Source organism: Streptomyces sp. NPDC051578, from assembly GCF_044454045.1.
In the GTDB taxonomy this organism is placed as follows: Bacteria; Actinomycetota; Actinomycetes; order Streptomycetales; family Streptomycetaceae; genus Streptomyces.
Genome location: NZ_JBITDH010000003.1, coordinates 562,010 through 614,035, shown reverse-complemented (window position 1 = coordinate 614,035; position 52,026 = coordinate 562,010). Strand labels below are relative to the sequence as shown.

Sequence of the window (52,026 nt, the reverse complement as noted above, 5' to 3'; positions counted from 1 at the left end):
TCGGGAGCGTCGGCCGACATGTGGTCCAGCATGCGCGGGTCCGCGATGCTCTGCGGGCCGGGGAGGAAGTTGGCTCCTATGGCCACGACCTTCCGGACCAGGTCGGGACGGGCGATGGCGACGAGCAGGGCGACGATTGCGCCGTCGCTCCAGCCCACGAGGTGGGCGGAGCCGCCGACGGTCGTTTCGAGGAAGGAGATGGTGTCGTCGGCCATGTCCCGATATGAAAGGGGCCCCTCGACGTCGGGCGTGTGCCCGTGTGCGCGGCGCTCCGGCAGGTACACGCGGTACTGCGCCGCCAGATCGGCGCGCTGACCGCCCCAGGTCTCGTTCGTGCACAGGCCGCCGTGGAGCAGGAGCAGGGGTTCGCCGTCGCCTTCCACCTCGTACCACGTCTGCACGCCTGGCAGCGAGACGTATGCGCCCATGACAGAGGCCTCCCTCGTGCCGCCGTTCCGCTTCTGGTCGCCACCTCCGGATTCAGTCTCCCCCTCCGAGCGATCGCCGGGCAACGCGGCGGCGACAGCCGAGGCCTGCGAGGAGACCGGCGGAGCCCCGGTCAGGAAGACGGAGGTCAGGACGACGGAGGTCCGGACGAGGAGCGGCAGAGCCGCGCTGGAGCGGCTGCTCGAACGCGCGGTTTCTGGGTAGGGCCCCGGGATGAGCTCTGTAAACCCCGGTAAGGGGTACTCCCGCGACAGCCGTTACATCACCACCCGGATCACCGCCGACGGACAGGACGGTTTCCCCGTGGAGCCCGGCCGCTACCGTCTCGTGGTGAGCCTGGCCTGCCCCTGGGCCCACCGCGCGGTGATCGTGCGACGGCTCCTCGGACTGGAGTTGGCCCTGCCCATGGCCGTCGCCGGTCCCACGCACGACTCCCGCAGCTGGACCTTCGACCTCGACCCCGGCGGCCGGGACCCGGTCCTCGGCATCGAGCGCCTCCAGGAGGCGTACTTCGCCCGCGACCCCGGCTACGACCGGGGCATCACCGTGCCCGCCATCGTGGACGTGACGACCGGCGAGGTGGTGACCAACGACTACGCGCAGATGACCCTCGACATGTCGCTGGAGTGGACCGCCCACCACCGGGCCGGGGCGCCCGCGCTCTACCCGCCCGACCTGCGAGCGGAGATCGACGCGGTGAACGAGGAGGTCTACACCGACATCAACAACGGTGTGTACCGCACCGGGTTCGCCGGTTCCCAGGAGGCGTACGCCGAGGCGTACGAGCGTCTCTTCACCCGCCTCGACCTGCTCTCCGAGCGGCTGGAGCGCTCGCGTTACCTCGTGGGCGACACCATCACCGAAGCGGACATACGGCTGTTCACCACGCTCGTCCGTTTCGACGCCGTCTACCACGGTCACTTCAAGTGCAACCGGCAGAAGCTCTCGGAGATGCCGGTGCTCTGGGAGTACATGCGGGACCTGTTCCAGACGCCCGGCTTCGGCGACACGGTCGACTTCGACCACATCAAGAAGCACTTCTACCTCGTGCACAGCCACATCAACCCGTCCGGGCTGGTTCCCCTCGGCCCCGACCCGTCGGGCTGGCTCGAACCGCACGGTCGCGCCGCGCTGGGCGGCCGTCCGTTCGGCGACGGCACCCCGCCCGGGCCGCCCTCCGCCACGGAGACGCTCCCGTCCTCCCGGCTTGCCCCGGCGCGGGCCGCTTCGCACGCCTGAGAACGGCCCGGCGGCGGGCGTGAGCCGGTTCGGCCGGTCCCGGCCTCCCCCGGCTCATGTCCGCCGACCGCGGTCGTCGAGCGCCGCCGCGGTGGCGCGTACGAAGGCTTGCGGATTGTCCAGCATGATGTTGTGCCCGCAGTCCGGGACCCGTACCACGCAGACCCCGGCTTCGGTGAGTGCGTCGGTGCCCGGGAGCGGGCCGTCGGCCTCAGGCAGCAGGAAGGTGCGGGGTATCTCCAGCTCCAGCAGGAGTTCGCGCATCGTGGGAACGGTCCCGCGGACGAGATGAGTGGCGCTGCGGTGCAGGGCTTCCCGGCCGGCGAGGCGCATGGTCGACCACCAGTGGGCGCCGACTCGGTCGCGGACCTCTTTCCAGCCGCCCGCCAGGAACTCCTGTTCGGAGTACGCGGCGATGCCGCTGCTGCCACCGGAGCCGGGTGTCCGGGGCAGCGGGTCGAGGTTGGCGTCGACCAGGACCAGACGGGACACCAGGTGCGGGTGGCGGGCGGCCAGGACGATGGCCACAGAGCCGCCCATGCTGTGCGCGATCAGTTCGGCACCGCTGACGCCGGCGGAAACCAGGGCCGCGGCGAGGGCGTCGGCATGTGATTCCAGGGTGTAGTCGAACCCGGTCGGCCGGTCGCTGATCCCGTGCCCGAGCAAGTCGATCAGCAGCGAACGGCGGCCGCCCAGCAGCGGGTGGACCGCGACCTCGCCGAAGTAGGCCGGCGAAGTCGCCCCCAGACCGTGTACGTAGACGCGGGACGGCTCCTCGCCCGGCAGCTCCACCCAGCGCATCTGGTCACCGTCGGCCGTCACTGTGGTGGTGCGCACGGTCTGCTCCTCTGTCGTCAAGATCGATCCGAGACGAGGGTAGCCACCGGAGGTGACACTCCACGACCGGCCCTGGGCGCCGGATCTCGTCACCGAACACGCGCCCCGTGTGCGTCGGCTACACCGTCACCCCGGGAACCGGCCTGCCGAACGCAGCTGCCAGCGCCGTTCGGCGTAGGCCAGGTCGTCCCGCCACAGCCGGGCCGCCGCGGTGCGCATCACCGGGCGCAGGAGCGGGGCGGCCCGGCGTACGAAGGCGAATCCCGGGCGGTCGGAGGTCGCCACCACCACCTCGGTCACCGCGGTGCGCGGGCGACCCCGCTCGTCCGGCCCGAGCGGGGTGGCATGGGTCTCCACCACGGAGCCCGCACCTTGCCCCTCCGTGATGCGCATGACCACGGTGCGCGGCTCGGGTGCGGTGAAGACCGCCCGCACCGGCACCACCAGACGCCCGGCCACCTTGAAGGAGACGTCGACGGTGAACCGGTCGTCGTCCCTGAACCGGTCGTCGGGGCTCACCTCGCCGGGCGAGCCGACCACCGTCAGGTCGACGAACGAGTACGGGTGGAACCACGCCCCGTGCCACGGATCCAGACGATTGGCGACGACGTCCTCGGGTTCGCACACCCCGGTGCCCTCGTACACGGCGGTCACCCCCCGCGTACCGGCCGGGCGGACCGGTACGACGGGGGTGGCCAAGGGCTCCTCCCCGCCGACCTCGTCGAGCCGCGCCCACACGAGGACGCCGTCGTCCAAGGCCGGCAACGGTTCCCAGCCCGCGAACGGGGTGCCGTCGAGCGCCAGTCCGTGCCAGTGGCACACGAGCGTTCCGCAGCGGACAGGGCTGTCCGCCAGGGGCGCCCCGAGGTGCGGGCAGACACCAGGCCCGGCCAGCAGCCGTCCGTCGGCGCCGCGCCAGACGACCACCTCGCGGCCCGCGACCGTACGGGCCAGGGGACGGTCTTCGCGCAGTGCGGCGGAGGCCCCCACGACGAACCAGTTCCCGGACGGTCTGGCCTGGGCCCGCTTCAACGCCTGCGCGATGAGGCCCGGCTTGGCGTCGCGCCAGGTGGGCCGCTGCCGGTCCCACGGCACGGGCTTGCGGCGCAGCGAGAGGAGCGGGCGGGCGCGCCGTGCGAACGGTTGGGGGCTCATGCGCTCTCCTCGGTGACCGGTCGGGCGGTGCCGGCGGGCGTCGGCTGGTACGGCGGCTGCGGGTGGGGCGGTCGCGGGGGCAGGTGCGGGGCCGGGTGCGGCCTCAGGTGTACGGGCCCGGGCGCCGTCGCGGACCGGATCCGGTGGCGCACCCTGGCCCCGGCCACGCTGACCAGCCCCCGCGCCGCCACCGTCGCACGCTCCCGGCGCGGCACCACGGCACGCCGGTGCAGTACGGGATAACCGTTCCGGGCGACGGCGTCGAGGATGCTCCCGTACAGGAGGAACGCCGTTCGGATGCAGGGCCGGGACACCGGATCGAGCATGGCGAGACCGGGCTCCGCCTCCCGGTAGGCGCGGCGGGTGAGCGCCTCGAACTCCCGCAGGGCGGCGAGGACACGGCGGTCCTGGCGGCCCGTGTCACGGCACCGGCGCAACAGCTCCCGGTCGACGCCGTGCCCGGCCAGCAGGTCGGCCGGCAAGTACACTCTCCCCCGGTCCAGGTCCTCACCGACGTCGCGCAGGAAGTTGGTCAGCTGGAAGGCCACACCGAGGGCCGCCGCATGCGGCTCGGCCTCCTCGCGCGGCACCACCGTGCCCAGCACCGGCAGCATCTGCAGGCCGATCACGGCGGCCGAGCCGTGCATGTAGGCGCGCAGGTCGGCGTAGCTGACGTAGTCGGACACCACCAGGTCGGACCTCATCGCGGCCATGAAGTCCCGGAAGTGGCTGTGCTTGATGGCGTAACGGCGCGCGGTGTCGGCGAGGGCCAGCACCACCGGTTCGTCGCTGCCCCCTTCCCGCAGTCCGCTGTCCATACGCCGCTGGAGCGCCGCGAGATGCTCGCCGCGACGGCCGTCGACCGCCCGATGGTCCAGCGAGTCGACGATGTCATCCGCCCATCGGGCGAACCCGTACAGCGCGTGCACGGCCGGCCTGCGTTCGGCCGGGAGCAGGCGGGTGGCCAGAAAGTATGTCTTCCCGTGCGCCGCGTTGAGCTCACGGCACCGGCCGTATGCCGCTCGCAGCGCCGGGTCGGTGATGCCCGCGGCGTCCAGTTCGCGTCCGGTCATCGGGCTGCCCCCTCGGTTCGGGCGGAAAGACGCCGGCCGGCCCCCGTGATGCGGGCGGCCGCCAGCTTCCCCGACACCAGGGCGGTCGGCACGCCCACGCCGGGTGTGGTGCCGCAGCCGGCCAGAACGGCGTTCTTGGTGCCCCGCACCAGGTTGCGGGGCCGGAACGGCCCCGTCTGCAGGAAGGTGTGGGCCGCCGAGAAGGGGGTGCCCGCCGCATGCCCTTGCCGCAGCCAGTCGGCCGGGGTGACCAGGGACTCGTCCTCGATGGCCGCCTCGATGCCGACGAGGCCCCGGCGTTCCAGCTCGCGCAGGAGAGCGGACCGGTAGCGCGGGCCGATATCGCCCCAGGCGGCGGCGTTCGGGCCGATCTCGGTGTTGGGACAGGGAGCGAGGATGTAGTGCAGATGGCGGCCCGGCGGGGCGAGAGCGGGGTCGGTGGCCGTCGGTCGGGTGATGAGCAGCGACGGATCGCTCATCAGCCTCCCCCGGCGGGTGAGCTCGTCGAACGTGGTCCGCCAGGCGGCGCCGAACGAGATCGTGTGATGGGCCAGTTGCGGCCAGGTGCGGTTCGTTCCGGCGTGCAGCACGACGGCGGAGGGGGAATGCCGCAGCCGCAACGGGCGGCGGGGGCGCCGGCCGATGAGCCGGTAGGCGACCGGCAGGTCCGGCGTGAGGACGACCGCGTCGCAGGGGATGCGCTCCTTCGCGGTGACGACGGCGGTGACCCGCTCGCCCGACCGTTCCAGCCGGGTCACCCGTTCGCCGAACCGCAGCTCCGCGCCGGCGTCGGCGGCGGCGTCCGCCATGCCCTGCGGCAGGGCGTGCATGCCGCCGCGGGGGAAGTACACCCCGGCCACCGTGTCCATGTAGGCGATGACGGCGTAGGCGGCGAGGGCACGGGCCGGCGGCACACCCGCATACAGGGCCTGGAAGGAGAAGACCCGCTGCAACCGCTCGTCCTTGAGGAAGCCGGCGATGCTCCGGTCCAGCCGCCCGAAGCCGCCGAGCGCCGCCAGCCGGGCGAGGTCACGGGTCAGCAGGTCGAGGGGAGAGTCGAAGTTCGCGTCGATGAAATTCCGCATCTGGGCCCGGTAGAGGCGCTGCAGCCAGGCACGCAGCCGCCGGTAGCCCGCCGCCTCGGCCGGCCCGGCGAACCGCTCGACCTCTGCGGCCATCGCCTCGGCGTCGGTGTGCACGTCCAGCGTGCTGCCGTCCGCGAAGGACGCCCGGTACGCCGGGTGCAGTGGGACCAGGTCCACCCGCCGGTGCAGACTGTCGCCGACCGCGGCGAAGGCCTCGTCGGCGAGATCGGGCATGGTCAGCACGGTCGGTCCGGTGTCGATCCGGTAGCCGTTCACATGCAGGCGTCCCGCCCGTCCGCCGGGCAGGTCGTCCCGTTCGACGACGGTGACCCGGCGCCCGGCGCCCAGCAGGTGGAGAGCCGCCGACAGGCCGGCCAGCCCCGCCCCGACGACCACCACGTGATCCGTACGGCCCGGCAGTGTGCGGGTCATCGTCCGGCCTCCGGCGTTCCGGGGCCGACCGGCGCGGCAGCGGGCGCCGGATGAGCGCGCGGGGGCGGGCTGTCCGCTGCGCGGGAACCCGTCGCCGCGGTCAGCAGGCCGCGCAGGCGGCGTTGGGGGCCCGCGTCGAGGCGGGCGCCGTCGAAGTGGCGCAGTCCCTGAGCCGACAGGCGGTCGATCTGCGCCTCGACCGCTGCCCGGGCGCCGGTACGCACGAGGACCTCCCGCACCTCGTCGAGTCCGTCCGGAGTCGCGTCCTCGCCGTCGAGTGCACGTCGGAGCACCTCCAGGGCGGGCCGGTCGCCCTTCGCCTCGGCGCGCACCACCGCAAGGGCGACCAGGCAGGTCGGCTTCCCCTCCCGGATGTCCCCGCCGCAGCTCTTGCCGGTGCTCCCGGGGTCACCGAAGACGTCGTCGAGGTCGTCGCGCAGCTGGAAGGCCATGCCCACACGGCGCCCCGCCGCGCCCAGCGCCCGCATCGTGCGGCCGTCCGCGCCCGCCAGCGCCGCGCCCAGTACGAGGGGGCGCCCGACCGAGTACAGCGCGCTCTTGAGGCAGGCGGCGCGCAGCGCGTGCGACAGCGAGCGCGACGCGGTCAGTTGGCCCTGGAGGTCGAGGAACTGACCCGCCACCATCTCCATGCGCATGTCGCTCCACAGCCGGCGAACCACCGTCGCCTTCCACGGGTCGAGCGCCGAGTCGGCCACCACGTCGTCCGCCCACGCGAGCGCCAGGTCCCCGGCCAGAACCGCGGCCGCCTCCCCGAAGCGGGTGACGCGGTCCGGCGACGCGACACCGCTGTACCGGTCGCGTACCTCCGCGTGCATCGCGGGACGGCCGCGCCGCAGCGTCGCGCCGTCCATCATGTCGTCGTGGACCAGCGCGCAGGTCTGGAGCAGTTCGAGAGCCGCCCCGATGCTGAGGGCCGCCGTGGCCGTCGACTCGTCGCCCCCGCCGCAGGCGCGCATCGACCACCACAGGAGCTGCGAGCGGGTGCGCTTGCCGCCGTCCTGCGTGAAGCGGGCGACACGCCCGGCCAGTTCGCGGGCGAACAAGCCGTCCAGGACGCCGGCCCGGCTGAGCCGGTCGGCGAGCAGCCGGTCCAGTACGTGCCCCACCGCGGCGGGCACGTCCGCGTCTACGGTGTCGGGCTCGAACGCCGCGGTGACGGCGCCTTGCGGCACTCTCGCGCCGTGCGCCGCGGGAGCTACCGTCCGGCCCGGCCGCCCCTGCCGCGGCGAGGACCCCGAGGGGGCCTCCAGGCGGGGGACGGGCGGCGGCGTTGCCGCGAGGTGGTCCTTCGCCTGGGTGGGGCGCATCCCGGTTCCTTTCCTCGGTCTCGATCGCTCCTCACGGGTTTTCGGTCCCTTCCCGCGATACGGATGCGGTTCGGAGCGCCTAGGCCGAACGCGCGGGATTGTCACCGCGCGGGCGCACCCGCCCAGGTGACCGCGCCCGGTGATGCATCCGATTCCGCACGGATGCGGGAATCCTGGGCGTCGCGCGCACGCAGGCGACGGGATGGGAGGGAGCCGCCGTGCTGGAGGCGGACGTGGTGGTGATCGGTGCGGGGGCCGCCGGGCTGTCCCTGGCCCATCGCCTGAGCGGACACATGCCCGGAGCGCGGACCCCGTCGGTGCTCCTCGTCGACGCTCCGCCCGGTCCGCTGCGGCCCGGCCCGCGTACCTGGTGCTTCTGGGAGTCCGGCCGCGGCCGCTTCGACGCCGCGGTGCGAGCGCACTGGCGTCACCTGCGGGTACGACCGCCCGCCGGAGACGCGATCGAGGGGGACATCGCGCCGCTGCGGTACAAGATGATCCGTTCCGACGACTTCGAGTCCATGGTCGCTCGGGACCTCGCGCGCAGCCCCAACGTGCGGCGCCTGGAAGCGACCGCGGACGCCGTGGAGGGGACTCCCGCCGGGGCACGCGTGCTGATGACCTGGCCCGATGGCAGCGCCCACGTCCTGCAGGCCCGCTGGGTGTTCGATTCGCGTCCCCTCGCCGGTCTCCCCCCTGCCCGCACCACCCTTCTGCAGCACTTCCACGGCTGGTTCGTACGAACCGCCCGGCCCGCCTTCGACCGTGGTACCGCCGAACTGATGGACTTCCGCACCCCGCAGCCCGCCCACGGGCTCTCCTTCGGCTACGTCCTGCCCACCGGCTCCTGCGAAGCCCTCGTGGAGTACACCGAGTTCTCCCGCCGCCCCTTGACGGCGAGCGGCTACGAAGCGGCGCTGCGGCACTACGCCGAAGACGTGCTGCGCCTGGGCGAGCTGGACGTCGTCGCGACGGAGACCGGAGTGATCCCCATGACGGACGCTCCCATGCCTCGGCGGGTCGGCGCGTCGGTGTTCCGGATCGGTGCCGCGGGTGGTGCGACGCGCCCGGCCACCGGATACACCTTCGCCGGACTCCAGCGCCAGACGCAGGCGGTCGCCGCCGCGCTGCGGCAGGGGCGCCGACCGGTACCGCCGGCCGCCCACTCCGCGCGGGCCCGCACCATGGACTCGGTGCTCCTGCGCGCCCTGGACAGCGGCCGGGTCGACGGCCCCGCTCTGTTCTCGCGGCTGTTCACCCGCGTCCCGGCGGTCCGGCTGCTGCGCTTCCTCGACGGGCGCACGAACCTGGTCGAGGACCTGTGCGTCGGCCGTCACGCCCCGGTCGGCCCCATGCTGCGTACCGCCGTCGAGCTGCCCGCACTGCCGCGCCGTCCCTTCGGCTGCCCTCCCTCCGACTGACTCCCCCGTTCCGCACCCGTCCCTGGAGACCGCATGACCCTGCTGCGCGACGAGAACCTCGCCGCCGCGTTCGACCACGCGTCCCGCAGTTACGACGTGCTGGCGGCCGCCAATCCCGGCTACCACGCGCATCTTCGGCGCTCGGTGCGCCGCCTCGGCCTGCCCGGACGCGGAGAGGGACTGCGCGTGCTGGACCTCGGCTGCGGCACCGGAGCGTCCACGGCCGCCATCCGGTCCGTCCTCCCGGCCGCCGGCATCACGGCCGTCGACGCCTCGGCCGGCATGCTGGGCCGGGCCGCCGCCAAGCCGTGGGCGGACGGCGTGCGATTCGTCCACACGCCGGCCGAGCAGTTGCCGGAGGCGGGAGTGACGGGGCCGTTCGACGCGGTGTTCGCCGCCTACCTCTTGCGCAACGTGTCCGATCCCGACGCCGTACTGGGCGCGGTCCGCGCCGTACTGCGACCCGGGGGACGCCTCGGGGTCCACGAATACGCGCTCAGCGGGCGCCGCGCCGACCGGGCGGTGTGGACGCTGGTGTGCCGGGGCATCGTCCAGCCCGCCGCGACCGTGCTGGGGGACGGGCCGCTGTACCGCCACCTGTGGCGCAGCGTCGTCGGCTTCGACACGGCCGGCCGGTTCGCGGAACGGATCCGCGAAGCCGGCTTCGACCGGGTCCGGGCCCTGCCCCTGCCGGGCTGGCAGACCGGCATCACCCACACCTTCGTGGGCTCGCGCGGGGCAGGCCGTCGATGAGCGGCCCGGCGCTCCTGCGGCCTGCCGCGCGCCGCGGCCGAGACCGGCGGGCGCGCGTCCTGCCGGCGCACCCCGGAGCCCGTCGCGCAGACGCCCACCCCACGGTGGCGGTGGTCGGCGCCGGGATCGCCGGACTCGCCGCCGCCACCGCGCTGGCCGAGCGGGGCGTGGCGGTGACCCTGTACGAGCGCGAGAGCTACGTCGGGGGCCGCGTGGGCGGCTGGCCGACCCGGCTGCGCGACGGCAGCAACGTGACGATGAGCCGTGGCTTCCACGCCTTCTTCCGGCAGTACTACAACCTGCGGGGCCTGCTGCGCCGTACTGATCCCGGCCTCGCCCGGCTGGACGGACTGCCGGACTATCCGCTGCTGCACGCGCAGGGGCTGCGTGACAGCTTCCGGCACGTCCCGCGCACTCCGCCGTGGAGCGCACTGGGCTTCGTAGCGCTGAGCTCCTCCTTCCGGCTGCGGGACCTGCGCGCCATGGACCCGGTCGCGGCCCTTCCACTGCTCGACGTCCGCGTACCCGGCGTGTACCACCGTCTCGACGGCCTCAGCGCCCACGACTTCCTGGAGGCAGTCCGCTTCCCGGACAGCGCCCGCCACCTGGCCTTCGAGGTGTTCTCCCGGAGCTTCTTCGCCGACCCGCGGCAGCTGTCGGCGGCCGAGATGGCCCTGATGTTCCACATCTACTTCCTCGGCTCCGCCGAGGGCCTGCTGTTCGACGTGCCCCGCTCGCCCTTCCCGACGGCGCTGTGGGACCCCTTGGTCGGATACCTGCGGCGACACGGCGCAGAGGTGCGCACCGGCAGTCCCGTCCGGCACGTCGCGCCCGCCCGGGACGGCGGGTTCGAGGTCGCCGGAGATACCGACGAGCGCCGGCACGACGCCGTGGTGCTCGCCCTGGACGCCGCCGCCCTGCGGGACCTGGTGGGCCGCTCGGAGCGGCTGGGCGAGCCCGCCTGGCGGGAGCGCGTCGCGCGCCTGCGGACCGCCCCGCCCTTCCTGGTCAGCCGACTGTGGCTGGACCTGCCCGTCGCCCCCGACCGTCCCGGCTTCCTCGGCACCAGCGGCTTCGGCGGCCTCGACAACATCAGTGTGCTGGACCGCTGGGAGGACGAGGCGGCCCACTGGGCGGCACGCACCGGAGGGTCTGTCGTGGAACTGCATGCCTACGCCGTAGAACCCGGCGCGCCGCGCCCCGCCGAGGAGCGGCGCCTCGTCGAGCAGCTCCACCGCGTGTACCCGGAGACCCGCGCCGCCACGGTCGTCGACGTCCGCCACGAATGGCGGGAGGACTGCCCGCTGTTCCCCGTGGGGGGATACGCCGACCGCCCCACCGTCCGCACCTGCGATCCCGGCCTGGTGGTGGCCGGCGACGTCGTGCGCACCGACCTGCCCGTCGCGCTGATGGAACGGGCGGCCACGACCGGCTTCCTCGCCGCGAACGCCCTGCTGGAAGGATGGGGCGTACGCGGGCAAACCCTGTGGACGGTGCCGGACCGCGGTCGTAGCGCCGTACTGCGGAAGGCGGCTGCCTGGTCAGAGCGTTGAGGAGACGGGCGGCTCTGCGGGGCGGCGCAGCGGGGCGGCGCAGCGGGGCGGCGCAGCGGGGCGGCGCAGCGGCATCAGCGGGGGCGTCGTCCCGACGAGGGAGTCGCCTGTTGACTTCACGCGTCCCGGTCGGCCTCCTGAGCCGCGCGCTCCAGCCGGCTGCGATGGTCCTCCCACCACGCCGGGTCGCCCGGCGGCATGCTGTCGTTGCCCATGTTCATCCCGACGGCACCGTCTATGAGTTCGCGCAGGATGTCGGCGTGTCCGGCATGCCGGTGCGTATCGGCGATCACCCGCACTACGGCATGATGCAACGTCACCTCACCCCTGTCGTCGGGCCACCACGGCACCCTGCCGGTCGCGTCCAGCGCCAGCGCGCCGATCGTCGCGTCCGAGTGCGCCCACGCCCGGCGATAGAGTTCCACGATGTACTCGCGTGTCTCGTCAGCGGTGGCCCACATGTCCGCGTTGGCCCCGGCACCGTCATCGAGCCAGGGCAGCAGCTCGCCGGACGGCCGTCCGAAGGTGTCGCCGAGGTAGCCCAGCTCCACACCGGCCACGTGTTTCACCAAGCCCAGGAGAGTGGTGCCGGTCGGCGTCAGCGGGCGGCGGATGTCGTACTCCGAAAGCCCTTCGAGCTTCCACAGCAGGGCGTCGCGGGCGGACTGCAGAGAGAAGTGGAGGTCGGCCTTGGGATCCGATTCGGTCATGGGGCCAGTCTGCCGCTCGGGCGGTCCTTGACGACCACCGCCTGCTCCCCCGCACCGCGTCGGCCGCCTGCGCCGCCCTCACGGACGCGGGCGGCTACTCCGGGCCCGTCCAGTCGAAGGTGATGTGCTTGCTGGACTGGCCCTCCCGGCTCCAGTGGAAGCCGAAGGCATCGGCGCGGTCCGCCGTCGAGCGGCCCCAGGTGGCCACCTGCCCCGGCCCGGTCTCCGAACCCGGCAGGTTGGTCGACTGGACCCGTGCGCCTTCGGGTGTCGTCGGACCGGTGAGCGCCACGGCGCTCGCTTCGACCCGGCCGGGAATCGTCGCCCTCCAGCCACCGAGGTCTTCGTCGACATCGATCCGGATGTGCGCGAAGTCCATGCCGCGCATCTCGGCGTCCAGCATGCCCACTATCTCGGCGGGCCAGCTGCCGGCCTGGCCGCCGAAGATCATCTGCAGGGCTCCGCGCTGCGCCTCGTCGGCGCGCTCGTCGAGGAATACCGCCGCGTAGGAATCGGTGTGCTCGGCCCATATGTTGCCGGCGAAAGAGGCGAGCATCAGGACGTTGAGGCCGTCCAGTGACACCTCGCCGTAGTTGCCCTCGCGTATGTGCCAGGCCAGGACTCCGTCGCATTCACCGTAGGTGGGCAGCTGGGCGAAGGAGCACGGGCAGGGGATGTTGCACCTGCACGTGTCGAACCAGTCGCCGGCCGCATGCCATCTCGGGACAGTCGCTGTCGTCTCGGACATCTCATCGCCTCCGCATGGGCCCACCCCGGGCACAGGGAGCACGTGGTCGCCACTTCCCCGGCGCACATCGGTACACGCACTCGGCGGCACGGGTCATCAGTTCCATCCTCCCGCTTCCGCCGCCGCGGGGGAAGCGGAGAGGGCCGGGACGAGGAGAGCGGTACGACCACACGCCCGCCGGCGGCGGCGAGGGGGCCGCCCCGGCGCCGGTGCTCAGAGCAGGCCCGTCATCCGGCTCATCTCCTCCATCGGGGGAGCGTTCTCGAGGCCGGGCAGCAGCCAGTCCTGGAACGGAGCGAGAGCCGCCATCACGAGCAAGGCGATTCCGACCACCCAGGTCAGCCAGGGGCCGCGCCGCCACAGCTTCTCCAGGAAGATCACCGCCGCTACGCCCGCCATGGCCGCCACGTTCATCAGGCCGAGCGGGATCAGGACGACCATCAGCCCCCAGCAGCAGCCGACGCAGTAGAGGCCGTGGTGTGCGCCGACCCGCAGATCCTTGGCCCAGGGACGGAACCGCGAGTACCGCACCAGTTGGAACATCGGATTGCGGCAGTGTCGCAGGCAGACCCCCTTGAGCGGCCCGAACTGGTACAGCCCGGCGAGGAGGAAGGCCCCGGCTCCGATCCATCGGCCGGCGTCCGCACTGCCCTCCACCAGTCGTCCGGTCACGGCCAGGGCTCCGTAGGCGAGCAGCCCGAAGCAGGTCCAGGCCAGCAGATAGCCGCTGACGAACTCGGCGACGTGCAGTGCACGGACCGCCGGCCCCGCCGGGCGACGGCTGATCCCCCGCACCCAGGTGAGGGCGACGGGGGCCACCGACGGCAGCATCATCGCCGCCATCATGACCACCCACAGAAGGAGGAAGAGCGGGAGCGCCAGGCCCATGGTGCCCGGCTCCATCCCCATGTGGCGGGCCTGCCCGACCGTGAGCACCCACGCGAGTGCGGCGATCAGCACCATCAGCATCCATCCGGCCGCCAGATCGCGCCGGGGCAGCAGCACTCCCAGCCGGGTCGGCGCGGGCGCTTCGAGGTGGAGGTGCCACATGCCGGGCCTCCCAGAGACGCCATGGCCCGAGGACACCTCCAGCTCAGCACACAACCCCCGGGTCAGCGATGCAGCAGCTCCGCGGAGTGCGGCCGGGGGCGACCCTGCCCGGCGGCATGCTGCGGGCCTCGCTTCGAGCTACTGCCCGGACGTCCGTGCCGCGCTCGCGACCACTCCCGACCGGAGCCGCACCCGGTCGCCGTGGGGCGCTCACGCGTACGGCCGCCCCGGGATGCGGGCCGGGACCCCGCGGTGAAGCCTGGGGGCGTCCCTGAGGCGAGTCGGCTCGAAAGGCGGACCAGGCGTGGTGACACCCGTGACACGGATTCCGCTGGACGGCGGCGGCTTCGTCCTGGTCGAGGAGCCGGGCGCCCTGCACGAGGTGGGGCCGGTGAAGGCCGGGCGCATCGGCGAGGCCGTGCGGGAGCTGCCCGTGACGCTGGAAGCCGCGCTGGCGCCGGTCACCGCGGTCGCGCGCACCGCTCTGGACCAGCTGCGCAAAGCCGGTCCCGACCAGATCGCCGTCGAGTTCGGTGTCGACCTGGCGTTCGAAGCCGGAGCCGTGATCACCAAGAGCCAGGCCGGCTGCCACCTGAGGGTGACCGTGTCCTGGAACAGCCACGACCGCATCAGCCGCGCGACGGAGGCGACGGGGAGCTGATCGCGGTGGCCCCTTCGAGGCAGGGCGCCGACGGCCGCCCCCTTCAGACCTGCCTACTGCGGTGGCCCGGATCCTCGCCTCGGACGGGACGGCACGGTCCTGCCGGCCTTCCCCCGCGTCGGCGGCGGGGAACGCGTGCGGGGGGGGGAGCCCTACGGCTTCCCGACCCGTACCCCGCCGGTAGGACGGGGTGCGGCCGCCGGGACCACGGCACGGCGCAGGGCCGTGCGATGGGTGAGCCGGGCTCTGTTGGATCACAAGCCCCGGGCGACGGGGTGCAGCGGTTCGTACAGCGGGAGTTCGGCGCCGCTGGGGAGCCGGATCGCGGTCAGTCTGCCCCAGCGCTGTTCGCTGACGGGGCGGGTGATCTCCACGCCCTTGGCCCGGAACTCGCCGAGTTGGGATTCAAGGTCGTCGCACATCAGGTACAACTCGTGCCGAGGTGGGCCGTCGGTCGGGTGCACGGCCAGTTCGGACGGGGGCAGCCCGAAGATGAGCCAGCCGCCGCCCGCGTCGACGCCGGGGAAGCCGAGGACGTCACGGATGAAGGCACGGTCCGCCTCGGCGTCGTGGCTGTAGAGGATGACATGTGCACCGTTGATCATGGCTGGCCCCTGTCCCTCCGCGTGCTCACGCCCCCGTGCCCGGCATCCTGGCACGCCGGGGGCAGGGAGATCTCCCACCGGCCTCGATGACACGGTGACTGATGCGATGGTCGATGCCGCGGGAAACGACATCACCCTCGCGCCGGGACAGACGGGATACGTCAGGACCGCCCCTGCCCGGCCGGCGAACTGGCCATCAGCGGGAGCGTCCCCGGGGGCAAGCCCGGCGATTTCAGCGTCAGCACCGATTCCGCTTACTGGGACGACGGCCCGCGGGGTTGGCTCTTCAGCGGGCGCAACAACACCTCTGCGCCGCTCGATGTGTACGCCACGGCGTTCTGCACCGCTGCCTCCGTGCCGAACCTCGGCAGCGCGGACAGCAGCCCGCGCCACTCCCCTGGCCGCTGCCGGGCCCCGGAACTCTCACCCACCACTCGTCGTCTCGGGAGCAGGTCCCGCCGCACCTCGACGTCTCCGGCCGCCGGCCCGTCCATCGAAGGGCTCTGCGGCCTGCGCGGCTCTATGGCCAGGTCTCCGGTCGGGCCTCGGGACCGGGACGCAGGGTCACTGCGGCGGGGTCGGCTGTCGCCTCAGGGCGAGAGCGATGAGCAGGGCGAAGGCGATGAGGGCGGTGAGCGTGCGCAGGTCGTTGAAGAGTTCCCAGCGCCGCAGGATCTCCGCGTGATCGACGGGCGGCGAGGTGCGGGCCCATTCCTTGATCAGGCCGTTGATCGGCACGTTGCCGAACCGGGTGATCAGGAAGGAGCCGAGCGTCAGCAGACCTGCGGAGGCCGCGATCAGCCGGGCGGGGCCGTGTGCCAGGGCCGCGAGGGCGAAGGCGCTCAGTATCGACACGGCCATCGCCGCCTGCATGGTGATGCCGTTCATCTTCATCAGCTCGGCGTGGAAGGACAGTCGCATGTCGAGCGGTACCGCGTTGAAGGTGGGGACGAGATTGGCCGCGCCGTAGCCGAACGCGCCGGTGAGGAGGCCGGTGGCGAGCAGGGCGAGCCCGTGGAGGAGTCGGATGCGCATGTTCCTCACGCCTGCACGGCGGCGAAGCGGTCGCGCGGTTCGCCGTGGAGGTGTCCAGGTGGCAGCCGTCGGCCGTAGGCGAGCAGGAGCAGGTCCTGTGCCGAACCGGACAGAGGTGTTCCGGTACCGAAGGACCAGTCGAGATCGGTGGCGCGCAGTTCGATGCCGTGCAGGTCGGCTCCGAAGAACCTGAGCGTTCTGGCGTCGACGCTCTCCAGGAGGATGCGCAGGCGGTCCTCGGGAACCCTGCGGTCGAGGCCGAGCGCGACGGTGATGTCCAGGCCGTGCACCACGTCGTGGCCGAGCGCCGCCCTGATCCCGCCGACCGGAGGCTTCCAGGGATGATGCGCGTTGTCACCGAGGAATGCGGCGAGTTCGCGTGTGGAAAGGGCGGCCGCGTCCTTGTGGGCGCAGCGGTCGGTCATGCGGTGGAGACTGCCGCGCGCTCTGATCAGTTCCCGCGCCATCGTGGGGAGCGAGTACCGGAACCCCATCGTCATATGGGCCGCGACCTCTCGTACCCGCCATCCCCCGCACAGGCTGGGTGCGTCCCATTGCTCGGCCGACAAGCCGTCGAGTACGGCCGCCAGCTCCCGGCGTTCGGCCGCGATCGCGGCTCTGGTGTCAGCCGCTGCTTTCCGGTGCGTCGTGTTCCCCATGGCACCAAGGCTCTCGTTGGCACACCCACACGTCCAAGAGTCTTCATGTCTCGCAATTGGAATGATCAGTTATGGACATTCGGCAGCTGCGGTACTTCGTCACGGTCGCGGAGGAAGCCAACTTCACCCGCGCCGCAGCCCGTCTGCACCTGGCGCAGCCGGGATTGAGCGCCCAAGTCCGCCAGCTGGAAAGGGAACTCGGGCATCCGCTCCTCGACCGCTCAGGCCGGTCGGTGACCCTGACGGAGGTGGGCGCGGCGGTACTGCCGTACGCGCGGGCCGCGCTCAGCGCCGTAGAAGCGGTACGGCAGACCGCGGAGGAGTTCACCGGGCTGCTCCGTGGCCAGGTCACCCTCGGCCTCGTCGCGGGCGCGGCCGCGGCGGCCCACGAGTTCGACCTGGCCGCCGTGTTGGCCGGCTTCCACGAGGACCATCCCCGAGTCGAGATCGCCCTGACCGAGGACACCTCGGAGCGCATGCTCACCGCACTGCATCGCGGGGAACTCGACATCGCCGTGATCGGACTCGCGGACGACGAGCCGCCACGGGGCGTCTGCGTCCAAGTCCTGGTGGACGAACCCCTGATGGCAGCCGTCGCCCCCGACGACCCGGCCCTCAACCCCCCGGACCGCACGAGCATTGCGTTGGCGGAGCTCCGCGAGCGTCCACTGATCAGCCTGCCGCGTGGCACAGGTCTGCGCGGGGTCCTGGACCGTGCCTGCGCACAAGCGGGGTTCCGGCCCCGCATCGCCTTCGAAGCGGCCGCTCCGCTGTTCCTCGCACAGCTCGCCGCCCGCGGTCTCGGCGTGGCGGTGATTCCGGCCCTGCCCGCCGGAGCGGCGGAGGCCCACGGACTGCGGACACTGGAGATCACCGAGCCTCGGCTACGCGGTCGGGTCGCCCTGGCCTGGCGAACGGACGGCCCCTCCAGCCCCGCGGCCACCGTCCTCCTGGACCTGCTGCGGACCACCCTCACCACGCCGGGAACCGACTGACCGGACAGGCCGCCAGCTCCGTACCGGTACACCGGGCCGGCAGGTGATCGACGGGTGGTCCGGCCCGCGGGCACGGCGGTCCCTCACATGCCCCGGCGCCCCAGGTCGCGCAGTACCTCGCGGGCGGCGCGCGCGCCGGAGGCGAGCGCGCCCTGGACCGACCCGGTGGCGCGGTGGTCGCCGCACACGTACCGCCCCGGCGCGGTGCGTGTGGTGCGGGTGAGCGGCTGCGGTGGCGTCATGGCGGGCAGCGCGTCCTCGATGCTGCGGACGGTCAGCAGGTCCCAGCCGCCCGTGTCCGTTCCGTACGCCTCACCCAGCACTGGGCGGAGCTCGCCCTCACGCCCGGGCACGTCCCGGCCCAGGACCGATGTGGCGACCAGGGCGTGGCCGGGCGGGGCGTAGGCGGGGACGACGTCGCTGAGGACACATGTGTTGAGGAAGCGGCGGCGGGTGTCCACCAGCAGCGTCGGCTCGCCCACGGGGGACCGGGGAGCGACGTGGTAGTACGTCGTCACGATCCGGTAGGCGGGCAGGGCGACCTCGGGCAGCAGTGCCCGGACGCTTCCGGGGCCGGTGGCCACCACGACCGCGCGCGCGGGGATCTCCCGGCCCTCAGCCGTCAGAGCACCGTCGTCCGTGAGCCCCGCCACGGCGTTCTCCAGGCGCACGGCATTCCCGGGGAGGGGGGCGGCCAGGGCCTGCGGGACCGCCCCGATGCCGTCGGTGGGCAGGCACAGCGTGCCGCGGATCATGCTCCGCCAGACCAGGTGGAACATCCGGGCGGAGGTCTCCAGCTCGTCCTCCAGGAAGACCCCCGACAGGAAGGGGCGGAAGAACCTCTCGACGAACGCTTCGGAGATGCCGGCGTCCGAGAGTGCGGCGCGGGTGGTGGTGTCTGCGAGCCGTTTGATCCGGCTGGGGGGCACGAGCGCGTCACGGGCGGACAGCAGGCCGAGGGCGACCAGGTCGCGGGGGCCGGCGAGGCGGCCCCCGACCAGGCCGGGCAGTGTGCGCGGGTCGCGGACGGGATCGCCGAAGCGGAGCCGGCCGGAGGTGCTGTGCACGAGTGCGCCCGGGGTGAAGGGGCGCAGCCGGAGATTCTTCAGGACGAGCCGGCGACGGACCTGGGGATAGGAGGTGTTGAAGACCTGGAACCCGCGGTCCACCACGAAGCCGGCGATCCGGTCGGAACGCATCCTGCCGCCGACCGCGTCGCCGGCCTCCACCACCCGGACGCCGACACCTGCTGCCAGCAGATCCCGGGCGCACGCGAGCCCGGCCAGGCCGGCGCCGATGACCAGCACGTCCGTCGCGTCCGGGGTCGCGGACACTCGATCACCTCTCCCACCTGCCGGCGCCGCCGCCGGCCGTCCTCACCAGCCGGCGGTTCCCGGACCGCCCTTGAACGGGCCCAGGATCCCGGCGGTGATCCAGCCGCCGTAGAAGTCGCCGGGCTGGGCCAGCAACCTCCACCTGCCCTTCCGCGATTGCGGCACGAACGGATGCAGCAGCCGGCCCAGCGGGGCGTGTGTGCCTCGATCCGTCAGAGGTCTCGAACGAGGAAGACTTCGTCGACGAAACACCAGGCCCAGGGCTCGTCGGGGGCCAAGGACAAGACCACGGGGTGTCCCGTCCGCGCATGGTGAGCGTAGGCGTGCTGACCACGGGAGCTGTCGCAGCACCCCACGTGCCCGCAGGCCGCACACCATCTCAGCCCGGTCCAGGTCCAGCCGAGGGCGCGGCAGTGCGTGCAGACGTCGTGCGGTGTCTCCGGAGAGGCGGGCAGCGCCGCCACATGGGAACAGATGCGCCCTTCCGGGCGCCCGCCATCGGGCGACACCGCCCACGAGGAGGGCACGGGCGAGGCGGAAGGCTGCCGGCGCGGGCCGTCGGGATTTCGGTCCGAGGGGGCCATGGGAGTTCCTTCCGGCCTGAGGTACAGCGGCCGGCCTTGCGCCTTCAGCCTGGTGCGCGAACGCATCGGTGACGCGCCGGCGAGCGGCGGTGCATCATACCCGGGAGCTCCCTCTGCAGGGGTCATCCCTGGTAGCGGGCGGCCAAGGTCCGTACGGTCCCGGCGATGCGGTCGCGGAGTTCGGCCGGAGCCATGACCTCGATGTCGCTACCCAGCCGGAGGAACTCCCCGTGGGCGTGGTCGATCGATTCGATGGGCACCCGGGTCTCCGTCCATCCGCGGCCCTCGGGGGGCGTCACGCCGAGACGACGGGCGCCCTCCGGGGTGAGCCGTACCAAAGCCTCCCCGGTGTGGAGCCGGCCCTGGAAGTCGATCAGGTAGCCGTTCCAGTACGCGGCCAGGTCGAACCCGTCCGGGACGGCGAACTCTTCCTCCAGGGAGTGCAGTTCGCTGATCTGGTCGACGCGGTAGGTACGGATCCCGGACGGCCCGCCGGCGACCACGTACCAGCGGCCGGCCTTGAGTACGAGCCCGTACGGCTCCACCCTCCGCTCGATCTCCTCCGGCGCCCGCCAGCGCTGGTACCGCAGGACCACCGCCCGCCGCGCCCACACCGCGGCGGCGACCGCGGCCAGGTGTGGCGTACGGTCTGCGCCGCCGTACCAGCCGGGGGCGTCCAAGAGGAAGCGTTCCTGGATCCGCCCGGCGTGCTCGCGCAGCTCCGCCGGAAGGGCTGCCCGCAGCTTGAGTTGGGCGGTGGCGAGCGCTTCACCGAGGCCGAGCTCGGCGGCGGTGCCGGGGAGCGCGGCGAGGAACGCGGCCTGCGCCTCGTCGGCGGTCAGTCCGGTGAGACGGGTCCGGTAGCCCTCCAGCAGCCGGTAACCGCCCAGGTGTCCGGCGTCGCCGTACAGCGGGATGCCGGCGGCGCCGAGCGCCGCGACGTCCCGGTAGACCGTACGAACGGAGACCTCCAGTTCCTCGGCCAGCTGCTGGGCTGTCATCCGGCCCCGGTTCTGGAGCAGCAGGAGCAGGGTGACCAGTCGGCTCGCGCGCATGCCGCCCAGTATCCACTGACAGTGGATGTCAGGGGAATGTCCCTAGCCTGCGGCGCATGGACGACTTTGACTTCCTTCACGGCTGCTGGGACGTGGCCAACCGCCGTCTCACCGCACCTCTCGGCTCAGGCCCGGCCACCTGGGTGGAGTTTCCCGGCCATGCGGTCGTACGACCGCTGTTCGGGGGCGCCGGCAACATCGACGAGCTCAACCTCCCCACCCTCGGCCGCCAGGGCGTGACGCTACGACTGTTCGACCGCGAGACGCAGCGCTGGTCGATCCACTGGTCCGACAGCCGGACCGGCCGACTCGATCCCCCGGTGGTCGGCGGCTTCACGGGTGACCGCGGTGACTTCCACGGCGAGGACACCTACGACGGCCGCCCGATCCGGGTGCACTTCACCTGGTGCCGCCTCGGCCCGGACGCCGCGCGCTGGGAGCAGGAGTTCTCCGCCGACGGCGGCGTCACCTGGGAGCTCAACTGGGTCATGGACCTCGCCCGCACCGGGGTGGCCGGCGCATGAGCATCGTCGAACTCCGGCAGTACACGCTGCACCCCGGCGCCCGGGAAACGCTGATCGAGCTGTTCGAGCGCGAGTTCGTGAGCGGTCAGGAGGCGGTCGGCATCGAGGTCGGGGGCCGGTTCCGCGACCTCGACGACCCGGACCGCTTCGTCTGGCTGCGGGCGTTCCCCGACATGAGGCATCGTCGGCGCTCGTTGGAGGCGTTCTACACCGGCTCGGTCTGGCGGGAGAACCGCGACGCGGCCAATGCCACCATGATCGACAGCGACAATGTGCTGCTCCTGCACGGCCCTGGCTTCACACCGCGGTCGGGCATCCGCGAGGTGGTCGGGACCGTCTGCCGGCCGTCGGACGCGGTCGCATTCGACGCGTACGCGGCCCGGCACCTCGGTCCGGGCCATGCGCTGCACCGCACCGCACACGTCGAAAACGACTACCCCCTCCTGCCGGTGCGCACCGGGGAGGACGTGCGGGTCTGGTTCGGCCCGGCCGAGCCACCCCCCTGGCCGGTCCGGCAGCTGCGGCTGGAGCCGGTGACGGCGTAGCCGGCGCGGGTTCCGGCAGCAGTTGGCCGCGCCGCCGGGGCGCTCTCGCGCGGGTGGCCGGAGCTCACCGTCGCGGCCTCCGGCGAAGCTGCACTTCGCCGACGTTCCCTCAGCGGAGCACCGGTCACCTCGCGTGGACGGGCCGGTGCGGCCGGCTCGGTCCTGCCGCTCCGCGATGAGGGCCGGCAGGTCGCGCATGGCGTGGAAGACGGTGGTGCCGGGGCCTTCGAGCCGTTCGGCCGGGGTGAGCCCGCCGGCATAGCCGAAAGACCGCATGCCGGCGGCGCGGGCTGCGCGGACGCCGGGCCGGCTGTCCTCCACCACCAGGCAGGCGGCCGGGTCGACGCCCATGTGCCGGGCGGCGTGCAGGAACAGGTCGGGGGCGGGCTTGCCCCGGGACACCTCAGTGGCGCTGAAGATGCGGCCCGCGAAGCGTTCGTAGAGCCCGGTGCGGCCGAGGGTGTGCCGCATCTTCTCGTGGGAGCCGCTGGGAGGCGTCGCACGTCGGGAGCGTGAGCGCGTCGAGGGCTTCGGGCAGGCCGTCGACCGGGGCGAGCTCGGCTTCCACGGCCTCACTGTGAAGGCGCTCGAACCGCTCCGACCAGGTTGCGGCCGTGCCTTCGCCGAGTCGCGCCGCGACCTGTTCGCGGATGGCCGCGTGCGAGCGCCCGATGAACCGGTCCACGACCTCGTCCTCGGTCAGCGGCCAGCCCAACTCGGCGTCCAGGGTGACCTGCACACGCGCCGCGATGCGCTCGCTGTCCACCAGCACGCCGTCGCAGTCGAATATGACGAGTTCAATGGCGTTGATCATCTCCGCAGCATAGGACCCGCGGTCCGGATCACGCCGTCGCCGGTAGTTCGAGGACCGTGCCCGTCTCCGGTGAATCGGGGAAGCTCGCGCAGTAGCCGTATCGCTCGTACAGTCCCGGATCCGCCCACCGGGCGGTGCGTTGCGTGCGGTAGTTGAACCACAGCGTCGGGCCCTCCGGTGCGGTCAGGATGACGCGGGCCAGGGCCTCGTCATCGGGGTGGTGGTAGGTGTCGCCGTTGGTGGACACCAGGTAGTGCCGTGCAGGGGCGGCTTCGAGCAGGGACTCGGTCACGTTCCGCCGGCTGGCATGGTGCGGAAGTTTGAGGGCGTCCACCTCCAGGGCCGGCAGGCCGCGGTGGGCAGCCACCCCGAGCAGGGCGGCCCCGAGCACAGGACCGAACGCGTCCGCCCCGAGCACGGCGCGGGCGCCGCGGTGCTCGACCAGCAGCGCGATGCTGCTCCCGTTCGGAGCCGTCGTGTCGTCGGCCGTCTTGCGAGCGGCGACGGCGGCGAGATCGCCGAGGGGTTCGAGGATGTCGGGCCTGGCGATGTCGGGCCTCACGGCCCCCTGCCAGACGCGCCTGGCCTGGTCGATGGCTTCGGTCCACTCGCGATCCAGCACTTCCAGGCGTTCGTGGGTCGGTGAGAGCACGGTGACCCGCGGCCCGTCCGGGACCGGTACCTCGATGAACCCGGACTCGTCCCCGGTGTCGACGGGGCCGCCGCCGAATGCCCGGTTCCACGGCAGTACGGGGCCGGCGGAGTCCCCGAGCAGCGCGGCTACCAGACTCAGCCCCTCGGCGACGCTGCCCTGCACGCGGTCCCTGGAGGGCAGGTGCGGAGGGCCGTTGAACCAGTAGTCGCCGACGTCTTCCGCGTACTCGCTCCGCAGGAACGGGAGCATGCCGCCTATGTGGTCGCCGTCGATGTGGGTCACCACGGTGACGTCGATGTGCCGTTCGTCCGGTTCCAGCCGGCTCAACCGCTTTTCGAGCCGGGGCCAGGTGCCCGGAGGGCCGCCGTCGACGAGCATGCGCCAAGGCGGGCCGCTCCCCCGCACGCACTCCACGAGCAGACAGTCGCCCAGTCGCGCAGGCAGTACCTCGATGCGCATGGCCGTGTCCATGGGATCGTCTCCCTCCAGCCCGGCGCACCACCAAATCTACGCTCGTCAACCGTGCGCGGCAGCGCATGGGACGAGGGCCGGCGGGTCCCCCCGTTCACCGGAGCAGGGTCGGGGCAGCGGGGTGAGGTCAGGGCGAGGCGGGTGAACATCAGGTGATACGGGGTCCCGTCGGCGCCCGGTCGGGGGATAACGGTGTAGAGGACCGGCGGCCGACAGGGCCGCCCGGGCCGGCGTCCTCGACGGCCCGCACCCACTCCGTTCCACCGACACGCCCACGCCCCGGTGGCTGTGCCGCTCCCCCCGGAATCCAGAGGTGACCCATGCCGCTCAAGGGCTACGGAGTCCTGGCCGCCCGCGCCGTAGACCGGCGCCGGGAGGGATCCAGCGATACCCCCCACTACCAGATCCACCTCACCGACAACGCCGGCACCCACTACCGGGCCGCCGTCAACGTCGAGTCGCAACAGGCGCCCTCGGAGCTGCTGTACCTGGTCGACGACGACCTGCGCCACCCCGTGACCGCGCTGCTGCCGGCCGCCGGCAGCGGATGGACGGCCCTGGTGTCACAGCCGGGCAAGGCGGCCCTGGACTTCATCCGCGGCAACCTGTTCGACCCCGCCTCGATGCGCGTGCTCCCGCCCGATATCGAGGGCGCCGACAACGACCTGGCCGACCTGCTCGACCACTACGTGCAGCGCGCCATCGCCGACCCCAGCGCCGTCCTCTACGTCTTCGGGCAACGGTTCGGCCCCGAGGCCGACATCCCCGACAAGGTGTTCGGCTTCCGGCCCGGCAACGGCGTACACGACATCCACATGAACCAGGGCAACAGCGGCCGCTTCCGCTCGGACGACGGCGTCTGGCAGGACGGCGCCATGCTCGTGCACCTTCCTGCCGAGAACCGCTGGATCGGGATCTTCCTCGCCTTCCAGTCCCAGGCCTGGCACACCGACGACAGCACCGGCCACCGTATCGACACCGCACCACCGCGCTCCGAGGACCGCGACGAACCCCTGCGGATCCTGGCCGCCCTGGTCAACCCCTCCGGCTCCGCACCCGGAGCCGTCACCGTGCTCAACACCTCTCCTGCCCCGGTCGACCTGCGCGGATGGCAGCTCACCGACCACGACCAGCAGACCCTGCCGCTACCCGCGGGCCTGCTTGAGCCCGGCACCACCCTCACCGTCCCGAGCGGCAACGGATTCCGCTTCGGCGGCCAGGGCGGCACGATCACCCTCCTGGACCCGGACGGCATCAAAGTCCACGGCGTCGCCTACACCGCGCGACAAGCGGAACCCGAGGGCCGGACCATCACCTTCTGAGCACCGGCCCCGGCAGCCCGACGGCGCCCTCCCCGGCCGGCCGGCCGCAGCGTTCTGGCCGGCGGGCGAGGGCGGTACGGTTGCCCGCTGCGCGCCGGGGCTCAGTCGAACCGTACGCAGATCGCCACCGGTAGCTTCGGCGACCAGGTCTTGCTGGTGTGGTCGTACGCCTGGGCGTAGCCGTCGTTGCCGGGAGCGCAGGGAGCGGCGATGTCCGACTCCAGAGAGGCGGCCAAGACTCGTCCACCGGCGAGGGCAGAGGTGCTGGGCCGCGTGGGCCGCCCCTTCGGCACGACCCCGCCGCCGACGAGCCGGGAGAACCCCGCGCCGGTAGAATGATGCCGTCAGGCGTGCAGTGTCCGGCCGCGGGGTGCAACCCGCCCGCACCGCTCGATCGGTCGTCCGTGAGCGTTCGGACCACATCCCTTTGACACGCCGAGAACGATTGATCCCCCTCGCCAACAGAGGAGTTGGCGTCATGAACGACGTCGTGAACCGAGCCACCACCATCGCTGCCGCAGCCCTCCTGGCAACCGCCGGCGTCTCGATCGGTGCCACCCAGGCAACGGCCCTGCCAAGTGCCCCCACCCCCACCTGCCACGTAGCCGACCTGCACATGACCGTCGGCGAGCCGGACGGCGCCGCCGGGTCCCTGTACTACCCGATCTCGTTCACCAATACCTCCACCCACACCTGTACGTTGCGCGGATACCCCGGAGTCAGCGTCATCGACGTCCAGCATCATCAGATCGGCACCTCGGCGATCCGCACCGGAGAGCCGGTGGACGCGGTGTCCGTGCCCCCGGGCGAGACCGTGACCGCCGTCTTTCGCACCAACAGCCGGGCGGTGGTGCCGAACTGCCGGCCGGTGTCGACTTATGTCAAGGTCTTCCCGCCGAATAGCTTCCAAGCTGTGCAGATCCCCTCCCACCTGCGGCTGTGCGGGGCCTTTGAGATCAGCCCGGTACAGGCTTCGGACTGACGACTGAGGAGCGCCCGCAGCCGCGGTTCCCGCCCTCCGGTGAACCGGAAGTCGGCGGCCTGGCGGGCTGCCGGTCCGCGTAGACTCCGTGACGTCGAAGACCCCGTGACGTCGGTGTGTCGACGGCACGGGGCGTTCGGGGCTTTGGGGTCTCAGTGCTCGCAGAGGGAGAACTCTCGCTCGTAGAGCTGCTCGTTGTGTTCGTCCACGAAGAACTTGCGTTCCTGCATGAGTTGTTCGCGGTAGTTCTTGGCCTGTTCAAGCGTCATGGTCGAGGTTGGGGACCACGGTTGCTGCGGTGGCACGTCCGAGGTCGAAACGATCTTTTCCGACGGGTCGACGAGGAAGAACGCGAGGATCTTGCGATGCCCCGGGCGGCTGGGGTCAGTGAGCCGGAACGGGCTGACGCGGTGTTGCAGGATGTTCGGGAAGGCCAGGCACCGGCCCTCCGGGGTCGATGCCGATCCCAGCACCTGGTTCAGCGCGTCCTCGTCCTCCAGGCCGTAGACCTCGCGCAGGCCGTTGTCGTCGTTCTGCTCGTAGTGCGGGTCATCGAGTGCCGCCCGGAAACTCAGCCGGCTTTCGGTGATGTTCTCGCTGTCCCAGTAGTAGAGGGCGGTCGAGACGATCCGCTCGTTCAACATTCCCTCGACGTGCCAGGAACCACCGGGGTACTCCGGCTTGTCCGGGGTGAGGTGAAGGGTGGCGAGCTTGACTATGACCTGGAGAGAGCGGCCGCGCAGGTCGATTCGGTCGGTCTCACCGGGCGACTCGGGCCGGGTGAATTCAGGGGCGTCCGGGATGACCGGGCGGCGGTTTTGCCACCAGTCGTCCTGGGCCGTTTGCCATGCGTCCAGTGCTTCCGCGTAGGCCGCCTTGTCAGCGTAGGAGTTCTTGTTGGGGTATTCCGGCTCCGAGTCGTACCACCCGTAGGGATCGGCCTCGATCCGCGGGGGACGCGGATGGCGCAGATCGGTGAGTACGTTCTCCAGCAGGGGGAGCATGCGCGCGAGCAGGTCCGGGAGTATCGCCGCGAGTTCGCGATGGTCCTCGGGGTGAACGTTGTTGACGTACGAGCGGAAGGTGACATCGCCTTCGGTACTGACGTCGACGTCAGTGGGAAGCCACTGGAACTTTTCCGAGAATTCGTACTTCGAGTAGTGGTCCGTCGGGTTCTGCCAAGCCCGCTCGGGCCCACCGCTCACCTCTCGCACCAAGCAGAAGAGTGAGGGATGAACCAGGTCGAGTACCTGACCGTCCGAGCCGGGATGCCAGTCCTGCTCCGCTTCGGGGACCTGCTCCAGGACCCGGACCGCCTCGCGCAGCCGGGATCCGAGTTCGTCCTCGACGAGCGTGTCCGACTGCCAGGCCCCGTCCACGGCGGACACTTCGATGCCGGTTCGTTCGTCCCGCAGGGCGGCGTAGTGCAGGAGTTCGGCGAGCACGTAACGAACCTGGGCTTCGGTGAGGCCCTGGGCGACCGCCTCTTGCGTCCACCTGGCGACGATGTCGGCGTCGTTCATCTTGTCGAACCACTCAGGCTTCGCCCGAATGTGGGCGCTGCACTCCATCATCTGCAGTTCGCGCAGGGTTCGGGGTGTCGCGAACGATAGGGAACGCGAAGTGTTGAAGGGCAGCGGGAAAGCGGACAGGCCGGTCAATTCTCTTGGTCTCCCCAGTCGGCGTGCGGTGGCAGGAAGGATACGTCAGCACACTGACAGCGCAGCCGTGGTCCTGTCGCCGCCTACCAGGGAGCCCGGCCACGGAGCCGGGGCCTCCGCGTCGTCCGTCGACGGGCGTGCGGGCTCGATCCGGGTCAGAACATTTCGATCCAGGTCAGAACATGCTGTTGTCGTTCTCGGAGGTGGGCGGGATGACCTGGAGGACGTCCCAGTGTTCCACGATCCTGCCCAGCGCATCGAAGCGGAAGATGTCGATGCCCGCGTACTCCTCGTCGGGCCAGATCTGGTGGCAGTGGAGAACGACGTGCTCCCCTTCGGCGAAGGCGCGCTTGAATTCGACGCGCTTGCCGGGATACTCCGCGGCCATGCGTTCGAAGTAATCGATGAATGCCTGCTTGCCGTCGGCAACATGGGGGTTGTGCTGGATATAGGTGTCGCCGGCGTACTGATCAATGGCTTCGGCGGGGCGGCACTGGTTGAACATGAGGTCGTAGAACGCCTTGGCCGCAGCCTTGTTCTTCTCCGGGTCGCTCATGACGGTCACCGTAGGGCTCGCATCGCCACAGGAGCAACTCTGCCGGTGTCGGCGCGCCTCCTGATCAGCCGTCTTGGGCCTTCACACCGTCGGCCGCCCGGTGCGCCGGGGGGCCGTGTCCAGAACGGCCCACATCCTTCGGCCGTCCTCCGCGCTGTCCGTACCGACCGAGTCGACCGTGGCCAACGTCGCGACCCGGCCGAGCACGGCCTCGTCCGGCGCCGCGCACAGATGACTCAGGACGGCCACCAGGACCTTCTGCTCCTGGTCACCGAGATGCACGCTGATCCGCTTCCCGCCGTCCGCGACGGCGGCCTCGACGAAGTGTTCGACGGCCGCCGCGAGGTCCGCCACGGCCAAGGCCCGGTGGTCCCAGCCGCGTACGGTCTCCACGGCCTGTCGGGCGGCCTTCTTCGCCGCCCACTCGTCGGCGCGGAGGGTGAGCGCGGCCGTGCGCCGGTTTCGGACGATCATGCGCGGGCGCCGTACGGCGACTTCCGCCTTCGGCTTCGGCGCCGACTGGGGCCGCGGCGGCTCGACCGGCTTCTTCTGCGGCGGGGGCGTCCTCGGCGGGTAAGTCGGCCAGATCTTGGGCCCCATGGCCTCGGGACTGGTCAACAAGTCCTCCTCGCGGAACGTGGCGCCGAAAGCTCCTCGCCATCCTGACAGGACCCTTCCACCGGCGGGCACGAATCATCCGTCCCTCGCCACCAGAGCCGCTGTGCCGCCGCGCTCCGCGGCTCGGCGAGGCCCGTCGGGGCGTGGCCGGCGGGCCGGGCTGTTGATGCCGTCTCCTGCTGCCCGCCGGGACCGCAGCAGGTGATCGCCCCTACACGCCGGAGCCGGGCCGTGTTCCCGTGGACGCGCCGCCAGGTGCCCCTGTGTCGGGTGCTCCGGGTGTTCCCGTGCCGGCTGCTCCGGCTGCTCCGGCTGCGGGATCGGGGCCCCTCACCTCTTCGAAGGTGTTCCGCGCTTCGGCAGCCGTGACACCGCTCTCGGCCGAGATCTCGTCGGGACCCTTGCCCTCGCCGACGCGACCCTGGCCGATTTCGATCTTCCGGCGCCGTTGCAGCTGCGCCGTCTTGGGGACGGTCACGGTGAGGACGCCGTTGTCCAGGTCGGCCTGGCTGTGTTCACTGTCGGCGCCGGCCGGCACCGTGGTGCGGTACATGAAGCTGCCCTTCCGACGGGTGAGCACCTTGCCATGGTGTTCCTCGGACAGCTCACCGCTGATGACGAGCTCGTCGCCCTCCACCTCGATGTCGATGTTCTCCTTCGGGTAGCCGGGCAGCTCCAGCTTCACCGTGTAGTGGTCCTCGCTCTCCTCCTCTTCCGCCATCGGCAGCCAGACTCCGCTGCCCGCAGCCGGCATCGCCGCCTGCTCCAGGAACCGGCCCATCTGGTCCCACATGTTCTCGAAGTCGTGGAAGGGATCCAGGCTCGGCATGCCCGCGCCCGAACCGTTGCCTCGGCGTCGGATCGGCAGCGCCATGACATCCACCTCCCATAGTCGTTGCGGGCGGTCGGCGTCAGCCTCCACTACGGGGGACCTAACCCTGCCATCAGCTGCTAAACACACAGCAGCAGCGCAATTCAGGTAAATCCTGCACGATTCCGGTTATCCCGCCCCGCCCGGCTCTGCCCAAAGACATAGCCGGGTTCGGTCTGGAGGTCGACGTCCTCCCGCCCGGCGGGATCGATACTGGGCGATGTGCCGCTCATCAGCCGTTTCCGCCGACCCGTCCCTCCCGCAGTGGCGGGTCCGGCCCGTCATGCGGGCCTCGGCCGGGGAATCGGCCGGGCCGTCGGCGAAACCGCCGGGGTGACGGCCGCCGCGCTGTGCCTGTTCGCGGTCGCCCTGCGGTGGTGGGACCTGCCGCACCCCGGCTTCCAGCTCTGCGCGATCGCGGTAGCCGGCGCGCTCTTCCCCCTGCGGCGTCGCCGCTCCGGCCTGGTGCTCCTGGTCCTCGCCCTCCTCACCGGTGCGGCGCCCGTCGTCGGCCCGGTCGCGGCCGCCTCCTCGTACGCGGCGGCGATCGCCGCGGTGCGACCGCGCCGGCACGCCCGGCTGCTCGGCGGCGCGAGCCTGCTGATCATGCTCGCGGCGGTGGTGACCGGACCCTGGCTCGGCCCCGGTTCGGTCGTCCGGGCGTCGGAGCTGGCGGTGGTGCTGGCGGTGACGGCGGTGGTGGTACCCGGCCTGGTGGGAACGGTGTACGGGCAGCAGGCCCGGCTGCTGCTGGCGCTGCGCGAACGCGGTGACGCGGCCGAGCGGGCCCGCCGGTCCGCGGACAGCGAGGCGCGCACCCGTGAGCGGTCCAGGATCGCCGCCGAGATGCACGACCTGGTGGGGCACCGGCTCAGCCTCATCTCGCTGCACGCCGGCGGCCTGGAACTCGCCCTCGGCGAGGCCGACCCGGAGCTGCGCGAGGAGGCGGTCCTGGTACGGCGCACCACCCGGGACGCGATGCGCGAACTGCGGCAGGCTCTCGGGGTCCTCGGCCCGCTCGGCCGGGACACCGGGCCGGACGCGCTGACCGACACCACCGGTACCCGGGCCGACATCGAGGCGCTGGTCGCGCAGTCCCGGGACGGCGGGATCGTCGTGCGCCTGGAGTGGAGCGGCCCCGATCTCGACGCGCGGCCCGCGCCGGTACGGCGGGCGGTGCACCGCGTCGTGCGCGAGACGCTGACGAACGTGCACCGGTACGCGCCGGGCTCCCACGTACTCGTGCGGGTCGAGCACGACGACCGGGCAGTGCGTCTGACCGTCCGCAACGGCGGGTCGGCCGCCCGTGCCGGGGTCCCGGACGGCGTCGGGACGGGGCGTGGTCTGCCGGGCCTGCGCGAGCGGGTCGAGCTGCTCGGCGGCGTCTTCGAGGCGGGTGAGCTGCCGTCCGGCGGGTTCCGTGTGTCGGCGGCCGTCCCGGCGGAACCGGACGACGCCGTCGTGCGCGGTCCTTTCGCCTGCGGCGCGGAGGCTTCCCCTCCGGAGGCGTTCGACGCCGCCGCGGGCACCCTGGCGCGCGGCCCGAGGATGGTCAGGGCCCTGGCGTTCGGTCTCGGGGCGGTGGCGCTGTGGGTGCTGATGGCGCTCTCGATCAGCCTGGTGTACGGCCAGCCGAGGGGTGTCGTCCAGCCGCCGAAGCCCCGGCTCGGCATGAGCTACGAGGAGTTGAAGGGGGTCTTCGACAGTCCGGCCGTGCGGGCCGCGGCCACCGGACACGAACCGCCGCGCCCCGCCGCCGCGGCGGGGTGCGTCTATCCGCCCGGCGGAGCCGGCCCCCGCCCCGGTGCCTTCACCGTCACCCGCTACTGCTTCGACGCCTCGCAGCGCCTCATCTCCATCGACCGTTTCACCGTCGCGTCCGTACGGGACGCACCGCCCTGGGAGACCCCGTGATCCAGTCCACCGAGCCGATCCGCGTCCTGCTCGCCGATGACGAGGCGATGATCCGGCACGGTGTCCGGCTGATCCTGCGCCACGCCGAGGGCATCGAGGTGGTCGCCGAGGCCGCCGACGGACACGCGGCGGTCGTGGAGGCCGCCGCGCACCAACCGGACGTGGCTCTGGTCGACATCCGGATGCCGGTGTGCGACGGGCTGGCCGCGATCGCGCCGCTGCTCGCCCTCGACCACGCGCCCCGCGTGGTGATGCTGACGACCTTCGGTGACGACGACAACGTGCTGCGGGCGCTGCGGGAGGGAGCGGCCGGGTTCCTGCTGAAGGACGAAGGGCCGCAGGAGCTGATCAGCGCGGTCCGGGCGGCCGCCGCCGGGGACGCCGTGCTCTCGCCGGGCGTGACCGGGACGGTCATCTCCCGGATGCTGCGCTCCGAGCCCGTGCAGGACGCCGGGGCCGGCCCCGGGGACGAGCGGATCGGCCGGCTCACCGCCCGGGAGCGGGAGGTCTTGGCGATGCTCGGGCAGGGGTTGTCGAACCAGGACGTCGCGGGGCGGCTCGGCATCGGGATCGGCACGGTGAAGACCCATGTGGGCGCCATCTTGGAGAAGACCGGTTCGGCGAGCCGGGTGCAGGCCGCGCTGCTGGCGCACCGGGCCGGTCTGGCTTCCTGACGGGATCGCGCAGGCCTGCAGCCCGCCGCCGCGCCTCTGCCCCGGGGCGGAGTTCCCCGGCCGCGTCCTGGACCTTCGGCAGAGCGTAGGCGGCGCCGGCCGGTCTTTCGGCAGAGGCCGACTCCCGCCTGCGGGACGATGTTTGCGCAGTTCAGGGCCATGAGGATGGAGGCGTCCCCCGGCTCGCGGCGCTCGTCGCGGGCCGTCGCACGCATGCCAAGCCACGCGGAGTCCCCATGCCCACTGCCTCCCTCCCCTCCCCCGGCACCCGGTCCACGGAGCCGGCCGCCCGTGCGTCCGGCCTGACCAAGACGTACGGCAGGGGGGAAACCCGCGTCACCGCGCTCGACGCGGTCTCCGTGGACTTCGCGCGGGGCCGGTTCACTGCCGTGATGGGCCCCTCCGGCTCCGGCAAGTCCACGTTGATGCACTGCATGGCCGGTTTGGACCCGGTCAGCTCGGGGTCGGCCCGGATCGGCGGCACCGAACTGTCCGCGCTGAACGACCGGCAGCTCACCGAGCTGCGCCGGGAGAAGATCGGCTTCGTCTTCCAGGGTTTCAACCTGCTGCCCACCCTGACCGCACTGGAGAACATCCTGCTGCCGCTGCGGCTGGCGGGGCGCCGCCCGGAGGCGGCCTGGCTGGACACCGTCGTCGCCACCGTGGGGCTGGCGGGCAGGCTCTCGCACCGGCCGTCCCAGCTCTCCGGCGGCCAGCAGCAGCGGGTCGCGGTGGCCCGTGCGCTACTGCCCCGCCCGGAGATCGTCTTCGCCGACGAGCCCACCGGCAACCTCGACTCCCGGTCCGGGGCGGAGGTGCTGGGCTTCCTGCGCGACTCGGTGCGGGAGCTGGGCCAGACCGTGGTGATGGTGACGCACGACCCCGTGGCTGCGGCCCATGCGGACCGGGTGGTGTTCCTCGCGGACGGCCGGCTCGTGGACGAGCTGCGCGACCCCACCGCCGACGCCGTGCTCGACCGGATGCTCGCGTTCGAAGCCCAGGGCCGCACCAGCTGACCGCGTTCCCGCCCGTCACCGACTCCGCACTCCCGCACTCCCGCACTCCCGGAAAGCCCACCATGCTGCGAACATCCCTGCGCAACGTCCTCGCGCACAAGGCGCGACTGATCATGACCGTGCTCGCGGTCTGCCTCGGCGTCGCGTTCATCACCGGCTCCCTGGTCTTCGCCGACTCCACCACCGCCGCCTACCGCGCCTCCATGTCACAGGACTACGCGGGCGTCGACGTCAGCGTGACCGCGAGGTCCCGTCCGGGCACCGCGGAGAACGAGCAGTACGGCGCGCTCGACGAGCTCCTCGTACGCCGGCTGTCCACCGTCGCCGGCGTGGCCTCCGTCCGTCCGTCCGCGGACGGTTCGGTCACCCTGGCCGCCAAGGACGGCACACCGATGCGGGCCACGAGCATGATGGGCCGGTTCGGCGCCGCCTACGTCCCCGGGCCCGACGGCAAGGACGTCCGCCACCCGCTGACCGCCGGACGCGCGCCCCGCAACGGCGGGGAGGTCGCCCTGGACCGCGGGACAGCGGCCGCAGCGGGTTACGTACTCGGCGACACCGTCACCCTCGCCAAGGACGGACCGGTCCTCAGGATGCGCCTGGTGGGTCTGGTGTCCACCGAGGACAGCCGGGTCAACGCCGGCGGCACGCTGGCGGTCTTCGACAAGGACACGGCCCAGAACCTGTTCGCCGCGCCGGGGCACTACAACCGCATCGACCTGAGCGCCGCGGCCGGCACCAACCAGTCCGTGCTGTCCCAGCGGGTCACGGCGGTGCTGCCGCCCGACCGCGCCGAGGCCACGACCGGCGCCGCGCAGGCCGTCCAGCAGTCCGTCTTCGTCAACAGCAGGATCCACAGCTACGAACGGCTGCCGGTGCTCTTCGCCGTGGTCTCGCTGTTCATCGGCGCGCTGCTCGTCGTCAACACGTTCACCATGCTCGTGGCACAGCGCGGCCGGGAGATCGCGCTGCTGCGCGCGATCGGCGCGACCCGCCGGCAGGTGGTCCGCTCGGTCCTCGTAGAGGCCGCCCTGGTCGGGCTCGCCGCCACCGTCCTCGGGTTCGTGGCGGGCCTCGGGGTGGCGGCGGTGCTGCCGGGCGTACTGGGCACCTCCGGCGACCTGCTGCCCGACGGGCCCCTCGTGATCGGCCCGGTCACGATCCTCGCCTCGCTCGTCGTGGGTGTCGGCGTCACCGTGCTCGCCGCGTGGCTGCCGTCGCGGCGCGCGGCGCGGATCGCTCCCGTCGAGGCGATGCGCACGGCCGAGCAGGCGCCGTCCGCCGCGGCGTCCCGTGTCCGCGCCGGAACCGGGCTGGTCCTGGTCGCGCTGGGCGTGGGGCTGCTGTTCTCGCTCGGCGGCGCCACCAGCGCCACCGACGCGAACCTGCGGACCGCGATGTGCGGCGCCGGCCTCCTCGTGCTCGGTCTGGTCATGACGGCCCCGCTGCTCGCCGCCCCGGTGATCCGTTCCCTGGGCCGGTTCACCGGGCGCTTCGGCGTCGCGGGCGACCTCGCCCGCGAGAACACCCTGCGCGACCCGCGCCGTACCGCGGCCACCGCCGCCACCTTGCTGATCAGCACGGCGCTGGTCTCCGGCCTCGCGGTCATCGACCGTTCCACCAGCTCGGCCCTCAACGCGCAGGCCGCCGCCGGGCTGAGCGCCGACTACGTCATCAGCGCACGCGACAGCACCACGGCCGTCGCCGCCGACGACGTCCGCCGCGTCGCCGACGTGGCCGGGGTGCGGACCGCCTCCGCGGTGGCGGACTCCACCATCGTCGTCGGCGGCCTCGTCACGACCATCTCCGGGGTCGACCCGAAGACCGTGGGCGAGGTGATGGAGCTGCGCTTCCTCAGCGGTTCCGCCGGAGCTCTGCGCCCGGGCGCCATCGCCGTCTCCGAGAGCTTCGCCCGGGACCGGCACGTCACCACCGGCGGGCGGATCCGGGCAGGCATCGGCCCCGGATCCGGCGACCACGAGGAGGACTACACCGTCGTCGGCGTCTACCGGGACAACCCCACCGCCCAGGACGCGATCGGATACCGCGGCGACGTGCAGGGGCGGAGCTTCCTGCCCGATTCCGTGCAACGCGTCCTGGTCCGCACCGTCGACGGCACGGTGTCGAAGGACCTGGAGAAGCGGCTGCGCGCCGCGGTGAGCGACAGCCCGCTGCTGAAGGTCCAGAGCCGCGCGGAGCTCGTCGAGGAACAGGCCGGCGTCGCCGGCGACTTGATGACGATGGTGTTCGGGCTGCTCGGCATCGGAGTACTGGTCTCCGCGCTCGGCATGGTCAACACCCTGGCCATGTCGGTCTCGGAGCGCACCCGTGAGATCGGTGTCCTGCGGGCCATGGGCATGGACCGCTCCGGCGTCCGCCGCATGATCCTCCTGGAGGCCGTCTGCGTCGCCGCCTTCGGCACCCTGCTCGGGCTGGCCGGTGGTCTGTTCGGGGCGTGGAAGGTCAGCGGACTGGCCAACGGTGCGATCCCGCAGTACTCCTTCACCCTGCCCTGGGACACCCTCGCCTGCGTGGTCCTGCTCTCCCTGGGCGTCGGAGCCGCCGCGGCCGTCCTCCCCGCCCGCCGCGCCGCGGCCCTCAGCCCCCTGCGAGCCGTCGCGGAGGCGTAGGCCGTCTCTTCAGGATCTTGCCTGGCCCGCAAGATCCTGAAGAGACGACCTGGAACGCGCGCCCTCGACAAATGGAGAGGGAGACCGGCCGGTCCGATTCCGGGAGCACCCGCGGACCAGGACCTGCGTCCCGGTCCGGCGGCCGGCCGGTCTCAGGTCCCGTACGTCGACTCGTCCCGCGTCCGTACGGACTCCGCGCATTGCGGTGATGCGCTGGAGACACGGAACGCAAGTGGAAAGGGCGAGAACACATGGCTGGGCACATGAAGCGCATCGGTCGCCGGACGCTGATGGCGACGGTGACGCTCACGGCGGGGGCGCTCCTCGCCCCGGTGGCGGTGGATGCGGCCGCGGCCGACAACACCCCGGCCGCTGGGGGCAGGCAGGACCCGGTACGCGGACTGGAGCGGGCGGCCCACCCGCTGCGCACGACGGAGCCCGGCGGGGACACGGCCGATCTGCGGGCCCTGTCCGGATGATCGCCGACGCGACGGTGGTCGGTCTCGGCGAGGCCACGCACGGATCGCACGCGTTCTTCACCATCAAGGAGCGGGTCTTCCGCCACCTCGTCGAAAAGAAGGGCTTCACCACCTTCGCTCTGGAACTGAGCTGGTCCGCGGGACTGCGGATCGACGACTACCTCCAGACCGGCAAGGGCGACGCCCGCTCGATCGCCGCGCAGACGCTGGCGAACTCGCCATGGGACCGTGAGGAATTCGTGCACCTCATCGAGTGGATGCGCGACTACAACCGCGCCCATCCCTCGCGCCCCGTGCACTTCATGGGCGACGACATCGGCGCCCCTTTGGACGACGCGTTCTTCGGGCGGGTGAGCGGCTACACGGAGAAGAACCACCCCGAGGCGCCCCCCCCGGCTCAACGAGGTGTACGCGGGACTGCGGCCCATCGGCGACGTCTTCGTCCACCTGGGCCGGCCGCTCGCCCAGCGGCAGGAGCTGGCCGCCAGGGCGCAGCAGGCGTGGGAACTGGTCAGCAGCCGGCAGGGCTCCGGCTCCGAGGCCTTCCACTGGGCCGAGCCGAACGCCCGCTCGATCGCCCAGACGGCGAAAGTTCCTGACCTTGGACCCCGCCGACCCGGATTCCCTGAACGGCCTGCAGCGCTTCCGCGACGAGGTGATGGCCCCGAACGTCGCGTGGTGGCAGCAGCGCACGGGCGACAAGGTCCTGGTGTCGGCGCACAACAACCACATCGGGTACGCATCCGACAACCCGGAGCTGTACTCCAGACACAGGGCTCGTTCCTGCGCGACATGCTGGGCGCGAGGTACCTGCCCATCGGCTTCACCTTCAACCGGGGCTCGTTCCTCTCGAAGGACGCGGCTCTCGGCGGTGACTGGAAGAAGTTCACCGTGGGCGGCGCCGAGCCCGGCAGGAACGAACACACTCTCGACCAGGTCGGCTACCGGGACTTCCACCTCGACGTCCGCAAGGCGCCGGCCGCCGCGCGGGCCTGGCTGAACGTGGCCCGGCCCGCCCTGAACGTCGGCACGCAGTTCCCCGAGCAGCCGCGTGACGTCGCGATCGCCAAGTCCTTCGACGTCCTCATCCACCTCCACGACGTCCGGGAGGCGGACGGGCCGGCGTCGTGACGAGCTGCGCGCTGCGAGCGGTCACCGAGGCCGTGCGCCGTGTCACCGGCGCCGGCCGGTGCTCCGCCCGGTCAGGAGCCGGCTTTCATCGGCGGGGCCTGCTCGTGGCGCAGGTAGCGTTCGATGGACCGGGCCAGCACCTCGTTGCCGTCGGCGGGGACCACGCCGTCCCACCAGGCACCGTAGATCCGGTCGAAACGGTATCCGGCGAGCAGTTCGCCGGCGGCGCGGACGGCGTCGGGGCGCTCGGGGACGTGGTTGGCGTAGCTGTACATGATGCTGACCCATCGGGGGTCGGGGCCGACGTTGACGATGTCGCCGGTGAAGAGTGCGCCCCGGCCGGTGTTCCAGTGCAGGACCGCGCTGCCCGGGAAGTGGACGCCCGGGTTGATCAGCGTCAGTTCGTCGGTCAGCCGGTGGGTCCGTCCGCTCCAGAAGCGCAGGGCGGGGTCGGGGCGGCCGACCCACTGCCGGTCGGCCTCGTGCAGGTACACGGGCACGTCGAAGGCATGCGCCCAGTCGGCCATCGTGGAGTAGAAGTGCGGGTGGCTGACGGCGATGGCGGTGATGCCGCCGAGCTCCCGCACTTCGCGGATCACCGCGTCGTCGAGGTAGGGCGCGCAGTCCCACAGCACGTTGCCGGCTGCCGTGCGCAGCAGCAGCGCGCGCTGGCCGATGGCGAACTCGGGCGTGCTACCGACGCCGATGACGTCCGGGCCCTGTGCCTCGAAGCGGCCCCGGTGGCCGTCGGCGCGCAGCTCGGCCAGGGTGGTCCACTGCTGGCCGTCGCGTCCGACGTACTGGCGCTCGTCCAGGCAGACCGGACAGTCGGGGCGCGGGGCGGCGTACTGGGTGCCGCAGGTGCGGCAGACGGGCAGCGTCATGCCGGTGAGGTCAGCCACGGTCGCCGCCGGCCAGCTCGGTGAGGACGTACGGGCGGCTGGGCCGCCAGCCGAGTTCGGCGAGGGCGCGCTGCCCGGACACCACCTGGTTCAGGGCCAGGGCCTCGGCGAACGGGCCGCCCAGGGCCTCGGCGGCCTGCTCCAGCGGCCAGGGCTCGGCGCGGCCGGTGCCGCCCGCGGCGAGGTCGGCGGCCGCGGCGAGCGCCGCGACGGGCACCCCTTCGTGCGCCACGCCGTGCAGCACGCTGCCCTCGTCGGCCTTGGTGACCGCGAGCTCGAAGAGTTCGGCGAGGTCGTCGACGTGCACCATCGGCCAGCGGGTCGCCACCGGGCCGACGTACCGGCCGGTGCCGTGCTCGCGCGCCCAGTCGGTCATCAGGCCGGGAAGGCCACCGCCGTGGCCGTACGCGATGCCGGGCCGCACGACGACGGCGCGCACGTCGTCCCGGCCGGCGGCCAGCACGCGCTGCTCGATCCGCGGGCGGTAGCCGACGATGGCTATGGGGTCGGTCGGCGCGTCCTCGTCGACGGCCGCGTCGCCGGTGGCGCCGAGGACCCAGACACCGCTGGTGTACACGAACGCCCGTCCGGTTCCGCGCAGCCGCTCCGTCAGCGCGTCCACCGCCGCCGCGTCCACCGCCTCGTCGCCGGTCGGCGTGGCGAGGTTGACCACGGCGTCGATGTCGTCGGTGACGGCGGCCCGCAGCGAGGCCGGGTCGGCCAGGTCGCCCGTGAAGGCCGTCGCCCCGGCGGGCAGCCGGCTTGCATCCTTCACGAGATGGACCACCTGGTGGCCCTCCGCCTCGAACCGCCGCACCACGGCCGATCCGATGTAGCCGGTCGAACCCAGCACGAGTGTCTTCATACCCGATTTCCCTTTTTGTAGATGACGTGCGGCTTTGTAGATGACGTGGGGCGAGATGAGCCCACCTCACGGACGTCCGCGCATTCCGGGCGACTGGGCGTCGCCCGTGGTCTTGCCGTAGCCGAGGGACTCGACGATCCGGCCGTCCCGTACGAGCACGAGGCTCACGCCGCGGACGGAGTCGGCCGGTCCGTCACCGAAGCGGTACCGCCAGCGGACCGTGGCCCGTTCACCGGTGACGACGACGGCCTCCGGCTCGAACCGGCCGGCGCGGTCCTCGGCGAGGGTCCGGCAGAACTCCAGGCAGTCGGCGCGCCCTTCGTAGCGGGTCCCCTCGGGGGCCGGGCCTCTCGCCTCCATCACGCAGTCGTCGGCGATCAGCTCGGAGAGGGACGAGGTGTCACGGTCGAGGATGGCCCGGTTGAAGCGGTGGACGACCTCGGCGGTGGTACGGAACGACATGCCGCACCCCTCAGCAGCACCACAGCAGGCCGGTCACCGGTTCCCCTGGTGACCCTCGGCCGCAGCGTCCTCGGCCGCGGTGGCGGGGCAGCTCCGCGGACGCGTCCGGCAGTCCGTCCTGCTGGGCGTGTTCGATCGGTGCGACAACGAGCGGCTTCATGAGAGGTCTCCTTCCCGGGGGCCTGGCCCGCGGGCGTTCCGTCGGGCGGTGCGGTGTACCGCTGAGGGCGCCGCACCGCTCGACGATTGCCGAGCAACGGTTCCGGTCTGCTGTCCGATCTTTCTGCTTCCCGCCGTGCCCATCAACATCGAAGATCAGTAAGGTCCGATAACTCAGGCTTATGACGGGGGTCGGCAGCAGGTGGACATACGCGACATCGAGATCTTCCTGACGCTGGCCGAGGAACTGCACTTCGGCAAGGCCGCCGCCCGGCCGCACCTCACGCAGGCGCGCGCGTCAGTCAGGTGAGCGGGTGTCAGGAACGACAACTCGGCGGTCTGCTGTTCGACCGCTCCAACCGCCGCCAGATCCGTCTGGCCCCGCTCGGCCACCAGCTACGTGCCGACCTGCGGCCGGTCTACGCGAACCTGCGCGACAGCCTCGAACGCGCCCGGATGGCCGCCCGCGGCAAGACGGCGCGCCTACGCGTCGGCATGATGCCGTTCAACGTGCGCGACCTGCACCATTACTGGGAAACCTTCCGTTCCCGCCATCCCCGGTGGCAACTACAGCTGCGCCGGGCGCCGTACGTGGACCCGTTCGCCCGGCTGCGCGAGGGCGACATGGACGTCTTCATCGCCTGGCTGCCGGTGGACGAGGCGGCCGCGCCTGCGCAGCCGCACCCGGCCCTCACCGGACTGCCGGGACGGGCAGAGGGGCGGTGGGGCTGACGGGCGCGGTCAGGCCGTCCGCGCCGGACGGGACGGGGACCGCGGCGAAGACGGCGTCCTGCTGCGCCTGGAGCTCCTTCTTGCGGTCAGGGCTCGTGGAGGGAAGACGCTGTTCCTCGTACAGCAGGTGGGTCACTTCCTGGGCGTGCTTGCTCGCGGGGGTGTGGAACTGCACCTCGAAGAGCTGGCCGGAGCGGGGTGCGCGCCAGCCCGTGTTGAGGCCCTTGTAGCCGGCGGTGCGGCCCCAGGTGTTGGACCACTTGGTGGAGTCGTTGCCCCAGGCGGACAGAAGGGTCGAGGCCGTGGTGACGCCTTGGGTGTAGGTGTCGTCGGGCCATTGCAGGGTGTAGCGGACGGCGTCGCTCAGGCGGGCGAGGACGGTGTCGATGTCCTGCCGGGGCTGTTCCTTGAGGGAGGTGGCGACCTTGCGCTTGAGGGAGTCGGGGGATTTGAGGCGGTGGTCGAAGCCGATGAGGTCGGCTCCCGTGGCCAGGGCGGCGGTGCGCACGTCCGTACTGATCGTCCGCTCGGCCTCCCGCGCCCGGTCGAGGTAGGCGTCGACCTTGCTGTTGTCGGCTGCGTCCAGGGTGAGTCCGCCCTCCCCCTTCCACCCCCCGTCACCGGGGCCGGCCGCGGTCGCGGGCTGGACCCCGGCCGTGAGCACCGCAGCCACCGCTGCGGTCAGCAGTGCGCGGGTGAGGGTGGGTGCGGTGACCTTGTTCTTCGTCATGCATGTCGCCTTCGTAGGGGGTGGAACGGGCCTGCGGCAGCGACAACCGGAGGAAGGGCGTGGAGGTCACGGTGAGGTGATGGGGACTCGGGAAGCCGCGACGTCATCTCCAGCGGCTCTGCACGGTGTGTGTGACGTCCGGCCACGCGGACTCCGTGAAAACCGTTTGGCGGACCGGGGTGGGCCACTGCTACATTTCCGGAGGCCGTGCGAGAGAACGAGGAGGTGGTACCCGTGAACGCAGTATCGACGTGGGTGCTCCCCTCCGGGGTCACGGTCGGGCGATAGACAGGTCGTCCGGGAGCGCCGTTCCAGTGCACTCCCGAAAGGCACGACCATGCATTTCACCTCCGAGCAGCGCCTCGACGACGGCGTCCTCGAACGCGAATTCACCCTCGGCGAGATCCCGGGCATCCTGTGGACGCCCGAAACCGCATCCGCTTCCTCACCGGTACCGCTGATCCTGCTCGGCCACCCCCCGCTCGGGCTGCGCAAGATGTACCCCCGGCTGGTGGCCCGGGCCCGTCACTGCGCGGCGGAGGGTTTCGCCACGGCCACCATCGAGCTCCCCGGAAGCGGCGACCGGCCCGGCTGGCCCGCCCTCGATCAGGCCCGTGCCGATCTGCGCCGGGCGATGCAGGCCGGCGAGCCGGTCGGCGACGGGATCGTCGAGGCCCTCATCCTGCCGCTGGTCGACAAGGCGGTCCCGGAGTGGCAGGCCGCGCTGGACGCGTTCCTGTCGCTGCCCGAGATCGGCGGTCCGGTCGGGTACTCGGGAGGAGTGATCTCCATCGGCATCCGGCTTGCGGTGGTCGAGCCGCGCATCGAGGCCGCCGGACTGTTCGCGGGGAGCCTCGTGCCTCGCGTCATGTTCGAGGAGGCCCGGCAGGTCACCATTCCGCTGCACGTCCTGCTGCAGTGGGACGACGAAGGGAACGACCGGCAGGCGTCCCTGGACCTGTTCGACGCCTTCGGCTCCAAGGAGAAGACCCTGTACGCCAACATGGGCGGGCACACCGGCGTCCCGCAGTTCGCCGGGGACGATGCGGCCCGGTTCTTCACCCGGCACCTGAGGTGACGCCGGGCCGCCAGACCCGCATCGGGCGGTACTGATGCCGGCGGCCTGCCGCTCATAGGGAACGGGCCCCGGCCCTCCGTGACCGTCCACACCGTGGGCCCCTGCCGGATTTCCGGCAGGGGCCCGCGCTGCCGGAGCCTTCGGGTCCTGCCCGGACGCGCGTGAAGGCGCTGCCGGTCCTCGATGGACACCGGCACTCTGGCCTGCATGACCCAAATGGTCATTTAAGATTCAAGGCGGCCGCGGGGCCACGGCTCAGCCCGGCCGATCGATGGGATCGGACCGGGTCTAGGCCTTGGTCCGGGCGAGGACCACATGACGCTGATCATGAAGAACCCGGGGAATCGCGTGACCGCCGGCGGGCCACTCAGTGGTGTGGGGTGCCCAGCCCACCCGTGCAGGAACAGATGATCCCCAGGGGAGAAGTGAGGTATGCCAGTGATCTGCGTCGGAGGCATGATCGGGATCGGCAAGACGAGTGTGGCCGAGCTGCTCGCCAAGGAGCTGGGCAGCGAAGTCTTCTACGAGAGCGTGGACGACAATCCGATCCTTCCGCTGTTCTACACGGCGAGCCCTGAGGAGATCCAGGCCAAGCGGTACCCCTTCCTGCTGCAGCTCTACTTCCTGCAGACGCGGTTCGCCGCGATCAAGGAGGCGTACAAGCAGGGCGACAACGTCCTGGACCGGTCCATCTACGAGGACTGGTACTTCGCCAAGGTCAATCACGACCTGGGCCGGATCAGCTCCCTTGAGATGCAGGTGTACGAGGGGCTGCTGGGCGAGATGATGCGCGAGATCGACGGCCTGCCGTACCGCAAGGCGCCCGATCTCATGGTCTACCTCAAGGCGGACTTCGAGACGGTGCTGCACCGCATCGGGCTGCGCGGCCGCGGTTTCGAGCAGGACGAGAGCCTCGTCGAGTACTACCGGACGCTGTGGTCGGGCTACGACGACTGGGTGCACAAGCACTACTCGGCCAGCGACGTCCTCGTCGTCGACATGAACCACACGGACGTGGTGAACAACCCCGAGGACGCGGCCCGCGTGGCGCGGGAGGTCAAGGTGGCGCTGGCGGCGGTCTCGCACCGAGCCTGAGCCCGGGCCGGCCGCCGAGGCGGCCGGCAACGGCCCCGGTGTGGTGCGGGGCCACCGCGGCCCGCCCTGCTCAGTCCGTCAGTTCCCACAGCAGCCGGTAGTACATGATCCGTTCCGGGTCCGGCTCGACTCCGTAGGCTTCGAGCAGTGCTGCTTCCCATCCGGGGCCGTAGTTCCACTGTGTGCTCCACGTGGCGACAGCCAGGTCGGCCCAGCGGTCCGCGACACCGAGCGTGCCGAGGTCGACGTGGCCCGTCCATGTGCCGTCGTCACCGATCAGGGTGTTCGGCGCGCAGGCGTCCCCATGGCAGACGACGAGCCGGTCGACGGGCGGGACGTCGGCGAGGACTCCGAGGGCGCGCTCGACCGTGCCGAAGTGCCGGAGGTCTTGATGCCAGTCTTCCGGGCTGGTCCGGCCCGCCGCCGCTCGTGACCGCGCATTCTCCAGGCGTATTCCGGCCGACCAGTCGAACGGGCAGTCCGCGACGGGCAGCGCGTCATGGAACGCCCGCAGCCCGGAGCCGACCGCGCGTACGGCGGTGCCGGGGTCGCCCTTCCAGTGATCGTCGACCGCCATGCGTCCGGGCAGGCCGCGGGTGATCATCCAGGACCCCGCTTCGTCGGCGCCCTCACCCAGCACCTGCGGCACCACCGTGAACCTGACCGCCCACCGCAGGCGTGCCACCTCGGCCGCGAGATCGATGCCGCCGGCGACCGGTGTCCACTTCACGAACAGCCGTTCCTCGCCCGAGCCGACTTGGAACGTCAGCCCGCCGCGCTCGTTCTGCCATACGGCACGGACCGGCTCGCCCTCCGCGAGCTCGGTGACGATACGTGGAGGCCGGACCGGTCCGTGCGGCGAGGTGGCGATCATCCGCTCATTCTCGCCAGTGCGGCCGACGGCCGGCCAGCGACTTTTCGGGCACCCCGGCGGCCGCGGCGACGGGTGAGGAGCCGGTCAAGGCCGGGCCAGGATGTCGGTCACCCGGTGCGCGTAGATCACCCGGCCGCAGGGGGAACCGGGGTCCGTGCAGGTCGGGTCCGTGGTGTCCGCGCGGTGTTCGGTCAGCGACCAGAGGTACTGCGTACCGCCCCCCGGCACGCTCTGCCCGTGCTCGAACGACAGGTCCTCGGGACCGACCGCGTTGGTGATGTTGGCGCCGTAGTCCACCAGACGGCCGCCGGAGACGGTCGCCCGGCGCAGGCTGCCGCTGTGGGTGGTCCAACTGCGGTTGAAGTAGTACATGCCGTTATAGCGTGCCGCGCCCTGGGTGAGGTCGCGGGGCAGGTAGAACGCGCTCGTCGCGGTGACCGTGCCGTTGGTCGACCTCAGGAGGCCTGTGCCGTCGTCGATCGGCAGGGTGCCGATCCGGCCCTTCTCGGGGTGCGCGTCGTCGGAGTCGCAGTACTCGCCCATGACCAGAGCAGGAGCGGCGGTGTTGCTGCGGTCGACGGAGATGTAGGACGCCTTCGGCGCTCCGGTCGCCGCACAGGTCCTCGCGGAGGAATTGCCCTGAGCGCTGACGAACTTGTACGAGGCCACCTGCGGCAGCACGTACCGGTACGTGTAGCCGTAGTAGACGTTGTTCTGCCGGCCGATCTGGGTGTCGTCGCGGACGTTGCTCTTGAGGCCGTCCAGCGTGGTGTCGTCCACCGAAGCGTTCTGGTCGGGGTTGAGGTCCAGGATGGAACGCATGTCGAAGACCCTCAGACCGTTCAAGGTGTCCGCGACGTAGAGGTAGTTCTTGTACCAGGCGATGCCGCCCGCGTGGACGTCGACCGCCTTGTAGGAGACGTGGCCGTAACTGTTGTAGTACGGCTCCACCAGGAGGGCGTGACGGTACCGGCGGCCGTCGGGGTCACCCGGGATCGCGGTCTCGGGGTCGAGGAACGACAGCCGCACGCCCTTGCCGCCGGCCTTGTCGTACCAGGCGGTGACCAGTGGCTTGCGGGAGCCCCACAGCTCGTCGGACTGGGCGTCCGAGACACCGGTCATGCCCTGGGGAATCCATTCGTCGGTGGCGGAGTCGCCGGGATCCCAGCAGAGCTTCTTGGCGGGAGCCAGCACCTTGCCGTCGTCGCCCGCGCCGAACGGGTCCGTGGTGCAGGACGCACCCGTCCGCGCGACCCGGTTGCCCTGGTCGAGCAGGTCCTGAACGCCCTGCGTGGGCAACGCCGCTTTCAGGTCGGCCACCTGACCGCTCAGATCCGGTCCGGACTTGAGGTTGAAGGAGGACGCGGTCGCCGGGTCTCCGGGAGCCGCCTGAGCGGGGGAACCGGTCACCGGAACGGACAGGACCACCGCGACTGCGGTGGCGACCCAACCGGCGTACTGTGCAGGGGTTCTACGGGGTGGCATCGCTGATTCTTCGACCTTCGCTCTGGGGAGGGAGCGAGATCATACGCAGGGCCACCGGGACGGCCACCCACCGGGGCATCCAGAGCACCGCGGGTCCGGCGAAGTCCCCCGGGGCGGCAGGGCGTCGAAGTGCCGCCGGGCCGCACCGGGCCGGCGTTGGACAGCCGGCCGGCGCAATGCAGGGAGCCCGCCCAGGGTTTGGCCGCGGGCTCACCGAAGCCCAGGGCCGCACGTTCCTCGCGGTGGCGCCCTCAGCCAGGCCGCACGGCCCTCGATGCCCGCCTGCGGAGCCCATCCGGCCGCAACGCAGCACTCATTCGGCCTGGACCGTATGCGCGGTCGCCCCGCCGGATGTGCGCCGACGGGGTGCGCCGGAGTGGCGTGTGCAGCTCGGCTGAGACCGGCGGCCGCTACCCGAGCCAGGGGCGGTTCCAGTAGTCCGCGGTGTTCCCGTGCCCGGCAGCTCCCTCCGCTGTCCCCGCCTCGGCGCCCTCGCCCTGGGCGGTGGCAGTGCCTTCGGCGGGGTACTGGACGGCGGCGAGAGTGGTGAGGATGTTCTGCCACGTCCCGTCGGTGCTCCACAGGCGCAGGCGCTCCGCGCAGCGGTGCCAGGGTCCGTAGCGGGTCGGCAGGTCGTGCCAGCGGTGGCCGCCGGTCTGTTGCCACAGGATGCCGTTGACGATGCTCCGGTAATCCGGCCCGCCCGGCCCACACCGCGGAAGCAGCCCGCGTACGGCCGCCCATTGCCCATCGTCGAGATCACGGAATGCGTTCACACCAGGTGAACGATCCACCCGCCGTCCCGGGCACGAAACGCGTCCCGGCGAGGAGGGTGACTCCGCCGGACGTGACGTCGCGGTCACGGCACCACCGGTGTCTCCGGTTGTGCCAGGTGGTGCCCCAAGGAGGTTGCGACGTGCTCGACCGCCTGCCCGATCCGCAGGGTTCGGATCAAGCCGGCACGCCGTAGCACTGCGGCATGCCGGCTTGCCGCCGCGTTCGACACGCCGAGCAGTGATGCCAGCTGCCGCCCGGTGACGCCGCCGGACGTGACGATGCACGCCAGCGCGGCCGCTCTGCCCGCGCCCAGCAAGGACCGGAGCGCTGCTTCTCGGCCCGGCTCGATTCGTGGAGCGGGTCCCGCGGGGATCCTGACCGTCAGGTGATCATCGGCCGGCTCGGCCAGGGTGACCCGTGGGCCGAGGGCGACGGCCTGTATCCGGAGCGAGCGCCGGCCGAGTTCGAGGTCCGCGTCGAAGGACGTCGGCAGTTCCAGGATGCCGTGCCGGAACCTGATGCCGTCTCCGAGTTGCCGGAGCATCGCCGAGGCCCCGCCGGCGACGTAGCGGTGGGACAGGTCGACCGTCCTGGCCGTGACCGCAGACCGGATGCCGGAACGCCATGGCTCGACGGCTGTGCTGCGCAGGTGGTCGATGGCGCTCGCCAGGACGTGGCGGGCCCGCTCCTCACCCTCGGCGAGCGCCTTGGTGAAGGGCGTGGGACTGCGACAGGCGAACAAGTGGGAGAGGTAAGGGCGGTCGACACCCTCGGCGAGATCCGGCGACACGCTGCGCGCGTAGAGCTGCGTCAGCAGGTCCTGAGGCCGCCCGTCGCGGGCATGAGCCCTCCCTGCCGCCGTGAGTTCGGCGCCGAAGTCCGGGAGAGAACAGATCCGGACGTTACCTAAACCCTCGGACCCGAGGTGAATCCGTATCAAGGTTGGCCTCCAGTGCACTTGACTCGCCCATCAGGGCTTTTGCGCGTGCAAGACGAAAGCTACCCGTGGCCGCAGGCAACCGAAACGATGCGTATGCACCACGGCACGACACTGTCGGGAACGCGGCCTCGCCGCGGTGCACGCAGGGCAGCTCTCGTCCCGGCCGAACGCCGGGAAATCCCGAACACCGGAATCCCGAACACCGGGAAATCGAAGAAGAGCAACCGGACATTTCATTCTGGAGGCGAATTCATGACTCGTTCACTGCGGAGAGTCGCGGCGATGTCCATCGGCGCCGGCCTGCTGGCCGTGATGGGGACGGGGGGCACGGCGTACGCGGGTTCGACCGGCACGGTCACCCTCACCGTTCCCGGGTGTGTGGGGAAGCTGCACCTCGACGGCGGAGGTTCTTCCAACTGGGCCACCGCCACAGTGCAGTCCACCGGCCCCAACACCTGCTGGATGGCGTTCTGGTCGCGCAACACCGCGACCGGTAATCCGGCGGTCTCCCAGGGGTTCAGCGTCGGCCCGTACTCCGCCGGCGCCGCGGGCTCGCCGTACTACCACGACAGCGTTCACCAGGTCGCCATCTCCATCTCCAACGGGAGCAAAGAAGTCGGCAGCGCTTGGTACAACTAGAACACCGGCGGAGGTCCGGATTTCCGAGCTCCCCGTTCTGGACGACAACGGCCGGCACCCCAACGGGTGCCGGCCTCCCCCCATGGCAGCTCGCCTCCATCGCCGCGGCCGGTGAGGACTCCGTTCGATGAGCGTCCGGGGCGCCTGCCGGGCTATCGGGGCGGGTGCTTGCCGCCTTTGCGGAGTCGGAAGACGATGATGACTATGTCGACGACCAGGACGACCACACCGATGATCAGCAGGTAGAACAACCCCTTGGCGAGCACCCCGACGAATCCGAGGACGACCGCCACGAGGAGCAGGAGCAGGAACAGCGCCATGTCGGCCTCCTTGGGGGGAACGAGGGTCAGCGGCGGGCCAGACGGCGCTCGCCGCCCGCTCCGGGCTGGTAGGGCAGTTCGTAGTGGGTGAAGACCGCCGGCTCACCCTCGGCCGGAAGGACGTCGTCCGTGCCCATGGAGGGGGCGTCCTTGACCACGTTCTTGGAGTGGGCCACCTTCACGTAACCGGGCCCTACGGTTGCTCCGGCCAGGGGTACGAACACCAGACGGCGGCGGGTGGGCAGGCCGACGACGACGGTGGCAAAGGACGGCTGGTCCGTGGCCGTGTCAACGTACACCGACTCCAAGGTGCCGATCTTGTGCCGGTCGGAGTCGATCACCTCGTGGCCGCGCCATTCGCGGATATCACTCGCCTCGAACATCATGATCTCCATTTCTTCCGTACCCATCGTCGCGCCACCTCACCGCATCGGCACCTGGCAACGCCATTCGGCCTATGGCGCCACCCGCCGGTGCGCAGCCCGGGCACCGGGCCGCCCGCCTCCGGGTGACGGTGTAGAGCGGTGCAGCGGGGCCGGCCCGGACGCTCCGTCGGCCCGTCCCCGTTCCTCAGCGGTGGGTACGGGTCGTTCCAGGACCGACGGCGGGGTGGGAGATCCGCTCGGCGAGGCGCAGGAGGTCCAGCTCGGCTTCGTAGAGCAGCGCGGGGTCGAGGCCCATCCCGGCGAAGTGTCCGCTGAGTTCGAGGGAGAGGACCCCGTGCAGGCGGGTCCAGAAGGAGCCGGCCAGGCGAAGGGCCGAGGCCGATGCCGGGCCCGCCGTGGGCGCGTCGTGGAGGTGCTCCGGGCGGACTTCCGACGGCGTCGGCGCGCCGGCGCCGATGGCGGTGGTGGCGCCGATGGCGGTGGTGGCGGTGGTGGCGGTGGTGGCGGTGGTGGCGGTGGTGGTGGCGGTGGTGGCGGTGGTGGCACAGACGTCGAGGACGATGCCCATGATCTCCGAAGCCATGGCGGTGACGTCGGCGGGGCCGCGGTATCCCGGCACGGGTGGGCCGTAGACGAGGAAGTACCGCTGCGGATCGTCGAGCGCCCAGGCGCGCAGCGCGTGCGCCAGTGTGCTGAGGTCGCGCTCATTGCGGGCGGCTGCCGCTCGGAAGGAGCCGACCAGGCTCTGGTAGGCGTCCCGGACCAGCTCGGTGAGGAGTTCGTCGCGGCCGGTGAAGTACCGGTAGAGCGCGGCGCCGCTGAGGCCCATGCGCTTGGCGATGCCGTTGAGGGAGAGGGCGGACGTGCCGGCGGCGGCGATCTGCTCCCGCGCCCGCGCTTTGATCTCGGCACGCACTTGCTGTCGGTACCGCTCGCGGGGGGTTGTCGTCGTAGCTGCTTCGCTCATGACAGCCTCCTCCTCGCGTGTTTCACCCTATCGCTCGCGGGGATCGCTGTGTTTCCCGTCTGTCTGCGGACGCCGGCAGCGGGTCATCCCCTGATCTTGTCTTTGGCCCTTTCCTTCACCTGCCTGGCCTTTCCGCGCGCCTGCAGGGCCGCGCCCTTGGCTTCTGTGGTCCTGTTTCCGACGGCGTGTGCCGTCTTGCGCACGATCCGGCCGATCATCTGCTCGGCGGTCGCCTTCATCTTCTCTGACGCGCTCATCTCTTCGTCGCTTCTTCGTGGGAGGGCGGGGAGGGGGTGGGTGCCTGCCACCGCGGCAGCCAGGCAGGCGGGCGGGAAGGCAGGCGGTTTTCAGTCGCGGGGTGGCAGGAGGGGGCCCAGAGGGCCGAGGTCGAGGTTGAGGTCTTCGAGGGCGTAGCCGTGTTCGGCGCACAGGTCGGAGAGGCTGTCGTGGAGTGCGAGGAGGGTGGCGCCGAGTTCTTCTTCCTGGTCGTCGGTGAGGTCGCCGGCGTCGACGCGGCGCAAAGCCTGGCGTTCGATGAGCTGGCGCAGGAGTTCGATGACGGTGAGGACGAGTTTGAGGAGGTCTTCGCCGACGGTGTCGGGATCGGTGTGGAGGCGGCGGCCGGGTCGGGCTTGCCGGTCATCGGGGGAGGGCGGTGCCTGGGCGAGTCGGAAGGCCTGGGTCAGGCCGTCCCCGACGTCTTGGAGCGGGCGGGGGCGCGAGGGCGGGGGCTGGTCAGGGGCCATCGCGGCCGCCGTCCCGCGCCCGGGTGAGGCCGGTCTCGGAGCTGACGGAGACGATGAGGGCGCGCAGGGAGATCCGGACGAGGTCGATGTCCGCGATGGACAGGACGATGTCGCCGGTGAGGACGACCCCGCCGCTCAGGAGCCGGTCGAGGAGGTCGACGAGGGCGACTTGGCGGCCGGGCAGGGGTTCGCCGCGTTCCATGAGGGTCATGGCGGTGGCTCTTGCGGGTCGGGTGGGCTGTCCGGGGCGGGCACGGCGAAGGAGTAGGGGGCCCAGGGGCCGGTGACCTCGATGCGCAGGTCGGGGAAGTCACCGGCGGCGTCGGCGATGGCGTTCCGGAAGGGTTCGGCCTGGTGATCGGGGACGAGGTAGGCGTCGTTGAGGACGTTTTCCTGGGGGCCGGTGAGTGCGCCGCTCTGGGGTGCGTGGCGTACGCGGCCGGTGGCGTGGCGGGCGGCGATGGCTTCGATGGTGGCGGCGGCCTGCCGGGCTTGCTCGTAGACGGCTTCGCGGGCGTGGTGCTGGGCGCGGCGGGCGTGCAGGTAGGCCTTGCCGGGGCCGGCGGGAGCGGTCCGCGTGGTTTCGGCGCCGTCGCCGGTGCGGGTGCCTGCCGTGGTGGGAGCCGTGAGGTAGATCTTCACGCCGTACTCGGTGTGGGCGTCGAGCTCGTCCAGGCGCCGGGCGAAGGCATGGCGCTGGGCGGTGAGCACATGGCGGGCCCGGCTCTCGTCCTGGTAGACGGTGGCCATGCGCAGGGGCAGGACGGTGGCGTGGGCGGCGAGGGCCTGGACGACGTCGTGGTGGGTGCGGGCCACGTGCTCCAGCCATTCCAGGTCTTCGAAGTGGTTCTTGAGGGCGTGCTCGTTGAAATCGGACTCCGGTACCTCGCTGGTGGCGAAGGCGGGCGCGGCGGGTACTGCGCCGGAAGCGGTGGGGGCACCGCGGCCGGCGTCCGGGTCCGCTGCGACGCCGGTGGGCGGACCGGGGAGCAGGAGGCGGACGGGTGCCCCGCCGATGCCCTGGAGGGTGGCGAGGGCCTCGGCCAGCCGGCCGGTCGGCCGGGTGACGGCGTAGACGTAGGTGAGGGTGGCGTGCGTATTCACTGCCGGCTCCCCCGTCGCCGCCTGGCCGTCCGGCTGTCCGGCTCTTCACCGGGGACGTCTTCTTCCGCTTGTGGCCTGGCCTCTGCGATCTGTCCGCGCAGGGCTTCGAGCTCGGCGCGCAGACGGCGGTTCTCCTGTTCAAG

Annotated in this window: 62 protein-coding genes and 1 pseudogene (2 of these 63 only partly in view); 22 read left to right on the top strand and 41 right to left on the bottom strand. The window is 71.8% G+C overall.

Going from position 1 to position 52,026, the window contains the following annotated elements; translation table 11 throughout:
* Nucleotides 1-428 carry the 5' portion of an alpha/beta fold hydrolase gene (locus tag ACIA6C_RS19020; protein WP_399277250.1) on the bottom strand. The gene continues 385 nt to the left of window position 1, outside the view, so 428 of the gene's 813 nt are visible here — the first part of the coding sequence; the start codon lies at nt 426-428; its stop codon lies beyond the left edge, outside the window.
* Between the two features lie 232 nt (nt 429-660).
* Between ACIA6C_RS19020 and ACIA6C_RS19015 the strand changes: the two genes are divergently transcribed.
* Nucleotides 661-1,686: a glutathione S-transferase family protein gene (locus tag ACIA6C_RS19015; protein WP_399277248.1), complete on the top strand. Its 1,026-nt coding sequence runs from the start codon at nt 661-663 to the stop codon at nt 1,684-1,686.
* A 54-nt stretch (nt 1,687-1,740) separates the two neighbouring features.
* On the opposite strand, the gene ACIA6C_RS19010 is transcribed toward ACIA6C_RS19015, so the two are convergent.
* The 5 genes from ACIA6C_RS19010 to ACIA6C_RS18990 form a co-directional block, all read right to left on the bottom strand.
* Nucleotides 1,741-2,487: an alpha/beta fold hydrolase gene (locus tag ACIA6C_RS19010; protein ID WP_399277324.1), complete on the bottom strand. Its 747-nt coding sequence runs from the start codon at nt 2,485-2,487 to the stop codon at nt 1,741-1,743.
* Between the two features lie 162 nt (nt 2,488-2,649).
* Nucleotides 2,650-3,678 (bottom strand): DUF5914 domain-containing protein, encoded by a 1,029-nt coding sequence (locus ACIA6C_RS19005; RefSeq protein WP_399277246.1) that lies wholly within the window; start codon nt 3,676-3,678, stop codon nt 2,650-2,652.
* Complete coding sequence (locus tag ACIA6C_RS19000) at nt 3,675-4,751, bottom strand: phytoene/squalene synthase family protein (RefSeq protein ID WP_399277244.1); 1,077 nt, start codon at nt 4,749-4,751, stop codon at nt 3,675-3,677. The genes ACIA6C_RS19005 and ACIA6C_RS19000 overlap by 4 nt, the downstream gene beginning before the upstream one ends.
* Complete coding sequence (locus ACIA6C_RS18995) at nt 4,748-6,268, bottom strand: phytoene desaturase (RefSeq protein ID WP_399277242.1); 1,521 nt, start codon at nt 6,266-6,268, stop codon at nt 4,748-4,750. Before ACIA6C_RS18995 ends, ACIA6C_RS19000 begins: the two co-directional genes overlap by 4 nt.
* Nucleotides 6,265-7,596 carry a polyprenyl synthetase family protein gene (locus ACIA6C_RS18990; protein ID WP_399277240.1) on the bottom strand — a complete coding sequence of 444 codons (1,332 nt, stop codon included), beginning with the start codon at nt 7,594-7,596 and terminating at the stop codon, nt 6,265-6,267. Before ACIA6C_RS18990 ends, ACIA6C_RS18995 begins: the two co-directional genes overlap by 4 nt.
* 218 nt (nt 7,597-7,814) lie before the next feature.
* Here ACIA6C_RS18990 and ACIA6C_RS18985 point away from each other — a divergent pair, with 218 nt between their 5' ends.
* From ACIA6C_RS18985 to ACIA6C_RS18975, 3 genes are read left to right on the top strand one after another with little or no spacing between them, the layout of a single operon-like run.
* Nucleotides 7,815-9,017: a lycopene cyclase family protein gene (locus ACIA6C_RS18985; protein ID WP_399277238.1), complete on the top strand. Its 1,203-nt coding sequence runs from the start codon at nt 7,815-7,817 to the stop codon at nt 9,015-9,017.
* A gap of 33 nt (nt 9,018-9,050) precedes the next feature.
* The gene (locus ACIA6C_RS18980) at nt 9,051-9,770 is read left to right on the top strand and encodes a class I SAM-dependent methyltransferase (RefSeq protein ID WP_399277236.1); all 720 of its coding nucleotides are present in this window, start codon (nt 9,051-9,053) and stop codon (nt 9,768-9,770) included.
* The gene (locus ACIA6C_RS18975; RefSeq protein ID WP_399277234.1) at nt 9,767-11,323 is read left to right on the top strand and encodes an FAD-dependent oxidoreductase; all 1,557 of its coding nucleotides are present in this window, start codon (nt 9,767-9,769) and stop codon (nt 11,321-11,323) included. Before ACIA6C_RS18980 ends, ACIA6C_RS18975 begins: the two co-directional genes overlap by 4 nt.
* On the opposite strand, the gene ACIA6C_RS18970 is transcribed toward ACIA6C_RS18975, so the two are convergent.
* The 4 genes from ACIA6C_RS18970 to ACIA6C_RS18955 form a co-directional block, all read right to left on the bottom strand.
* Complete coding sequence (locus ACIA6C_RS18970; RefSeq protein WP_399277232.1) at nt 11,312-11,443, bottom strand: hypothetical protein; 132 nt, start codon at nt 11,441-11,443, stop codon at nt 11,312-11,314. The two genes, ACIA6C_RS18975 and ACIA6C_RS18970, sit on opposite strands and share 12 nt — an antisense overlap.
* Nucleotides 11,440-12,033 (bottom strand): DinB family protein, encoded by a 594-nt coding sequence (locus ACIA6C_RS18965; protein ID WP_399277230.1) that lies wholly within the window; start codon nt 12,031-12,033, stop codon nt 11,440-11,442. The genes ACIA6C_RS18970 and ACIA6C_RS18965 overlap by 4 nt, the downstream gene beginning before the upstream one ends.
* A gap of 94 nt (nt 12,034-12,127) precedes the next feature.
* Nucleotides 12,128-12,781: a DUF1326 domain-containing protein gene (locus ACIA6C_RS18960; protein ID WP_399277228.1), complete on the bottom strand. Its 654-nt coding sequence runs from the start codon at nt 12,779-12,781 to the stop codon at nt 12,128-12,130.
* Between the two features lie 213 nt (nt 12,782-12,994).
* Complete coding sequence (locus ACIA6C_RS18955) at nt 12,995-13,831, bottom strand: DUF2182 domain-containing protein (protein ID WP_399277226.1); 837 nt, start codon at nt 13,829-13,831, stop codon at nt 12,995-12,997.
* Between the two features lie 316 nt (nt 13,832-14,147).
* On the opposite strand from ACIA6C_RS18955, the gene ACIA6C_RS18950 reads away from it, so the two are divergent.
* Complete coding sequence (locus ACIA6C_RS18950; protein ID WP_399277224.1) at nt 14,148-14,492, top strand: CU044_2847 family protein; 345 nt, start codon at nt 14,148-14,150, stop codon at nt 14,490-14,492.
* Nucleotides 14,493-14,746: 254 nt separating this feature from the next.
* Here the strand turns inward: ACIA6C_RS18950 and ACIA6C_RS18945 are convergent, their stop codons facing one another.
* From ACIA6C_RS18945 to ACIA6C_RS18935, 3 genes are all read right to left on the bottom strand, one after another.
* Nucleotides 14,747-15,097 carry a VOC family protein gene (locus tag ACIA6C_RS18945; RefSeq protein ID WP_399277222.1) on the bottom strand — a complete coding sequence of 117 codons (351 nt, stop codon included), beginning with the start codon at nt 15,095-15,097 and terminating at the stop codon, nt 14,747-14,749.
* A 564-nt stretch (nt 15,098-15,661) separates the two neighbouring features.
* Complete coding sequence (locus ACIA6C_RS18940) at nt 15,662-16,132, bottom strand: DUF1772 domain-containing protein (RefSeq protein WP_399277220.1); 471 nt, start codon at nt 16,130-16,132, stop codon at nt 15,662-15,664.
* Nucleotides 16,133-16,137: 5 nt separating this feature from the next.
* A complete protein-coding gene (locus ACIA6C_RS18935; protein ID WP_399277218.1) occupies nt 16,138-16,791 on the bottom strand; it encodes a maleylpyruvate isomerase family mycothiol-dependent enzyme in 654 nt (217 codons plus the stop codon).
* Between the two features lie 71 nt (nt 16,792-16,862).
* On the opposite strand from ACIA6C_RS18935, the gene ACIA6C_RS18930 reads away from it, so the two are divergent.
* Nucleotides 16,863-17,786: a LysR family transcriptional regulator gene (locus tag ACIA6C_RS18930; protein WP_399277216.1), complete on the top strand. Its 924-nt coding sequence runs from the start codon at nt 16,863-16,865 to the stop codon at nt 17,784-17,786.
* Between the two features lie 83 nt (nt 17,787-17,869).
* Here ACIA6C_RS18930 and ACIA6C_RS18925 read toward each other — a convergent pair whose 3' ends face one another.
* The 4 genes from ACIA6C_RS18925 to ACIA6C_RS18910 all read right to left on the bottom strand — a co-directional run bounded on the left by ACIA6C_RS18925 (nt 17,870) and on the right by ACIA6C_RS18910 (nt 20,759).
* A complete protein-coding gene (locus ACIA6C_RS18925) occupies nt 17,870-19,120 on the bottom strand; it encodes an NAD(P)/FAD-dependent oxidoreductase (RefSeq protein WP_399277214.1) in 1,251 nt (416 codons plus the stop codon).
* Between the two features lie 42 nt (nt 19,121-19,162).
* Nucleotides 19,163-19,285: a hypothetical protein gene (locus ACIA6C_RS18920; RefSeq protein WP_399277212.1), complete on the bottom strand. Its 123-nt coding sequence runs from the start codon at nt 19,283-19,285 to the stop codon at nt 19,163-19,165.
* Nucleotides 19,286-19,332: 47 nt separating this feature from the next.
* Entirely contained in the window at nt 19,333-19,596 is a 264-nt protein-coding gene (locus ACIA6C_RS18915) for a UBP-type zinc finger domain-containing protein (RefSeq protein ID WP_399277322.1), read from the bottom strand.
* Between the two features lie 230 nt (nt 19,597-19,826).
* Nucleotides 19,827-20,759 carry a helix-turn-helix transcriptional regulator gene (locus ACIA6C_RS18910; RefSeq protein ID WP_399277210.1) on the bottom strand — a complete coding sequence of 311 codons (933 nt, stop codon included), beginning with the start codon at nt 20,757-20,759 and terminating at the stop codon, nt 19,827-19,829.
* A 56-nt stretch (nt 20,760-20,815) separates the two neighbouring features.
* Between ACIA6C_RS18910 and ACIA6C_RS18905 the strand changes: the two genes are divergently transcribed.
* Both ACIA6C_RS18905 and ACIA6C_RS18900 read left to right on the top strand, forming a co-directional pair.
* The gene (locus tag ACIA6C_RS18905) at nt 20,816-21,283 is read left to right on the top strand and encodes a hypothetical protein (RefSeq protein ID WP_399277208.1); all 468 of its coding nucleotides are present in this window, start codon (nt 20,816-20,818) and stop codon (nt 21,281-21,283) included.
* On the top strand, nt 21,280-21,828 hold the full coding sequence (locus ACIA6C_RS18900; RefSeq protein WP_399277206.1) for an NIPSNAP family protein: 549 nt from the start codon (nt 21,280-21,282) through the stop codon (nt 21,826-21,828). The genes ACIA6C_RS18905 and ACIA6C_RS18900 overlap by 4 nt, the downstream gene beginning before the upstream one ends.
* A gap of 171 nt (nt 21,829-21,999) precedes the next feature.
* On the opposite strand, the pseudogene ACIA6C_RS18895 reads toward ACIA6C_RS18900, so the two are convergent.
* Both ACIA6C_RS18895 and ACIA6C_RS18890 read right to left on the bottom strand, forming a co-directional pair.
* Nucleotides 22,000-22,642, bottom strand: a pseudogene (locus tag ACIA6C_RS18895) (HAD family hydrolase); the annotation flags it as partial.
* Nucleotides 22,643-22,670: 28 nt separating this feature from the next.
* A complete protein-coding gene (locus tag ACIA6C_RS18890) occupies nt 22,671-23,768 on the bottom strand; it encodes an MBL fold metallo-hydrolase (protein WP_399277204.1) in 1,098 nt (365 codons plus the stop codon).
* Between the two features lie 320 nt (nt 23,769-24,088).
* Between ACIA6C_RS18890 and ACIA6C_RS18885 the strand changes: the two genes are divergently transcribed.
* The gene (locus ACIA6C_RS18885) at nt 24,089-25,090 is read left to right on the top strand and encodes a DUF2278 family protein (protein ID WP_399277202.1); all 1,002 of its coding nucleotides are present in this window, start codon (nt 24,089-24,091) and stop codon (nt 25,088-25,090) included.
* A 101-nt stretch (nt 25,091-25,191) separates the two neighbouring features.
* On the opposite strand, the gene ACIA6C_RS18880 is transcribed toward ACIA6C_RS18885, so the two are convergent.
* Nucleotides 25,192-25,326: a hypothetical protein gene (locus ACIA6C_RS18880; protein WP_399277200.1), complete on the bottom strand. Its 135-nt coding sequence runs from the start codon at nt 25,324-25,326 to the stop codon at nt 25,192-25,194.
* Nucleotides 25,327-25,568: 242 nt separating this feature from the next.
* Between ACIA6C_RS18880 and ACIA6C_RS18875 the strand changes: the two genes are divergently transcribed.
* Complete coding sequence (locus ACIA6C_RS18875; protein WP_399277198.1) at nt 25,569-26,072, top strand: DUF4232 domain-containing protein; 504 nt, start codon at nt 25,569-25,571, stop codon at nt 26,070-26,072.
* Nucleotides 26,073-26,224: 152 nt separating this feature from the next.
* On the opposite strand, the gene ACIA6C_RS18870 is transcribed toward ACIA6C_RS18875, so the two are convergent.
* From ACIA6C_RS18870 to ACIA6C_RS18855, 4 genes are all read right to left on the bottom strand, one after another.
* On the bottom strand, nt 26,225-27,733 hold the full coding sequence (locus ACIA6C_RS18870) for a DUF4246 domain-containing protein (protein ID WP_399277196.1): 1,509 nt from the start codon (nt 27,731-27,733) through the stop codon (nt 26,225-26,227).
* A gap of 175 nt (nt 27,734-27,908) precedes the next feature.
* Nucleotides 27,909-28,289 (bottom strand): nuclear transport factor 2 family protein, encoded by a 381-nt coding sequence (locus tag ACIA6C_RS18865; RefSeq protein WP_399277195.1) that lies wholly within the window; start codon nt 28,287-28,289, stop codon nt 27,909-27,911.
* Between the two features lie 81 nt (nt 28,290-28,370).
* A complete protein-coding gene (locus ACIA6C_RS18860; protein WP_399277194.1) occupies nt 28,371-28,907 on the bottom strand; it encodes a hypothetical protein in 537 nt (178 codons plus the stop codon).
* Between the two features lie 211 nt (nt 28,908-29,118).
* Nucleotides 29,119-29,781: an Hsp20/alpha crystallin family protein gene (locus ACIA6C_RS18855; RefSeq protein ID WP_399277193.1), complete on the bottom strand. Its 663-nt coding sequence runs from the start codon at nt 29,779-29,781 to the stop codon at nt 29,119-29,121.
* Nucleotides 29,782-30,000: 219 nt separating this feature from the next.
* On the opposite strand from ACIA6C_RS18855, the gene ACIA6C_RS18850 reads away from it, so the two are divergent.
* From ACIA6C_RS18850 to ACIA6C_RS18820, 7 genes are all read left to right on the top strand, one after another.
* Nucleotides 30,001-31,692, top strand: a complete 1,692-nt coding sequence (locus ACIA6C_RS18850) for a sensor histidine kinase (protein WP_399277191.1) — start codon at nt 30,001-30,003, stop codon at nt 31,690-31,692.
* Between the two features lie 47 nt (nt 31,693-31,739).
* Nucleotides 31,740-32,366 (top strand): response regulator, encoded by a 627-nt coding sequence (locus ACIA6C_RS18845; RefSeq protein ID WP_399277319.1) that lies wholly within the window; start codon nt 31,740-31,742, stop codon nt 32,364-32,366.
* 236 nt (nt 32,367-32,602) lie between these two features.
* Complete coding sequence (locus ACIA6C_RS18840) at nt 32,603-33,382, top strand: ABC transporter ATP-binding protein (RefSeq protein ID WP_399277189.1); 780 nt, start codon at nt 32,603-32,605, stop codon at nt 33,380-33,382.
* A 62-nt stretch (nt 33,383-33,444) separates the two neighbouring features.
* The gene (locus ACIA6C_RS18835) at nt 33,445-36,012 is read left to right on the top strand and encodes an ABC transporter permease (protein ID WP_399277187.1); all 2,568 of its coding nucleotides are present in this window, start codon (nt 33,445-33,447) and stop codon (nt 36,010-36,012) included.
* 263 nt (nt 36,013-36,275) lie between these two features.
* Complete coding sequence (locus tag ACIA6C_RS18830; protein WP_399277185.1) at nt 36,276-36,491, top strand: hypothetical protein; 216 nt, start codon at nt 36,276-36,278, stop codon at nt 36,489-36,491.
* A complete protein-coding gene (locus ACIA6C_RS18825; protein WP_399277183.1) occupies nt 36,488-37,090 on the top strand; it encodes an erythromycin esterase family protein in 603 nt (200 codons plus the stop codon). Before ACIA6C_RS18830 ends, ACIA6C_RS18825 begins: the two co-directional genes overlap by 4 nt.
* 193 nt (nt 37,091-37,283) lie before the next feature.
* Nucleotides 37,284-37,622 carry an erythromycin esterase family protein gene (locus ACIA6C_RS18820; protein WP_399277181.1) on the top strand — a complete coding sequence of 113 codons (339 nt, stop codon included), beginning with the start codon at nt 37,284-37,286 and terminating at the stop codon, nt 37,620-37,622.
* A 71-nt stretch (nt 37,623-37,693) separates the two neighbouring features.
* Here ACIA6C_RS18820 and ACIA6C_RS18815 read toward each other — a convergent pair whose 3' ends face one another.
* From ACIA6C_RS18815 to ACIA6C_RS18800, 4 genes are all read right to left on the bottom strand, one after another.
* The gene (locus ACIA6C_RS18815) at nt 37,694-38,524 is read right to left on the bottom strand and encodes an MBL fold metallo-hydrolase (protein WP_399277179.1); all 831 of its coding nucleotides are present in this window, start codon (nt 38,522-38,524) and stop codon (nt 37,694-37,696) included.
* On the bottom strand, nt 38,517-39,389 hold the full coding sequence (locus ACIA6C_RS18810; RefSeq protein WP_399277177.1) for an NAD-dependent epimerase/dehydratase family protein: 873 nt from the start codon (nt 39,387-39,389) through the stop codon (nt 38,517-38,519). The genes ACIA6C_RS18815 and ACIA6C_RS18810 overlap by 8 nt, the downstream gene beginning before the upstream one ends.
* 66 nt (nt 39,390-39,455) lie before the next feature.
* Nucleotides 39,456-39,851 (bottom strand): nuclear transport factor 2 family protein, encoded by a 396-nt coding sequence (locus ACIA6C_RS18805; protein ID WP_399277175.1) that lies wholly within the window; start codon nt 39,849-39,851, stop codon nt 39,456-39,458.
* 10 nt (nt 39,852-39,861) lie between these two features.
* Nucleotides 39,862-40,011: a hypothetical protein gene (locus ACIA6C_RS18800; protein WP_399277174.1), complete on the bottom strand. Its 150-nt coding sequence runs from the start codon at nt 40,009-40,011 to the stop codon at nt 39,862-39,864.
* Nucleotides 40,012-40,212: 201 nt separating this feature from the next.
* Between ACIA6C_RS18800 and ACIA6C_RS18795 the strand changes: the two genes are divergently transcribed.
* The gene (locus ACIA6C_RS18795) at nt 40,213-40,320 is read left to right on the top strand and encodes a LysR family transcriptional regulator (protein WP_399277172.1); all 108 of its coding nucleotides are present in this window, start codon (nt 40,213-40,215) and stop codon (nt 40,318-40,320) included.
* A complete protein-coding gene (locus tag ACIA6C_RS18790) occupies nt 40,317-40,742 on the top strand; it encodes a hypothetical protein (protein WP_399277170.1) in 426 nt (141 codons plus the stop codon). Before ACIA6C_RS18795 ends, ACIA6C_RS18790 begins: the two co-directional genes overlap by 4 nt.
* On the opposite strand, the gene ACIA6C_RS18785 is transcribed toward ACIA6C_RS18790, so the two are convergent.
* Nucleotides 40,702-41,472 (bottom strand): ATP nucleotide 3'-pyrophosphokinase, encoded by a 771-nt coding sequence (locus tag ACIA6C_RS18785; protein ID WP_399277168.1) that lies wholly within the window; start codon nt 41,470-41,472, stop codon nt 40,702-40,704. The two genes, ACIA6C_RS18790 and ACIA6C_RS18785, sit on opposite strands and share 41 nt — an antisense overlap.
* Before the next feature lie 337 nt (nt 41,473-41,809).
* Between ACIA6C_RS18785 and ACIA6C_RS18780 the strand changes: the two genes are divergently transcribed.
* On the top strand, nt 41,810-42,550 hold the full coding sequence (locus ACIA6C_RS18780; protein ID WP_399277166.1) for an alpha/beta hydrolase: 741 nt from the start codon (nt 41,810-41,812) through the stop codon (nt 42,548-42,550).
* Between the two features lie 432 nt (nt 42,551-42,982).
* The gene (locus ACIA6C_RS18775; RefSeq protein WP_399277164.1) at nt 42,983-43,645 is read left to right on the top strand and encodes a deoxynucleoside kinase; all 663 of its coding nucleotides are present in this window, start codon (nt 42,983-42,985) and stop codon (nt 43,643-43,645) included.
* A 70-nt stretch (nt 43,646-43,715) separates the two neighbouring features.
* Here ACIA6C_RS18775 and ACIA6C_RS18770 read toward each other — a convergent pair whose 3' ends face one another.
* The 4 genes from ACIA6C_RS18770 to ACIA6C_RS18755 form a co-directional block, all read right to left on the bottom strand.
* Nucleotides 43,716-44,519, bottom strand: coding sequence for an aminoglycoside 3'-phosphotransferase (locus ACIA6C_RS18770; protein ID WP_399277162.1), 804 nt, complete (start codon nt 44,517-44,519; stop codon nt 43,716-43,718).
* A gap of 84 nt (nt 44,520-44,603) precedes the next feature.
* Nucleotides 44,604-46,004, bottom strand: coding sequence for a hypothetical protein (locus ACIA6C_RS18765; RefSeq protein ID WP_399277160.1), 1,401 nt, complete (start codon nt 46,002-46,004; stop codon nt 44,604-44,606).
* 410 nt (nt 46,005-46,414) lie between these two features.
* Nucleotides 46,415-46,780, bottom strand: a complete 366-nt coding sequence (locus ACIA6C_RS18760; RefSeq protein WP_399277158.1) for a transposase — start codon at nt 46,778-46,780, stop codon at nt 46,415-46,417.
* Nucleotides 46,781-46,863: 83 nt separating this feature from the next.
* A complete protein-coding gene (locus ACIA6C_RS18755) occupies nt 46,864-47,721 on the bottom strand; it encodes an ArsR family transcriptional regulator (protein WP_399277156.1) in 858 nt (285 codons plus the stop codon).
* Nucleotides 47,722-47,973: 252 nt separating this feature from the next.
* Between ACIA6C_RS18755 and ACIA6C_RS18750 the strand changes: the two genes are divergently transcribed.
* Nucleotides 47,974-48,360 (top strand): hypothetical protein, encoded by a 387-nt coding sequence (locus tag ACIA6C_RS18750; protein ID WP_399277154.1) that lies wholly within the window; start codon nt 47,974-47,976, stop codon nt 48,358-48,360.
* Nucleotides 48,361-48,512: 152 nt separating this feature from the next.
* Here ACIA6C_RS18750 and ACIA6C_RS18745 read toward each other — a convergent pair whose 3' ends face one another.
* The 8 genes from ACIA6C_RS18745 to ACIA6C_RS18710 all read right to left on the bottom strand — a co-directional run.
* Nucleotides 48,513-48,680, bottom strand: coding sequence for a hypothetical protein (locus ACIA6C_RS18745; protein ID WP_399277152.1), 168 nt, complete (start codon nt 48,678-48,680; stop codon nt 48,513-48,515).
* Nucleotides 48,681-48,706: 26 nt separating this feature from the next.
* Nucleotides 48,707-49,063 carry a PRC-barrel domain-containing protein gene (locus ACIA6C_RS18740; protein ID WP_399277317.1) on the bottom strand — a complete coding sequence of 119 codons (357 nt, stop codon included), beginning with the start codon at nt 49,061-49,063 and terminating at the stop codon, nt 48,707-48,709.
* Nucleotides 49,064-49,250: 187 nt separating this feature from the next.
* A complete protein-coding gene (locus ACIA6C_RS18735) occupies nt 49,251-50,033 on the bottom strand; it encodes a TetR/AcrR family transcriptional regulator (RefSeq protein WP_399277150.1) in 783 nt (260 codons plus the stop codon).
* 83 nt (nt 50,034-50,116) lie between these two features.
* A complete protein-coding gene (locus ACIA6C_RS18730) occupies nt 50,117-50,290 on the bottom strand; it encodes a hypothetical protein (RefSeq protein ID WP_399277148.1) in 174 nt (57 codons plus the stop codon).
* A 90-nt stretch (nt 50,291-50,380) separates the two neighbouring features.
* The gene (locus ACIA6C_RS18725) at nt 50,381-50,779 is read right to left on the bottom strand and encodes a gas vesicle protein K (protein WP_399277146.1); all 399 of its coding nucleotides are present in this window, start codon (nt 50,777-50,779) and stop codon (nt 50,381-50,383) included.
* Nucleotides 50,769-50,990 carry a gas vesicle protein gene (locus tag ACIA6C_RS18720; RefSeq protein ID WP_399277144.1) on the bottom strand — a complete coding sequence of 74 codons (222 nt, stop codon included), beginning with the start codon at nt 50,988-50,990 and terminating at the stop codon, nt 50,769-50,771. Before ACIA6C_RS18720 ends, ACIA6C_RS18725 begins: the two co-directional genes overlap by 11 nt.
* On the bottom strand, nt 50,987-51,883 hold the full coding sequence (locus tag ACIA6C_RS18715; protein ID WP_399277142.1) for a GvpL/GvpF family gas vesicle protein: 897 nt from the start codon (nt 51,881-51,883) through the stop codon (nt 50,987-50,989). The genes ACIA6C_RS18720 and ACIA6C_RS18715 overlap by 4 nt, the downstream gene beginning before the upstream one ends.
* Nucleotides 51,880-52,026: the 3' end of a gas vesicle protein gene (locus ACIA6C_RS18710; protein WP_399277140.1), read on the bottom strand. Its footprint extends 276 nt past the window's final position; only the last 147 of its 423 coding nucleotides appear in the window; its start codon lies beyond the right edge, outside the window; the stop codon is at nt 51,880-51,882. Before ACIA6C_RS18710 ends, ACIA6C_RS18715 begins: the two co-directional genes overlap by 4 nt.

Excerpts from the sequence above, each read along its gene's own strand:
- ACIA6C_RS19015 (WP_399277248.1), top strand. The coding sequence starts at position 661 with ATGAGCTCTGTAAACCCCGGTAAGGGGTACTCCCGCGACAGCCGTTAC.
- ACIA6C_RS18750 (WP_399277154.1), top strand. The coding sequence starts at position 47,974 with ATGACTCGTTCACTGCGGAGAGTCGCGGCGATGTCCATCGGCGCCGGC.
- ACIA6C_RS18990 (WP_399277240.1), bottom strand. The coding sequence starts at position 7,596 with ATGCGCCCCACCCAGGCGAAGGACCACCTCGCGGCAACGCCGCCGCCC.
- ACIA6C_RS18805 (WP_399277175.1), bottom strand. The coding sequence starts at position 39,851 with ATGTCGTTCCGTACCACCGCCGAGGTCGTCCACCGCTTCAACCGGGCC.
- ACIA6C_RS18725 (WP_399277146.1), bottom strand. The coding sequence starts at position 50,779 with ATGGCCCCTGACCAGCCCCCGCCCTCGCGCCCCCGCCCGCTCCAAGAC.
- ACIA6C_RS18745 (WP_399277152.1), bottom strand. The coding sequence starts at position 48,680 with ATGGCGCTGTTCCTGCTCCTGCTCCTCGTGGCGGTCGTCCTCGGATTC.
- ACIA6C_RS18940 (WP_399277220.1), bottom strand. The coding sequence starts at position 16,132 with ATGCGCATCCGACTCCTCCACGGGCTCGCCCTGCTCGCCACCGGCCTC.
- ACIA6C_RS19005 (WP_399277246.1), bottom strand. The coding sequence starts at position 3,678 with ATGAGCCCCCAACCGTTCGCACGGCGCGCCCGCCCGCTCCTCTCGCTG.
- ACIA6C_RS18825 (WP_399277183.1), top strand. The coding sequence starts at position 36,488 with ATGATCGCCGACGCGACGGTGGTCGGTCTCGGCGAGGCCACGCACGGA.
- ACIA6C_RS18890 (WP_399277204.1), bottom strand. The coding sequence starts at position 23,768 with ATGGACACGGCCATGCGCATCGAGGTACTGCCTGCGCGACTGGGCGAC.
- ACIA6C_RS19000 (WP_399277244.1), bottom strand. The coding sequence starts at position 4,751 with ATGACCGGACGCGAACTGGACGCCGCGGGCATCACCGACCCGGCGCTG.
- ACIA6C_RS18855 (WP_399277193.1), bottom strand. The coding sequence starts at position 29,781 with ATGGCGCTGCCGATCCGACGCCGAGGCAACGGTTCGGGCGCGGGCATG.
- ACIA6C_RS18810 (WP_399277177.1), bottom strand. The coding sequence starts at position 39,389 with ATGAAGACACTCGTGCTGGGTTCGACCGGCTACATCGGATCGGCCGTG.
- ACIA6C_RS18900 (WP_399277206.1), top strand. The coding sequence starts at position 21,280 with ATGAGCATCGTCGAACTCCGGCAGTACACGCTGCACCCCGGCGCCCGG.
- ACIA6C_RS18980 (WP_399277236.1), top strand. The coding sequence starts at position 9,051 with ATGACCCTGCTGCGCGACGAGAACCTCGCCGCCGCGTTCGACCACGCG.
- ACIA6C_RS18955 (WP_399277226.1), bottom strand. The coding sequence starts at position 13,831 with ATGTGGCACCTCCACCTCGAAGCGCCCGCGCCGACCCGGCTGGGAGTG.
- ACIA6C_RS18905 (WP_399277208.1), top strand. The coding sequence starts at position 20,816 with ATGGACGACTTTGACTTCCTTCACGGCTGCTGGGACGTGGCCAACCGC.
- ACIA6C_RS18965 (WP_399277230.1), bottom strand. The coding sequence starts at position 12,033 with ATGACCGAATCGGATCCCAAGGCCGACCTCCACTTCTCTCTGCAGTCC.
- ACIA6C_RS19010 (WP_399277324.1), bottom strand. The coding sequence starts at position 2,487 with ATGCGCTGGGTGGAGCTGCCGGGCGAGGAGCCGTCCCGCGTCTACGTA.
- ACIA6C_RS18960 (WP_399277228.1), bottom strand. The coding sequence starts at position 12,781 with ATGTCCGAGACGACAGCGACTGTCCCGAGATGGCATGCGGCCGGCGAC.
- ACIA6C_RS18840 (WP_399277189.1), top strand. The coding sequence starts at position 32,603 with ATGCCCACTGCCTCCCTCCCCTCCCCCGGCACCCGGTCCACGGAGCCG.
- ACIA6C_RS18885 (WP_399277202.1), top strand. The coding sequence starts at position 24,089 with ATGCCGCTCAAGGGCTACGGAGTCCTGGCCGCCCGCGCCGTAGACCGG.
- ACIA6C_RS18875 (WP_399277198.1), top strand. The coding sequence starts at position 25,569 with ATGAACGACGTCGTGAACCGAGCCACCACCATCGCTGCCGCAGCCCTC.
- ACIA6C_RS18720 (WP_399277144.1), bottom strand. The coding sequence starts at position 50,990 with ATGACCCTCATGGAACGCGGCGAACCCCTGCCCGGCCGCCAAGTCGCC.
- ACIA6C_RS18830 (WP_399277185.1), top strand. The coding sequence starts at position 36,276 with ATGAAGCGCATCGGTCGCCGGACGCTGATGGCGACGGTGACGCTCACG.
- ACIA6C_RS18785 (WP_399277168.1), bottom strand. The coding sequence starts at position 41,472 with ATGACGAAGAACAAGGTCACCGCACCCACCCTCACCCGCGCACTGCTG.
- ACIA6C_RS18775 (WP_399277164.1), top strand. The coding sequence starts at position 42,983 with ATGCCAGTGATCTGCGTCGGAGGCATGATCGGGATCGGCAAGACGAGT.
- ACIA6C_RS18835 (WP_399277187.1), top strand. The coding sequence starts at position 33,445 with ATGCTGCGAACATCCCTGCGCAACGTCCTCGCGCACAAGGCGCGACTG.
- ACIA6C_RS18935 (WP_399277218.1), bottom strand. The coding sequence starts at position 16,791 with ATGGGGAACACGACGCACCGGAAAGCAGCGGCTGACACCAGAGCCGCG.
- ACIA6C_RS18800 (WP_399277174.1), bottom strand. The coding sequence starts at position 40,011 with ATGAAGCCGCTCGTTGTCGCACCGATCGAACACGCCCAGCAGGACGGA.
- ACIA6C_RS18730 (WP_399277148.1), bottom strand. The coding sequence starts at position 50,290 with ATGAGCGCGTCAGAGAAGATGAAGGCGACCGCCGAGCAGATGATCGGC.
- ACIA6C_RS18780 (WP_399277166.1), top strand. The coding sequence starts at position 41,810 with ATGCATTTCACCTCCGAGCAGCGCCTCGACGACGGCGTCCTCGAACGC.
- ACIA6C_RS18765 (WP_399277160.1), bottom strand. The coding sequence starts at position 46,004 with ATGCCACCCCGTAGAACCCCTGCACAGTACGCCGGTTGGGTCGCCACC.
- ACIA6C_RS18820 (WP_399277181.1), top strand. The coding sequence starts at position 37,284 with ATGCTGGGCGCGAGGTACCTGCCCATCGGCTTCACCTTCAACCGGGGC.
- ACIA6C_RS18930 (WP_399277216.1), top strand. The coding sequence starts at position 16,863 with ATGGACATTCGGCAGCTGCGGTACTTCGTCACGGTCGCGGAGGAAGCC.
- ACIA6C_RS18865 (WP_399277195.1), bottom strand. The coding sequence starts at position 28,289 with ATGAGCGACCCGGAGAAGAACAAGGCTGCGGCCAAGGCGTTCTACGAC.
- ACIA6C_RS18770 (WP_399277162.1), bottom strand. The coding sequence starts at position 44,519 with ATGATCGCCACCTCGCCGCACGGACCGGTCCGGCCTCCACGTATCGTC.
- ACIA6C_RS18735 (WP_399277150.1), bottom strand. The coding sequence starts at position 50,033 with ATGAGCGAAGCAGCTACGACGACAACCCCCCGCGAGCGGTACCGACAG.
- ACIA6C_RS18910 (WP_399277210.1), bottom strand. The coding sequence starts at position 20,759 with ATGCGCGCGAGCCGACTGGTCACCCTGCTCCTGCTGCTCCAGAACCGG.
- ACIA6C_RS18975 (WP_399277234.1), top strand. The coding sequence starts at position 9,767 with ATGAGCGGCCCGGCGCTCCTGCGGCCTGCCGCGCGCCGCGGCCGAGAC.
- ACIA6C_RS18740 (WP_399277317.1), bottom strand. The coding sequence starts at position 49,063 with ATGTTCGAGGCGAGTGATATCCGCGAATGGCGCGGCCACGAGGTGATC.
- ACIA6C_RS18845 (WP_399277319.1), top strand. The coding sequence starts at position 31,740 with ATGATCCGGCACGGTGTCCGGCTGATCCTGCGCCACGCCGAGGGCATC.
- ACIA6C_RS18995 (WP_399277242.1), bottom strand. The coding sequence starts at position 6,268 with ATGACCCGCACACTGCCGGGCCGTACGGATCACGTGGTGGTCGTCGGG.
- ACIA6C_RS18945 (WP_399277222.1), bottom strand. The coding sequence starts at position 15,097 with ATGATCAACGGTGCACATGTCATCCTCTACAGCCACGACGCCGAGGCG.